Raw genomic sequence first — 56,604 nt, forward strand, 5'->3', positions numbered from 1 at the left:
CCGCGTACCCATCCGCACGTACGCGGTCACCCACGCGACCGCGAGCAGCGTGACCCCGAACGACACCCCGAACGTGACGGGCTTCCGCCAGGAGACGGGCCCCTCCCACGTCCCACCGTCGACGGCGAAGACGGCGAGGTGCGTCAGTCCGGACAGGATCAGGAACGCGCCGGTCCACAGGGCGAGTTCGTCGACGAGCCTTCTACGGGCGGTGGCCTCGGGGGCGGAGGAGGAGGCGAGCACGGGATCCGGCATGCCGCCCAGCATCGCGAGTGCCCACCGCCCGGTCGTCGTCCCCGCGGAGGCTCATCGACTGCTCCCCTGGAGGTACGGGGCGCAGGGGCTCACATCCGGTCGACCTCTGCGCGGTACGCCGCGTACCCCGTCTCGTACAGCTCCCGCAGCTCCGGGTCCGGCTCCACGACGCGGTACGCCCCGTGCCAGCGCTCCTCGTCCACCGGGTCGCCGAGAGACGCGCGGGCCACGAGCGCCGCGCCCTTCGCGCCGACCTCGGTCTCCTCGGGCACCCGCACCGGGCGGCCCAGGATGTCGGCGAAGGCGCGCAGCCACGTCGCGGAGCGGGTGCCGCCGCCGCAGGCCGCGAGCGAGGCGGAGAGCCCGGCGGCCTCCAGGCAGTGCCGGGCCGCGTAGCCGACGGCCTCGCACATCGCCCGTACGAGGTCGGCGCGCCGGTGCCCCAGGTGCAGCCCGTCGAACCGGGCGCGCGCGTCCGGCGCGACGAACGGGGCGCGCTCGCCCGCCTCGGAGAGGAACGGCAGCGCCCGTACGCCGTGCGCGCCGGGCGGGCTCGCGGCCAGCAGCGGTTCCAGGTCGGCCGTGGTGGCGCCGACGGTGGCGAGGGTCCAGTCGATGCCCGCCGTGCCGACCATCGCGGGCATCGCGCGCAGCCAGCGCTCCGGGTCGGGCGTGCACAGCCACATCCCGGCCGGTTCGGTCCCGGCCCCTGGCTCGGCCCGGTCGGTGAGCACCTGGCAGGCGAGCGTGGTGCCGACGATCAGCAGCCCGTCGCCGATCTCCCGCACGCCGCTGCCGAGCGCGGAGGCGGGCAGGTCGAACGGGCCCGAGGTGACCGGCAGTCCGGCGGGCAGCCCGAGGAGCGCGGCGCCGTGCGCGTCGAGGCTCAGCACGGTGCCGGGCGCGGCGGGCTCGGGCAGCAGGTGCGCGGCGTCGGCGACGCCGCACGCGTCGAGCGCCTTCGTCGCGTACGTCCGGGTGCGCGGGTCGAGGAAGGGGAGCGTGGCGTCGGAGGCGTCGAGGCTGACCGTGCCGGTGAGGCGCTGCGCGACGGCGTCCACGCAGTATCCGGCGACGGCCGCGCGCTCCAGGGACTCCGGCTCGTGGGCGCGCAGCCAGGCGAGCAGCGGCGCCTGGCAGCCGGGGAACATGCCGGACCCGGTGTGCTCGTACACCGCGCGCACCGTCCCGTCCGCCAGCCAGCGGGTCACGAGGGGCGCCGCGCGGCCGTCCATCCACGAGATCGCGTTCCGCACCGGGCGGCCGTCGGCGTCGCGCAGCCACAGCCCGTCGCCCTGCCCGGTGAGCGCGAGCGCCGAGGGCGGCCCGTCGAGCGCGGCGGCGACCTCGCGCACCACCTCGGCGACGCTCTCCAGCACCTTCTCCAGGTCCTGCTCGACGACGCCGCCGGGCTGCCGCAGCAGTGCGGAGGGGCGTGCCGCGGAGTGCAGCGCCCGTCCGTCCCGGTCGAAGGCGACGGCCTTGGTGACGGACGTACCGACATCGACACCGATGACCGGCGACGACGCTGCCCACGGACTCATGACGCTCCTCTCCGAACGCACTCCTCTCTGAACACGTTCGCTGTTATATTTATAGCCCTTTACGTGAAGAAGCAACGGGAGAACCTATGACAGCCGCCCGGCTCCTGCTCGTCCGCCACGGTGAGACGGTGTGGCACGCCGAGAACCGGTACGCGGGCAGCTCCGACGTGGCGCTCACCGAGGCCGGGGTGCGGCAGGCGGACGCGCTCGGCGCGTGGGCCGCGAAGCGCGGCGGGATCGAGGCGCTGGCCTGCTCGCCGATGGAGCGCGCCCGGCGCACCGTGCGGCCCGCCGCCGAGGCGCTGGGCCTGACGCCGAGCGTCCACGAGGGGCTGCGCGAGGTGGACTTCGGCTGGGGCGAGGGCCGCACCATCGCCGAGATGGAGGCCGAGGACCCGGCGGCCGTACGGGCCTTCCGGCAGGACGCGGAGCGCGGCGCGTTCCCCGGCTCGGAGCCGCCCGCCGCCGTCGCCGCGCGCGTCACGGGCGCGCTGCGCGAGCTGGCGGGCGCCCACGCGGGCCGCACGGCGCTGGTCGTCGCGCACAACACGGCGTTCCGCATCGCGCTCTGCTCCCTGCTGGGCATCCCCCTCGGCCGCTACCGGCTGGTGCTGCCCCGGCTCGACAACGCGGCGGTGACGGAGATCGAGATCGACGGCGCCCGCACGGCGCTGCGCGCGCTGAACGTACCGACGGGGGAGGCGGCATGACACGGACCGAGGCGGAGAAGGGCCCGGGCTCGGGGGCCCGCTCGCAGGAGAGCCGCAGGCAGTACATCGCCGAACGGGTCCTGGAGCACGGCACGGTCACCGTCACCTGGCTCGCGGGGAAGACGGGCGTCAGCGTGATGACCGTCCACCGCGACCTGGACGAGCTGGCCAGGCGCGGCGTGCTGCGCCGCTTCCGCGGCGGGGTCTCCGCCCAGCCCTCCAGCGTCTTCGAGAGCAACCTCGACTACCGGCTCGGCGTGCACGTCGCCGAGAAGGAGGCCGTCGCGCGCGCTGCCGCCGAGCTGATCGAGCCCGGCATGTCCGTGATGCTGGACGATTCCACGACGGCCCTCGCGCTCGCCCGGCTGCTGCCGGAGCCCGGGACGGCGCCGCTGACGGTGCTGACCAACGCGCGCCGGGTCATCGACGTCTTCACCGACCGCGAGGACGTCCGGCTGATCGGGCTCGGCGGCGAGTACTCGCGCACCCACGACTCGTTCCTCGGCATGCCCTGCGTGGAGGCGATCGAGGCGCTCTCCGTCGACCTGGTGCTCGTCAGCACCTCCGCGATGAACGCGCGGATGACCTTCCACCAGGAGCAGGACGTGGTGCTGGTCAAGCGCGCGATGCTGCGCTCCGGGACGCGGACGGCGCTGCTGATGGACCACTCCAAGCTGGCGCGCACGGCGCTCCACCGGCTCTGCCCCGTCACCGACTTCGACCATGTCGTGCTCGACGCGGGCGTGGAGCCCCGGCTGCTGGCCGAGCTGCGGGAGCAGACCGACGTCCGGGTCGCGGAGACGGCCACGGAGCCGGTCACGGAGCCGGTCACGGAAGCAGGGAACTAACGTGAATTCTGTGAACTTCACACGCGATGTGTCAGAGGCCGGTTCCGGCGCGGCGGACGTCGTCGCCGGAATCGACGTGGCCACCGCCGCCGTCCGCGTCCTCTGCGTCGACGCCCACGGCCGTACGCGCGCCGAGGGCAGGGCCCCGCTGCCCCAGCCCGTCCGTACCGACGACGGCCGCAGCGAGCAGGACGCCCGGAGCTGGTGGCCCGCGGCCGTACGCGCGCTGCGCCAGGCCACCGGGGCGCTCCCGCGCGGCGGCCGCGAGGTCGTCGCCGTCGCCGTCTCCGCCACCTCCGGCACGCTCGTCCTCGCCGACCGCGACGGCGCGCCGCTCGGCCCGGCCCTGATGTACGACGACCGGCGCGCCGCCGACCTCAACGCCCGCGCCCAGGAGGCGGGCGCCCCGCGCTGGGCCGCGCTCGGCCTGAGCGTCGGCCCGACGGCCGCGCTCGGGCGCGTCGCCTGGTACGCGCGGCACGCCGACGCGCCGCCCGGCGCGCGCGTCCTGCACACCCCCGACCTCCTCGCCCAGGCCCTGACCGGCGGGCCCGTCCCCGCCGACTGGAGCCACACCCTCAAGACCGGGTACGACCCGCGCGCGGGCGAATGGCCCGCCGAGGTCCTCGACGCGCTCGGCATCCCGCACGACTGGCTGCCCGAGGTCGCCGCGCCGGGCACCCGCGCCGGGACCGTGGGCGCCGCCGCCGCGCGCGAGACCGGACTGCCCGAGGGCTGCTCGGTGCGGCTCGGCATGACGGACGGCTGCGCGGGCCAGCTCGCCACCGGGGCCGTCGCGCCCGGCCAGTTCGTGGGCGTGCTCGGCACCACGTACGTCCTCAAGGGCGTCACCCGCGAGCTGGTCACCGACCCCTCCGGCGCGCTCTACAGCCACCGGCACCCCGACGGCTGGTGGCTGCCCGGCGGCGCGTCCAACACGGGCGGCGAGGCCCTGCGCGACGTCCCCACCGACCGCCTCCCCGCGCTCGACGCGGCGGCGGAGGCACGCGGCCCCGCCTCCGTCGTCAGCTATCCGCTGCGCCGCGCGGGCGAACGCTTCCCGTTCGTCAGCGGCGCGGCCCGCGGCTTCACGCGCGGCACACCGCTGGACGAGGCCGACGCGCATCGCGCCGCGCTGGAGGGCGTCGCCTTCCTGGAACGCCTCGCCCTCGACCGCGTCCGCGCCCTCGGCGTCCCCGTGGAGGCCCCGCTCTACGCGGCGGGCGGCGGCAGCCGCAGCCCCCTGTGGACCCGGATCCGCGCCACGGTCCTCGGCATGCCGCTGCGCGTCGCCCCCCACGCCGAGACCGCCTTCGGCGCCGCCCTCCTCGCCGCCACCGGCACCCTCCACCCCACCCTCACCGAGGCCGCGACCGCGATGACCGCGCGGGGCGAGCTGATCGAGCCCGAGGAGAAGGAGACCCCCGAACTGGACGCCTCCTACACCCGCTTCACGGAGGCGCTCCGGGAGGAGGGCTGGCTCGCGGACTGAGGACGCGCGTCAGAAGAGGACGCGCGTCAGAAGAGGACGTGCGTCAGAAGGGGTACCAGCGCACCTCGTCCGCGCCCTCCCGCAGGGACGCCACGCGGCGGTCGAACTCCCGGCGGGCGGCCGGGTTGCCGGGGGCGTGCTGGCTTACCCAGGCGCAGCTGGCCGTCTCGCGGGCGGCGCGGAGGGTGGCGCAGCCGTCCCACTCGCGGACGTCCCAGCCGTAGGTCTCGACGAAGCCGGTGAAGGCGTCGTCGGCGAGGCCGTACCGGTCGTGGCTGAGGACCATGACGACGAGGTCGTGCTCGCGCAGGTCGGAGGAGAAGGTCTCCAGGTCGAGCAGCAGGGGGCCGTCCGGGCCGACGTGCACGTTGCGGGGGAGCGCGTCGCCGTGCACGGGGCCCGGCGGGAGGTGCGGGACGAGGGTGGGCAGGCGGGCCTCGATCGCGTCGCGCCGCTCGCGCAGGAAGTCCGCGTCCTCGTCCCGCACGGCGTCGCCCGCGAGCCGCAGCCAGCGCTCGACGCCCGAGAGCAGCTCCCGGCGCGGCAGCGCGACCGGCGGCTCCGGGAGCGCGTGCACCCGGCGCAGCAGCGCGGCCAGGTCCGTCGGCGTCGCGGGGCGTACGGACGGGGGCAGGCGGCGCCAGTACGAGACGGGGTGCCCCTCGACGAGCCGGGCCACGGGCTCGGCGGCGCGCACGGCGGGCACGTTCTCCTTCTCCAGCCACTCCGCGACGCCCAGCTCGCGCCGGGCACGCGGCAGCAGCTCCGCGTCGCGCCCGACGCGCACGACGACGTCGTCCCGCGCGAAGACCGCGTTCTCGCCGAGCGACAGCAGCTCGGCGCGGCGCGCCGCGGCCGTCCCGTCGGCGGCCTCCAGCACCGCGCGCGCCCGCTCCTCCGTGAAGCCCTCGCTACGGCTCATCGAACCCACGCTCCGTCAACTCCCAATGCGGTGTATGTCTCATTTACCTACTGCAACCCTCGTTCCGCCCGTCGAGTCTGAATCAACGACAAGCACGGGGAAAACGGGCAGGTAGGAGCGGTAGCGGTGCAGAGCAAGCGGTGGGGAAGGCGTCCGGGACGGCAGGGGAGCGTGGCCATGGCCGCCGCGGCGGGGACCTTCGTCCTCGGCCTGTTGACGGCGCTGATCGGACACGGCACCGGAGCCGTCGCGTCCACCGCCCACCCCGGCTGGGAGCAGAGCGTGCGCGGCGGCGCGCACGCCGAGGAGCGCGGCGGCGAGCGCTCGCGGTCCAGCGCCGAGCGCCGCGAGAAGCCCGCCCCGCCGCCCGCGACCAGCCGCGCGCTGACCCACCGCACCGCGCAGGGCGGCAAGACCCTCGCCCTCACGCTGGACGACGGCCCGCACCCCGAGTGGACGCCCAAGGTGCTGGATCTGCTCAAGAGCGAGCACGTCAAAGCCACTTTCTGTCTGATAGGTCCCAACGCCGAACGCTACCCCGCCCTGGTCAAGCGGATCGTCGCGGAGGGGCACCGGCTCTGCGATCACTCGGTGAGCCACGACACAGCGATGGACCACAAGCCCGTCCCGTACCAGAAGAGCCAGATCCTCGACGCGAAGAAGATGATCGACAAGGCGTCCGGCGGGGCCCGCGTCCACTACTACCGCGCGCCGGGCGGCGCCTTCACGCCCGACAGCCGCCGCATCGCCGCCGCGCACGGCATGCGCCCGCTGGGCTGGACCGCCGACCCGGGCGACTGGCAGCTTCCGGGTACGGACGCGATCGTGCGGCGCGCCCAGCAGCAGGTCGAGCCGGGTTCGGTGCTGCTCCTCCATGACGGGGGCGGCGACCGCTCCGAGTCGTACGCGGCGCTGACCCGGCTCATCCCCTGGCTGAAGCAGCAGGGCTACGGGTTCGGCTTCCCGGAGTCCTGAGCCTGTACGGGACCCGTACGGACCCGTCCGGGGAGGGTGGAGCCCCCGCGTGGGGGCCGGGGACTCCACCCGGTCCGTGCGGCGCGGACGGGGCCCGGTTCGGCTCAGCCCGCCATCGCCGACGAGACCTCGGCGGCCCACTTCCAGGGCGCCGAGGCGCCGCCGGGCTGGGAGTTGAAGTACTCCCAGCCGTCCACCCCGCCGAAGTCGGGGTGCTTCGCCCGCAGGCTCTTGACCGTCGCCTTCAGGGTGTCCATGTCGACATATCCGCTGCCGCCGTTGGCCGGATCGGTCAGCACGCCCGCGACGATCTTCTCGGCCGGGATCAGGCCCCGGCTCACGATGCTGTCGAAGCTGTCCGTCGACGCCATGCTTCCCCAGCCGTTGTAGAACTGGGCGTTGAACCAGGCGATGTCGCCGCCCTTGTTCCGGTACAGCTCCTCGTAGTCGAATCCCGAAAGATTTCCGCCACCGCTGAGCGCGGTTCCCACGGGTGCGAGGGTGATCACGAAGTCGGCGCCGAAGTCCTTGCGCAGCGCGTCGATGACGCGCTCAATTCCCTGCAGCGACATGTCCTCTTCGACGTCGAGGTCCACGCCGTTCAGGCCGTATTCCCGGACGAAATCCCGCAGGAGCGGATAGTACGTGTCGAATTCGGTGTCGAGCCGGGTGAAGCTGCCCGGCGCCGCGCCGCCGATCATGCCCAGGACGCGTACGCCCTTGCCCTGCATGGCCTTCAGGTCGGCCCACATCTGCTGGTACTTGTCGGCGCCCGGCGGGTCGTCGTTCAGGTGCACGGGCGCGTGCTCGCCGTTGACGTCGTTCAGGTGCACGGCCGCGACCAGCACGTCCGTGACGCCGGTGGCGTTCTCGGTCAGGCCGAGCGGGGACACGTACGTGCCGTCGGCGTACTGCGTCTGGTAGTAGACGACCACGCGCCCGCCCGCCGCGGCCCGGCCCTCCGGACGCCGCCCGGCCCCGGCCGCCCACGCCGTCGCCGGCGCGGCGGCCAGGGCCGCTCCCGCGAGAAGGACGCTCCGTCTTCTCATGCTCACGTCTTCCTGCCACCTCTCCTTCGTCCTCCGGGACAGGTCTTCCGTATCGGGTCCGGAAGCCGCCGTGATTCTGGCGCCGGAGGCGGCGGGAAGGCTAGACCGAAGCGTGAACTAAATCGGATTAGTTGGAGGGCTCAGAACCCGACCCGTGCGGTGTCGTCCGCGCGGAGCACGGACTCCTGGTTGAAGAGGCGTTTGTACGCGGAGCGGATCCGCTGAATGTCCCCGTCGTGCGTGGGAGCCTCGGATTCCGGATACATCACGGTCAGCTCGTACGAACGTTCCCGCTCGATCGTCCCCTGCTTGTCCTTCCACTGCCCGCGCCCGTTCTGGATCGTCAGGCCCTCCGGGAAGCGGGGCGTCACGTGCTTGTCGACGAACGCGCGGAACTGCCTGTCGGTGACGGCCGGTCCGCCGTCGGGGTCGGCGGTCCCGAAGTACAGCCGCGTCTCGACGTACGCCTTGCCCCGCTCCGCGACCGTCTTCGGCGGTGCGGAGGACGGCGCCCCCTCGTCCAGCGCCGCGTACGCGGCGGGTGCGGAGACCGACAGGGCGAGGACGGAGGCGGCGACGGCGACCCGCAGCCGGGTCCCGCCCCAGGGCTTCCTCGGCTTCTTCGTGTCCGGCACGGTGACATCCCTTCATCGGCGCCCCGCACGCGCCGATCCGCGTACGGGCGAGCCGAAGCATGCCCAGCCGTACGCCCGTTGAGCGCACCCCATCGGGTGACGGGCCCCGTCAGGGGCGACGCGGATCGGTGACCCGATAGCCGTCGTGCAGGGGGCCGCCCGCGGCGTCCAGCACCTCGCGGGCCACGGCGGCGAGCCGGTCGGGGGCGTGGAGCGAACCGGCGAGCCGGTCGGCCAGCCGCGGGTCGTGGTCGCGCAGTTCGCGCAGCAGCCACTTGCCGCTGCCCTGCCAGTGCCGCCCGGCCAGCAGGGCGAGCTGGGCGCTCTTGGGCAGTACCCGGCACGCGATGAAGGCGGTCTCGGCCGGGTCGTCGGCGCCGCGCAGATCGTCGAGGAGGTCGGTGAGCTCGTACCGGTGGGCCTCCAGTTCGGCCGGGCTCGCCGCCGCCGGGCCCTCGGCGAGGCGGCGGCGCATCTCGTCCTGGAGCCGCGCGCCCAGCCCGCCGGGGTCGCTCACGACCGTCCCCTCGGCGATGAGCCGGGGGATGCCGGGCCAGCGGCGGGCGAGGTTGTCCTCGCAGTACGCGGCCAGCGTCCCCTCGTCGTGGAGGAGCACCTCCACCGGCCAGCCGGCCCAGCGCAGCGAGCGGCGGCAGGGATTCGCGCGGGGCCCGGTCACCACGACCATGTCCAGGTCGGACGCCGGGGTGCGCCGCTCGGTGAGCACGCTGCCGCCCACCAGCACGGTGAGCGCGTCGGGGAAGGAGTCGCGGGCGAGTCCACGGGCGGCGGCGACGGGCTCCGGTCGTGTCATGCCCACCATCATGTCGCCCGCGTCCGCGGCGGGGAGCCGGGGTGCCGGGAAGCCGGGAGACGGGCCCCGGGAGCCGTGCCCGGAAAACCGCGTGCGGGGCGCGGGAGGCCCGCGTTACGCTCGTACACATGTACTACCACTTCTTCCTCTGATCCGGACCCGCGGACGCGGTGCGAGGGCCTGACCTGCCCCGCCGCCGCACCGGTTGCCGGTTGCCGGTCGTCCGCCGACGGTCCGTCCGTGCGCGCCCTCGCGCGCGCCCACGTGCTCTCGGGATCAGGGAAGAACTCCATGCGCGATCGCGCCCAATTGACCATGAAGGATGTCGCCAAGTCGTACGGGGACCGGAGTGTCCTCGACCAGGTGTCGCTGACCGTACGGCCCGGGGAGCGGGCCGGGGTGATCGGGGAGAACGGCTCCGGGAAGTCGACGCTGCTGCGGCTGCTCGCCGGGGCCGAGGCGCCGGACAGCGGCGAGATCACCGTCCGCTTCCCCGGCGGCACCGGCCATCTGACCCAGACGCTCGACCTCGACCCCGGCCTCACCGTCCAGGACGCGGTGGACGACGCGCTCGCCGAACTGCGGGAGCTGGAGCGCCGGATCCGCGCCGCGGAGGCGTCGCTCGGTGACACGGGCGAGGCCGGACTCGCGGCGTACGGCGAGCTGTTGACCGCGTTCGAGGAGCGCGGCGGGTACGAGGCGGACGCGCGGGTCGACGCCGCGCTGCACGGCCTCGGCCTCGCGCACCTCACCCGCGACCGCCGCCTCGGCTCGCTCTCCGGCGGCGAGCAGTCGCGGCTGGCGCTCGCCTGCGTGCTGGCCTCCTCGCCCGAGCTGCTGCTGCTCGACGAGCCCACCAACCACCTCGACGCCGCCGCGTGCGCCTGGCTGGAGGAGCGGCTCAGGGCGCACCACGGCACCGTCGTCGCCGTGACGCACGACCGCGCGTTCCTCGACCGGATCGCGACCACGGTCCTGGAGGTCGACCGCGACACCCGGGCCGTCACCCGGTACGGCGACGGCTGGGCCGGATACCGCGCCGCGAAGGCCGCAGCGCGGCGCCGCTGGGAGCAGGACCACGAGGAGTGGTGCGCGGACCTGGCCCGTACGGAGGAGCTGGTCGCCGCCGCCGGACAGCGGCTGGCGTCCTCCGGAAGGGACCCGCGCGAGGGCTTCGGCAAGCACCGCCGCTCGCACGAGGCCAAGCTGTCCGGGCAGGTCAGGGCCGCGCGCCAGCGGCTCGAACGGCTCCGGTCGCACCCGGTGCCGCCGCCGCCCGAGCCGCTCCGGTTCGCGGGCGGCGCGTTCCTCGCCCAGGGCGCCCAGGAGGGCGATCGGGGTGACGGCACCGTCGCCGAGGTGCGGGACCTGGCCGTCGCCGGGCGGCTGCGGGTGCCGGAGCTGCGCGTCAAGCACGGCGAACGGCTCCTCGTCTCGGGGCCCAACGGCGCGGGCAAGTCCACGCTGCTGCGCGTCCTCGCCGGGGACCTGCGGCCCGAGGAGGGCACCGTCCACCGCGCCGCCCGCGTCGGCTGGCTCCCGCAGGAGCTGGACCCGGCCCCGACCAGGAAACCCCTGCTCAGCGCCTTCGCCGCCGGGCGTCCCGGCGAGCCGGAGGAGCACGCGGAGGAGCTGCTGGCCCTCGGGCTCTTCCGCGAGGACGACCTGGAGGTGCCGGTCTCCGCGCTCTCCGCCGGGCAGCGCCGCAAGCTCGACCTGGCCCGCCTGGTGACGCGCCCCGCCGGGCTCCTCGTCCTCGACGAGCCCACCAACCACCTGGCTCCCGGCCTCGTGGAGGAGATCGAGGAGGCGCTCGCGGCGTACGAGGGGACGGTCGTGGTCGTCTCGCACGACCGCAGGTTCCGCTCCCGGTTCCGGGGGACGGAGCTGGAGCTGCGGGCCGGACGGGTGGTACCCGGCTGACCCCGCCGCCGCGCGGCCGGGACGCCGACATGCCAAGATCGCACTCATGGCGACGCTGAGTGAACTCCTCCCCACCGAGGCGATCCGGCTGGACGTCCCGGCCGCCGACTGGCGGCGCGCGGTCACGGCGGCGGGCGACCTGCTCGTGGCGAACGGCACCAGTACGGACGCGTACACGGCCGAGATGATCGCGAACGTCGAGGAGAACGGGCCGTACATCGTCATCGCGCCCGGCTTCGCGTTCGCGCACGCGCGCCCCTCGCCCGCCGTGCTGCGCACCGGCATGTCGTGGGTGCGGCTGACGGAGCCGGTCGAGTTCGGGCACGAGGCGAACGACCCGGTGACGCTGGTCGTCGCCCTCGCGGCCCGCGACTCCGGCGCCCATACGGCCGCGATGGCGGGCCTCGCCCGGCTCCTGGCCAACCCGGACACGGAACAGGGGCTGCGCGAGGCGCCCACCCCGGAGGCGCTGCACCTGCTGCTGGTGGAGGCCGACGGGAGGACGGGAGAGAAGGCGGGGGAGAGGGAGCGAGCCGCCGAGACCGGGCCCGCCGTGCAGAAGATCCTCACGGTCTGCGGCAACGGCGTCGGCACCAGCCTCTTCCTCAAGAACACCCTGGAGCAGGTCCTCGACCGCTGGGGCTGGGACCGGAACATCACCGTCGAGGCCACCGACACCATCTCGGCCAAGGGCAAGGCGTCCGAGGCCGCCGCCATCTTCACCTCCCGGGAGATCGCCAGGACGCTCGGCGACGTCGGCGTCCCCGTGAAGGTCGTCGAGGACTTCACCAGCACCACCGAGGTCGACCGCACCATGCGCGACACCTACGACGTCTGAGCGGCGTCCGAGCCGAGAGAGGCAGCAGACCATGGACGTGCTCGTCACGATCGCGAAGTTCCTCGTCAACGAGATCCTCAGCGTCCCCGCGTATCTGATCGGTCTCATCACGGCCGCCGGCCTGATCGCGCTGCGCAAGTCGACCGGGCAGATCCTCGGCGGGGCCATCAAGGCCACGCTGGGCTTCCTGCTCATCAACGCGGGCGCCGGGCTGGTCACCAGCTCCCTCGCGCCGCTGGGCCGGATGATCCAGGGCGCGACCGGCGCGCACGGCGTGATCCCGACCAACGAGGCCATCGTCGGCATCGCGCAGGCCCAGTTCGGCTCGCGTGTCGCCTGGCTGATGATCCTCGGCTTCGCGCTCAGCCTCGTCCTCGCCCGCTTCACGCCGCTGCGCTACGTCTTCCTGACCGGGCACCACATGCTGTTCATGGCCACGCTGCTGACCATGGTGCTGGCCACGGCGGGGTACGAGTCGTGGATCGTCGTCGTCCTCGGCGGCGTGCTGCTCGGCATCATGCTCGTCGCGATGCCCGCGCTGGCGCACCCGTGGACGAAACGCATCACCGGCAACAACACCGTCGCCATCGGCCACTTCGGCACCGCGGGCTACATCGTCGCGGGCGCCGCGGGCCAGCTCGTCGGCGGCCGGGGCAAGGGCGGTCGCAGGAGCGAGGGCCGGAGCCGCAGCACCGAGGACATGAAGCTCCCCGAGGGGCTCCGCTTCCTGCGGGACTCGATGGTCGCCACGGCGCTGTCCATGCTGCTGATCTATCTCGTGATGGCGATCGTCTACGTCGCGAAGGTCGGCGAGGACACCGCCTTCAAGGCCTTCGCGGAGGACAACGGCGCCGCCGCCACCAGCCTCGGCAACTACCTGATGCAGTCGGTGATGCAGGGCCTCCAGTTCGGCATCTCCGTCGCCATCATCCTCTTCGGCGTCCGTACGATCCTGGGCGAGCTGGTCCCCGCCTTCCAGGGCATCGCGCAGAAGGTCGTGCCCGGCGCCGTCCCCGCGCTGGACGCGCCGATCGTCTACCCGTACGCACAGAACGCGGTGCTCATCGGCTTCATCTCCAGCTTCGTCGGCGGCCTGTGCACCCTCGCGCTGCTGGCCTGGGTGCTGCACCCGGCGTTCGGGCTGGCCCTGGTGCTGCCGGGACTGGTCCCGCACTTCTTCACCGGTGGCGCGGCGGGCGTCTACGGCAACGCGACGGGCGGCAGGCGCGGCGCCGTCGTCGGCGCGTTCCTCAACGGCGTGCTCATCACCTTCCTGCCCGCCGTGCTGCTGAAGGTCCTCGGTGCCTTCGGCAACGAGAACACGACGTTCGGCGACGCAGACTTCGGCTGGTTCGGCTCGCTCATCGGCTACGCCGCGAAGGCGGGGGAGACCGGCGGCATCGTCCTGATGCTGGTCATCGGCGCTGCGGTCCTGGCGGGCGCGATCCTCGTCCAGCGGAAGGTCGTGGACACGGGCTGGAGCCCGGGCGGCCCGCCCGAGGAGGAGCCGGAGGCCGACATCGAAGCAGGTGCTCCGGAGGGAGCGGCCCGCGTCTACCCCAAGCTCCCGCCCCCGGCGGGCGCCCCCACCCCGCCGCCCCCGCCCGGGGACTGACGGCGCTACCGGCCCCCGCGCCGCGCGACGATGTACGTCCCGGCCGCCATCAGCAGGGCGGCGAGCCCGCCCAGCAGCGGGTAGAGCCAGTCCGACACCCCGTCGGCGGCGCCGCCGGTCTTCGGCAGCGGCTTCACGGGTTTGCCCGGCTTCCCGGGCTTGCCGGGCTTCACCGGCTTGTCCGGCGGGTCCGTGACCTCGGTCGTCGTGCCACAGCCCTTCTCGTCCGCCGTGCGGCAGTTGCCGCCGGGCGTGCTGGTGGTGACCGCGTTGCGCAGGGTGCCGTTCCCCTTTCCGGTCACGGTGACCGAGTAGGTGACGACCGCCGACTCGCCGGGCGCGAGACGGCCGCTCCAGCGCAGCACCTCGCCGTCCCGGTACGCGGCACCCCGGCTCGCCCGCGTGTCGCCGTTCCAGGACGCGTCGTCGAGCACGCCGGACAGGTCGTCCGTGAACGACGCCGGATCGAGCGCGGCGCTCCCGGTGTTGGTGGCGGTGACCGTGTAGGTGACCTTGTCGCCCTTCTCGACGGGTCCGTGCGGCGAGGCCGTCTTGTGCAGCGCCAGCGACCGTACGGGCGTGTCGGTCCCGCACTCCGGGGCGACGGGTGCCAGGGGCGCGCGCGGCGCCCGTACGGCGCGGGAACCGGCCATCGGCAGCGGGCAGTTGGTCTCGTCGGGACTGGTGAGCCCGTTCGTCAGCGTCTTGTCGCCGCCCGGCGGGTCGTCCACGGTCACCGAGTACGTCACGGTCACCGTCTCCCCGGCGGGCACGGTGCCGCGCCAGGTCAGCAGCGCGCCGTCCCGGGTGAGAACGCCCTGGTCGGCCCGCGCGTCGTCGTTCCAGGTGGCGTCGTCGAGGACGCCGGAGAGGTCGTCGGTGAAGGACGCGTCCCGCGCGTCGGCCGTGCCGGTGTTGCGGAACTCGACCGTGTACGTGACCTTCCCGCCCGGCACGGCCGTGGCCGGGGACGCGCTCTTGCGCAGCTCCAGCTTCGGCGTGTTGAGCGTCCTGCGGCAGTCCGGGTCGGCTGGAGGACCGGACGAGCGGCCCGCGCAGTTGGAGTCGTCGGCGGTGACCGTGTTGGTGATCCGGTGGTCGCCCTGATTGTGGACGGTGACCGAGTACGTGACCGTGGCCTTGGCGCCCGCCGGGAGGTCGCCGCGCCAGGTGAGCCGGGGCGGCGCGTAGGAGACATCGCCCCGGTCGGCCCGCGCGTCGCCGTTCCAGGTGGCGTCGTCCAGCACGCCCGACAGGTCGTCGGTGAAGGTCGCGCCGTCGTACGCGGCGGTGCCGGTGTTCTCGACCGTGACCGTGTACGTGACCCTGTCGCCCGTCCCCGGCTCGCGCGGTGAGGCGGTCTTGGCGACGTCCAGCGCGGCGAGCGGCGTCTCGCTGGAGCAGTCCGGATCGTCGCCGCCGGGCGGGCAGTTGGTGTCGCCGGTGCTCGTCAGGGTGTTCCTGAGCCTCTTGTCGCCCCGGGGCGGGGAGTCGACGGTGACCGTATAGGTGATGGTCACGGCGGCTCCCGCGGCGACGTCGCCGCGCCAGGTGACCGCCCGCCGGTCGCCGTCGAAGGAGGCGTCGCCCGAGGACGCCCGCAGGTCGCCGTTCCAGGCGGCGTCGTCCAGCACGCCGGTGAGGCGGTCGGTGAAGGTGGCACCGTCGTAGGCCGCGGTGCCGGTGTTCCGGACCCTGACCGTGTACGTGACGGTGTCGCCCGGCTTCGCGCTCGCGGGGGACGCGGACTTGCTGAGCGTGAGGTCGGGCCGGGGCAGCACGGTGCGGCAGTCGTCGTCCGCCGAGCCGCGCTCGCAGTTGGAGTCGGCGCTGGTGACGACGTTGCGCAGATAGCGGTCGCCCTTGTTGGTGACGGTGACCGTGTAGGTGACGGTGGCCCGCGCGCCGACGGCCAGGTCGCCGCGCCAGGTGAGGGTACGGGCCGCCGCGTCGAAGTCCGCGCTTCCCGCGGAGCTGCGGACGTCGCCGTCCCAGGTGGCGTCGTCCAGCACCCCGGACAGATCGTCCCTGAACGTGGCGCCGTCGTACGCGGCTCCGCCGGTGTTCTCCACGGTGACCGTGTAGGTGACGGTGTCGCCCGTCCGCGGGTTGGCGGGGGAGGCGGTCTTCTTCACCGTGAGCGCCTTCACCGGGACGGCCCCGCCGCACTCCGGCGCGGGCGAGGCGGCGCCGGGCGGGCACGAGGAGCCCTCGGGGCCCGTGACCGCGTTCCTGAGCCGCTTGTCGCCCCGGGGCGGGGAGTCGACGGTGACGGAATAGGTGACGGTCACGCTCTCGCCCGCCGCGAGATCGCCGCGCCAGCCCAGTTTCTCCTCCGCCGCCGAGAACTCCGTACGCCCTGAGGTGCGGGTCACGTCGTCGTTCCAGGCGGCGTCGTCGAGGACGCCGGACAGGTCGTCGCTGAAGGACGCGCCGTCGTAGTCGCCCTCGCCGGTGTTGGTGACCGTGACCGTGTAGGTGAGCACGTCCCCGGGGCCCGCCTCGCTCCTGTCCGCCTTCTTCTCGACGCGGAGCAGGCCGACGGGCGTGTTCGTGGCGCAGGAGGCTTCGGCGGCGCCCGGCTCGCAGGAGGAGCCCTCGGGGCCGGTGACCGCGTTCCTGAGTCTCTTGTCGCCCCGGGGTGGGGAGTCGACGGTGACGGAGTAGGTGACGGTGACCGTCGCGCCGGGCTCCAGATCGCCCTTCCACGTCAGCTTCCGGGTCCCGCTGTCGTACGTAGGCTGCTTGGGCGCGGCGGTTCCGCCGACGCGGGCGGCGGCGTCGCCGTTGTACGCCGCGTCGTCCACGACGCCGGACAGGTCGTCGGTCAGCTCGGCGCCCGTGACCCGCGCGCCGCCGGTGTTCTCGGCCGTCAGCGTGTAGGTGACGGTGTCCCCGGGCCGCGCGTCGGTGCGGGAGACGGACTTGCGGATGCGCAGGCCCTGGAGCGGCTCGTCGGTGGAGCACTCGGGCGCGGGGTCGGCGGCGTCCGGCGGGCAGTTGCTGCCGTCGGGCCCGGTGACCGTGTTGGCCAGGCGTTTGTCGCCGGGCGGCGGATCGCCGACCGTGACGGAGTAGGTGAGGGTGACGGTGTCACCGGCCGCGACGTCGCCGCGCCAGGTCAGCTTCCGGGCGGCGGCGTCGAGGACGGGCGGTGCGACCGTGGCGCCGTTGGCGCTGCGCGCGGCGGCGTCACCGCCGTACGTCGCGTCGTCCAGGACGCCGCTCAGGTCGTCGGAGATCTCGGCACCGCGCCAGGCCGCGTTGCCGTCGTTGTGGAGCGTGACGGTGTACGTGACCGTGTCCCCGGCCCGGGGCGCGGCGGGCGAGCTGCTCTTCCTCAGCCGCAGGGTGGCCAGCTCCACCTCGCTGGCGCAGTCGGCGTCGTCGGAGCCCTCCGAGCAGTTGCTGTCGGGCACGGTGAGGGCGTTGGTGAGCGCCTTGTCGCCGCCCGGCGGCTCGCCGACCTTCACGGTGTAGGTGAGCGTGGCGGTCTGCCCGGCAGGCACGGTGCCGGTCCAAGTCAGCTTCCTGGTCGCGGGGTCGTACGAGGGCTGGTCCGCGGGCGCCGTACCGCCGACGCGTACGCGCGCGTCGCCGTTGTACGTCGCGTCGTCCACCACGCCCGTCAGGTCGTCGGAGAGGCTCACGCCGGTCGCGTCGGAGGCGCCCTCGTTGGTGACCGTCAGCGTGTAGGTGACAGTGTCGCCGGGCTTGGCGTCCCGGCGGTCGGCGGTCTTCCCCGCGACGAGCTTCTCCGTCAGGTCGGGGGCGGTCCCGCAGCTCGCGAGGTCCGTGATGGGCCATGAGCCGCCGCTCTCGGACTGGATACGGCCGATCTGGTTGCTCTGCGCCGTGGTGGTGCCGACGCGGGCCGAGGTGCCGTCGCGGGGATCGACGCGATAGAGGCTGCCGTCGTAACTCCCCAGGTAGACGGCGCCGTTGTGGTACGCCATGCCGTACGCGGCGGTGCCGATCGCCCCGGCGCCGCTCACCTCGGTGATCCGGGTGACCTTGGCGGTGCCGGGGTCGAAGCGGTAGAGGTACGTGCCGCCGTAGGACATGCCGAAGTACACGCCGCCGCTCTTGTCGACGAACATGTCGGGCAGCGTGGTGCCGTACCGGATGACGGGGTCGTTCGGGATCTCCGTCGTGACGTCCCCGATTCCCCATTCCTTGCTGGCTCCGGTCTTCACGTCGAGCCGCATCAGACGGAACGTCGTCAGGTTGGCCGCGCCGTAGAGGCTGTCGCGGGCGGAATCGTAGGTGAGGCCGCCCCAGTTCGTCCCGGCCGGGAGTTCGCGGGTCCGGCCCGCGTAGATCTCGTCGGTGACCTGATTGGTGCCGGAGACGTGCTTGTAGACCTTGCGGTTGCCGCCCCGGTAATCGGAGTAGAAAAGCGCCGGCTTTCCGGAGTCGGGATCCGTGCCAGCGGCCATGTTGCTCGACCAGTAGTCCGGCAGTCCGCTGCCGACGCGTTTGGTGACCACGGTGTTCTGAATTTCGGCGCCGCCGTCCGCGCCGTTCCTGAATTGCATGCCGCTGCGATAATTGCTGTAGTAGAGGTGGTCGCAGTCGAACGTCGAGGGATCGTTCTGCCCCTCCACAGCCCAGGCCTGCGCCCGCGCGGGCACCGCCGTCACCAGGGAGAGCGCGGGCATCAGCAGGGCGAGGACCAGGATCTGTACCAGTGCCGGGCCCAGCGGCGGCGTGCGGCGGCGAGCGTTCCCCTGCGGCATGACTGCCCTCTCGAATTACTGAGCCCGGCATGGAAGTCCGAGCGCATTCATAGCGCCCGTTCGCACGCGGATTCGTGGACGCGCGCGCCGAATGCGGAGAAAATCACTCGGTGGTTCCAGTGAAACCGAATAATGCGATGAGTCGCGGGGGCGGGTCCCGCCGGGCGGATGCCTTTTCGGTGCCTACTGTGGTGAGGAACGGAGACAGGCTGAAACACGCCTGGGAGAGGGGCGGCATGAGTGCCACGGAATCCGTGTGCATTTCACATAAATAATGGTTCCTCCCGGGTCGGAGCCCGCGTGGACCCGGATAAGCGCGCGGAGGCGATGGCGGCCATCGACGCCCTGGAGACAGGGGCCAAGTTCGCCTGACGAAGACGAAGTGGGTGGCTTGGCCTTGAGACGGGACTACAACTTTGAGGTCTACTGACCCCGAGGAGAGAGGCCGCGGCGTCGACGGAGCCTGGGCTCACCGGCGGTAGCGGTCGTCTCGATGAACGGCCGGGCGCCTCGTACGGCACTGGCTTACCCGTCGAAGCGTCCAGGTGCAGGCGTTCGACGACTGGTTCTGCCAGCTTCACCGATACTTCCCGAGTGCGGGCTTCGGCGGTGCAGTTGCCGTCCTTGGCATTCCCGACCGGGCGGACAGCACCACGCTGCCGTCCGTCTCCAAGGCGTCGACGGCGGGGTTTCGCCCCGCCCCCGCCTCCGGTCGCCACGCTTGAATTGGCCTGTTCCGCTCCTGTGAGCGGCAGCATCAGCGAGCTTCCTTCTCCTCAGGCGACCTGTCCCTTCTTCTGCGGGCCGGTGGGAAGCTCTCCCCGCAGCGTGATGTTGCGGGTCTTCCAAGCACGCTTATCGAATGCGCTGCGAAGACCTTCTCCGGGGAGCTGAACCACTTCGCCCATCTGGCCAGCTGTGGTGTCGGTGGTGTCGCTTAGCATCCGGGGCATGCGCGAGTTCTTCATAGCCGGTGGGCGGCGGCTGTCGTTTCTGGACTTCGGTGGTCCGGGGACGCCGCTTCTGGCGTTGCACGGGCATTACAACGAGGCGTCGGCGTTCGAGCCGCTGGCCGAGGCGCTTGCGCCGCGGTGGCGAGTGATCGCGTTGGATCAGCGCGGTCACGGTGAGTCTGATCGTGCCGAGAGCTACGGCCGGGACGACTATGTCGACGACGTTGCCGCCTTCCACCAGCATCTGGGCCTTGGTGCGGTGGCGGTGCTCGGCCATTCGCTGGGTGGCGTGAACGCGTACCAATACGCCGCCCGGCATCCGGACCGGGTCTCTGCGTTGATCGTCGAGGACATCGGTGCGATCGTGGACAGCGACTGGTCGTTCACCTTGCGCCTGCCGCCCCAGGCGCCGTCGCGGCGGGAGCTGGCGAGCATGCTCGGCTCGGTGGCGCCCTATCTGGAGTGCTCATTCCGCCGCGCGGACGACCGTTGGGGGTTCTCCTTCGAGATCGAGGACACGGTGGCCTCCCAGAAGGCGCTCAACGGACGGCACTGGCAGGACTGGACGGCGGTGGCTTGTCCTACTTTGCTGCTCCGGGGAACACGCAGTGACGAGCTGGACGCCGGCCATGCCCGGGAGATGATCGCCCGACGGGCCGGCCAGGCCCGTCTGGTCGAGCTGCCCGCCGGGCATGTCGTGCACCAGGACGCCGCGGAGCAGTTCGCCGCCGTCGTCGAGGACTTTCTGGCCTCTCCCGGCTGAGTCCTGGGCCGTCTCACGCGGTGAGGGCGTAGCCGCCCCGGTCGGGGCTGCCGTGGTCGCGGTGGTGTTCGCGGACGAGGTGACAGTGCCAGTAAGGTCGGTCGCTCGTGCCCAGGCACTGAGCTTTTTCGAACCTCGGGTTGAGGCGTGACGAAGGGCGGGGATGGTCTCCCCGGTGGCGGTGACCCGGTTGGTGCTGCAGCGGAGTTTCCGCGGGAGGCGGCAGTCCTTCAGGGCGGCCATGGCTTGCGCGCGGCGGCAACGGATTCCGGCGTGGGTGCTGTTGTGCCGACGTTGCCGCAGCTTGAGACGCAGGTTGCGGAAGGGCACCGGGATGATGCCGTCGCCGCCTTGATACGCCTTGTCCGCCCGGCACTTCACCTCCGCGTCGCGGGGGCGTGGTCACCGGCAGTCCCCATGTCGTGGCGAGCGCCGGGAACGGTGGGTGAGGCCCACAGCAGTCGACCTGCCGCATCGGCGATGACCTGCCACTCCGAGCCGGGCTCGTCGGAGCCGCGCACCGACCGGTGACCGGTCGGTGCGGACCCGGTCTACCGGTTCGCGGCTTCGCGAGAGGCGATCCGGTTCGTGCGACCGACCGCGCGGCCGACCGCGCGGCCCACCGTGTTGCGCACCGCGAGGCCCGACCGGGTGCGGGGCACCATGAGCCTGGAGAGCGGACCGACGCGTCGCTGCCGCGGGCCCACCTCACCGCGTAGCCGCGACTCGTAGGCGGCGAAGGCGCGGGCGTGATCACCGGGATGGGCGGCGAGCTCTTCCGCGAGGGCGTACGCGCCCGCCATCGCCATGCTGGACCCGTCACCCAGCAGGGCCGTCGCCGCCGCCGCGTCCCCGAGCAGGACGACCCGTCCGCGGGACCACGAGGGCACCCGGACGGTGGTCAGGGGGTCGAAGAACGGAGCCGGGTGGTCGAGGAACGCCGCCACGAGTTCCGGTGCCCGCCACCCCACGTCGGCGTAGGCGTCTGCCACGGTCTGCTTGTGGAGGGCGAGGTTCTTGCGGTCGTGGGGCGCCAGCCGTGCGGCCCGGAAGGTGAAGATCGCGAGCGGAGTGGTCCGCGAGGGGTGGAGGACCAGCATCCGGTTCGGCACGGTCAGCATCGTCATCTCGCTCGGGTCCTCGATGGCGTCGGGTTCCAGCGGCACGGTCGCGCCGTACAGGCCCAGGTCGCCCGCGAACTGCCGCTCGGGCCCGAACACCAGGCGCCGTACGGTGGAGTGCATCCCGTCGGCACCGACCACCAGGTCGAAGCGCCGTGGCGCGGACCGCCGGAAGGTGACGTCGACCCCGCCTTCGTCCTGGTCGAGAGCGGTGACCGTGTCGTCGAACAAGAACTCGGCCTCGGTCTGCGCCGAGTGGTGGAGCACCTCGGACAGGTCGGCTCGGGTCACCTCGACCGTCGGCGCCTTGTCCGAGGTGAGCGGGAGTTGCAGGATCCGCCTGCCGCCGGGGTCGAGCAGGGTCAGCGACCGATTGCGGGTGGCGAGCTCGCGGAGCTGCGGAAGGATGCCCATGCGCTCGGCGACCGGGATCGCGGGCCCCTTCACGACGATCGCGCTACCGCCGGAGCGCAGCTGCCGGGCGTGTTCGACGACCGTCGGCCGGTAGCCGTTCCGGGAGAGCCAGTACGCGAGTGCGGGCCCTGCGATTCCGGCACCGACTATCAGCACCTCGGGCTTCTTCATGACGATGACCTCTCGGAGTGTCGGTGACCAGGTCCTTGGCGCGTGCCGGGCCGGGTCTGAGGGCGCGGCGGCACGGGGCGGTGCAACCGGACCAAGGTACGATCAATTTCGTACCTCAGGGGAGCACACTCTTCAGGTACGATGCAAGTCGTACTTGAAGGAGGTGCCGCGTGGCCGGGAAGAACCTGGTCGGCCCGGAGGCCGACGCGCTCGATCTGGGTGCGGTGTTCCGCGCCCTCGCCGACGAGCACCGTCGTTCGGTGATGACGGAGTTGGCCACCGACCACAGCGACAGCGAGCGGGGCTGCAACTCGTTCGATCTTCCGATCTCCAAGCAGACCCAGACCCACCACTTCCGGGTCCTGCGCGAGGCAGGTCTCATCAACGAGATCGACTACGGCAACCGCAAGGGCATCCGACTACGACGCGCGGACATCGAGAAGAGATTCCCCGGCCTTCTCGCGCTCCTGGGAGCAGGGCCCCCGTCTGAAACCGCTCCTCGCTGAGCACGGCTGAGCACACCGGAGGGGAGTCCGATTCGGCCCTGAGCCGCGAGCTCGACCGTCCCGCGCTCGTGATCGGCGCCGAGCACTTCCGCGCGCGCTCCCTCACGCCACCACCCACCGAGGTTGTTCGGCGCAGTAGTACGCCGAGCCCCCTGCCGCGCTCGCGCACACACGCATCAGGTCAGCATCCGCACGCGTGGAGGCTGCCGGATGGCGGTCGGGGAGCTGGGGCACGCGCACCCGACAGCGTTGCGTTGTCGGTCCGAGTGGGCGTGATATGCCTGGTCACGTGACCGATTCTGAGGCGTCGGTGCCATGTTCCGCAGCGGCGGAGCAGATGGCGGATCTTTGCCGTAGCCCTCACCTCCCCGGCCCTGTGGCCTGCTGGCTCGATATGTTCATGGAGATCGCCGATGGAGTTCGTCTACATCACCGTCATCCGCACCACGCCCGAGAAGCTCTGGGAGGCGCTGACCGACACGGACCTCATCCGGCGGTACCACGACGACACCGGCCCCGACTCCGACTGGAGGCCCGGCTCGGTCGTCAGGTGGAAGATGGGGGAGGAGTACCAGGACTACGGGCAGCGCGTCCTGGAGGCCGAGCCGTACCGGAAGCTGTCGTACACCTGGCACAACTACACGCCGGAGATCGGCGCCATGTTCGGCTGGAGCGACGAGGAGCTCGCCGAGCACCAGAAGGAGCCCGTCTCCCAGGTCACGATCGAGAACGAGCAGATGGGCGAGGGCGTCATGCTCACCCTCACCCACGACGGCTTCGCGCCGGACAGCGAGATGCTGAAGGCCATCAGCGAGGGCTGGCCGTTCATCCTCTCCAACCTCAAGTCCCTGCTGGAGACAGGCGCGACGATCCGCCTGGAGGACTAGCCATCAGAGACGCCCAAGGCCTGTCCGACGGGCCGCGAAGGTGCGCGTGGTCGGACAGGCCCGGTTCAGCAGCGCGAGTTACAGGGCGCGCAGGGCGTCCCAGGTCTCAGGGCCGACGATGCCGTCCACCTGGAGACCGTTCACGTCTTGGAAGTACACCACCCAGCTCTCGGTGCGCGGGCCGAAGTCCCCGTCGACGTTCAGTGGTGAACCGCCGTTCCACTGGTTGATCAGGCACTGGACTTCCCTGACGTTGTCGCCGGAGTCACCACGCCGGGTGGTGGCGGAGCCGTCGTAGTAGCCGCAGTAGCCGGCGAACTTGGCCGCGGAAGTGCTTCCCGGTGCCTCGACCGGCGTGGCGGAGGCGGCCGGTGCCATTGCGAGAAACAGCCCGCTCAAGGCGGCTGCCGTAGCAAGGACGACGCGCTGACGTGTACGCATATGAGGTTCCTTCCCCCCGAGTCTTCACGGATCTCCCGGACAGGAGTTCCGCGAAGAGGCTGGCTTCGGGAGCGCTCCGCTACGCCTCTGCCGCCCCTTTTCCCCCCTTTCGGGTGACCGTGAGCGTCCTAGCCGAGGACGAGCGGGAGCTTCGCGGCCAGACCGTCCGTCCCGCCCAGTTCGGTCCTCTCCGCCTCGGTCGGGGCGCGCCGTCCGGTGCCGATCCGCAGCGCGTCCGTGTCGGAGAAGGAGGCGGGGAACGGCGCTCCCGCGATCCGCTCCAGCATCTCCCGCGTCCGGGCCAGCCCCTCGGCGGGCGGCCCCGGCGCGTCCGGGAGGTGCGCGACCAGGTCGAGATGGTGCAGCGTCCACTCCAGGACGTAGGCGGAGAGGAAGTCGCCCGCGGTGAGCACCATGTCCTGGGTGGTCACGCGGGCGGCGGGGTCGGCCAGTTCCGCTGCGCGGCCCGCCGCCGAACCGACGTCGTCCAGGTGGAAGGCGAGCAGCGCCGGGTCCTCGTACGCCGCGGCGAGCCGGACGATCAGCGCGTCGAGCGGATCGTCGCCGGACGGCGGGGTGTCGGCGACCTTCCAGTACGTCACCGCGTCCACGGTCGGCCCGGTCTGCTCCCCCTCGGCGGGGGTGACGAGGGTGATCAGGACGTCCTGCGCGTCGATGACCAGGTGGCACACCAGGTCCCGCACCAGCCAGCCCGCGCAGCCGGACGGCCGTGCGAAGTCCTCGTCGGAGAGCCCGGCGACGGCGGAGCGCAGGGCCGCCCACGTAGTCGAGAAGAGATCCACGCGCGCAAGGTAACAGCGCCCCGCGCGCCGGAGCGACCGGATTCCCGGCCCCCCGGCGCGCGGAGGGCAACGGGTCAGCGCAGCAGCACCGGCAGTTCCCTGAGGCCGTTGATGCCGAGGGACGGGACGCGTGGCGCGGGCCGCGGGGCGAGCGCCAGCCGGGGGAACGTCCCGAAGAGCCGCCGCAGCGCCGTCTCCGCCTCCAGGCGTGCCAGGGAAGCGCCCGGGCAGCGGTGCGGTCCGTGGCCGAACGCGAGATGCCGGGCGACCTCCGGGCGGCCGGGCGCGAACGCGTCCGGGTCGGGCCCCGGGAACGTGTGCGGGCAGCGCTGGACGGCCGGGAGGGGTACGAGCACGGCCTCGCCTTTCCGGATCACGACGCCCTCGACGTCCACGTCCTCGGTCGCGTACCGGAACATCACGTTGCGGCTCGGGGACTCCCAGCGCAGGGCCTCCTCGACCACGTCGGGCCAGGGGTCGTCGCCCGCCTCCTCCCGTTCACGGGCCCCGTCGAGCGTGGCCGGGTACGTCAGCAGGCCCCTGACGGCGTGGCAGATCAGGTTGGCCGTGGTCTCGTGGCCGCCGATGACCGTGACCACGAGGTTGCCCACGACCTCCGCCTCGGTCAGCTCCCCGGCGTCCAGGGCCGCGACGAGGTCCATCGTGAGGTCGTCGCGGTCGCCGTTCGCGCGCTTCTGCTCGATCAGCGCCATCAGGGCCGCGGGGAACCGCCGCCCCACGGTGTGCTGCACCTCCTCCACCCCCGCCTCGGAGTTCAGCGCCGCCGCCGACAGCTCCCGCAGCTCCTCGCGCACCGCGCCGTCCTCGGGGACGCCGAGCAGATGGCAGACGACCTCCAGGGGCAGCGGCAGCGCGAAGCGCGCCAGCAGGTCCGTCTCCTCCCCGGCGGGCACGTCCGTGAGGTCCGCGAGAAGTCGGTCCGCGACGGCCTCGATCCGGGGCCGCAGCGCTCGTACGCGGCGGGGCGAGATCGCGCGCTGCACGGGCGTCCGCAGCCTCCTGTGGGCCTCGCCGTCGGTGGTGAGCAGGCCCCTGCCCTCCACGATGAAGAGCAGCGGCCAGTCCGCGGGTATCTCCCCGCGCGCGTGCGCGCCCCAGTGCGCGATGTCCTTCGCGAAGCGGGGGTCGCCCAGCACCAGGGCGCTCGCCTCGCGCGTCGTCACCGCTTGGGCCACCACGCCACCAGGGAGCGCCACCTGGGCAACCGGCCCTGCGGCGCGGAGGGCCGGGCCTTCGGCTCCGTGGAGATCGGCCGGGGCGGGTTCGAGAGGAATCCGGGCTGTGCTGTCCACTGCTGTCCATTCGTCGGGGCCGTCGGCGGGAAGGGGAAGGACACGGGGAGCGAGGTGGGGGAGCGGGCGATGTACGGCATCTCCCAGGTCAGCTTCTCGGCGGGGACGGCGAGCCGGAGGCCCGGCAGCCGGTTCCACAGGACCTCCAGGCCCGAGCGGACGATGAGCGTGCCCAGCTCGTGCGCCGGGCAGCCGTGCGAGCCCGCGCCCCAGGCCAGGTGCGACCTGTTGGTGCGCGAGACGTCCGAGGCGGACGAGAGCATCGCCGGGTCGGCGCCGGTCGCGCCGAGGCAGATGATCGCCATGTCCCCGGCGTTGACGGGGTATCCGGCGAGCGTGGTGTCCTGGGTGGCCCAGCGGCCGATGAGGTTCTGGATCGGCGCGTTGACCCACATCACCCGGTTCATCGCCTCGTCCATCGGGCAGCGCCCGGCGAGCACGTCGGAGTTCAGCTCCGGGTCGGTCAGCAGCTCCAGCACGGTGTTGCAGATCCAGGTGGTGGAGGCGCCGCGCCCGGCGACGATCTGGAGCCACACCTCCTCGGCCAGCTCGTGCGCGTCCAGCGGTGCTTGTTGCTCCCGCTGCTCCTGTTGCTCCCGCCGCTCCCGGTTGTGGTGGTGCATCCAGGAGACGAGGTCGGGCCCGGGGGCGCGCTCCTTCTCCTCGACCAAGGCCCGCATACGGGTGTCGAGCTCGGCGGCGGCCTGCTCGGCGCCGGGGCCGCCGCTGAGCATCTCGTGGATCGCGTCACCCGTGGCCAGGGCGCTGCCCTCGTCCATGCCCATCAGCCGCATCATCACGAGCAACGGGAGCTGGAGCGCGTACTGCCCGAGGATGTCCACGTCATTGCGCTCGCGGGGCGGCGTCTCGCGGAAGAACGCGGTGACGAGCTGGTCGGCGAGGTCCTCGACGAGGTCGCGGGTGCGCAGCAGACGCAGCTCGCCCAGCGCCTTGTTGCCGGGCCCCGAGAGACGGGTGTGCTCCCTGCCCTCGGCGTACAGGCGGCTGCGCCGGTAGGCGAACTGGGGGATCATCGGGTGATCCGGCGGCAGCGCCCCCTCGGCCAGGTCGCGGTACCAGCGGGAGTCCCGTGTCCACACATGGCCGTGGTTCTGGAGGATCTCCAGCTGGTGGGCGTGGTCCAGGACGAGATAGCCGCGGAAGGCGCCGGTCTCCTCCAGCGCCACGGGGGCCACGGGCCCGAAGGTGCCGCGCAGCCGCGCGTAGTACGAGAAGGGGTCCCGCGCGAACTCCTGTCCGTGGAGCGGGGCGTCGCGCGTGGGCCAGGGGGAGCGGACGGGCGGCCAGGCGTCGCCAAGAGGTGTGGTCGATACGTGAGTTGACACGGCGATCATCCTGAGGCCCCAAGATCGCCAAGGCAACCGTCCGCGGGGACCGCTGTGTCACGGGAGGCCGGGCGCTCCGCTCTCCGGCCCCGGCGGGTGCGGCGCGGACGGGCGCATCAGTGCGAGGAGTGCCATGTCGTCGTCGCGCTGCCCGCCCGTCCACGCCCGTACGTCCTCCGCGACCGTCGTCAGCAGTTCCTCCGGGCAGCGGAAGCGCCGTCCGGCGAGGCGTTCCGCCGGGTCGTAGAACCGGCCGTCCGGGTCTCTGGCCTCGGTGACCCCGTCGGTGACCAGTAGCAGGATCGCGCCCGGCGGTACCGGGAAGCTCTTCGCTGGCGGGTTCCCCGGCGCCAGTTCGCCCAGGCCCAGCGGGACCCCGGGTGCCTCCTGGGCCAGCACCGTGACCGCGCCGTCCACGAAGAGGTACGGGTCCGGGTGTCCCCGGGTCAGGAGCCGCACCTCGCGCAGGTCGGGTGCGAAGGTGCCGAGCACCACGGTGGTGAAGCCCTCGCTCACGGGCGTGCCCTCGCGGTGCCGGGCCTCGCGGAGCAGGGAGCGCTCCATCTCGTCGGCCAGGACGGTCAGCTCGGGCGCCCGTACCCCCACCTCGCGGAACGCGCCGAGCGCCACGGCCGCCGTGCCCACCGCGCCCAGGCCCTTGCCGCGCACGTCCCCGACGAGGAACCGCACGCCCCACGCCGTCTCCTCCACCGCGTACAGGTCACCGCCGACCTGCGCCTCGGCCTCGGCGCCCTGGTAGCTCGCGGCGATGTCGAGCCCGCGCAGCGACTTCGGCGGCGTCGGCAGCACCGCGAACTGCGCGGCCTCGGCGACCGTACGGGCGGTGTGCAGGCGGCGGGCGTGGCGGGCGATCAGCCGGTTCACGTCGACGGAGATCAGCCCGGCGAACGTGACGTTCACGATGTCCACCACGTCGTGCCCGGCCCGGGCCTGGTCGCCGACCAGGCCGAGCAGCGTCATGGCGAGCACGGCGGCGACGCACACGGCGACGGTGTGGCGCAGCGTGGAGTTCACGGCGGCCAGCAGCCCCGCCAGCGCGAGGAGCGGCGAGCCGGTGAAGACCGGGGGAGTGACGACGTCGACCGCGACTCCGGCGGCGATGAGCAGCCACGGCATCCACCTGCCGTAGGCGGGCCAGCGTGCGCCGAAACGGTCCACTGGCACTCCTTGGCCCGGTCGCGGTCGAGGCGCCGGGGAAGCGGGGGAAGCGGGGGAAGCGGGTAGCGGGGGAAGCTCTCCTGGTGAGCCTCGGGCCCCGCGCCCGCACCGGCCAGCGCTTGGGGCCCGTACGGGTGACGGGCGGGACCCCGGCGGAAGATCCGGAAAACGAATACTGTCATCCGGAAAAGGCGCTTAACGCCTGGCCACGGGCTCCCTACCGTGGTCGCCATCCTGACTCACGAGGTGGCTGGGAGCCGTGATGGGCACTGATGCGCTTTCTCGTCGTCACATCCTCCAACGGAGCGCGGGGGCCGGCGGGGTCCTCGCCCTCGGCCCGCTCCTCGCGGGCCTCAGTACGGGCGCCACGGGCGCGGCCGAGGCGGCGGAGCCGCCGGGCGGTACCGGCGGCAACGACGTCTACGGGCGGATCGGCGTGCGGCCCGTGATCAACGCGCGGGGCACCTTCACCATCCTCAGCGGCTCCCTGATGCTGCCCCAGGTCCGCGAGGCCATCGACGCGGCGGCACGGCACTACGTCCACCTGGACGAGCTGGCCGACGCGGTCGGCGAGCGGCTGGCCGCGCTGACCGGCGCCGAGTTCGGCCTCGTCAGCTCCGGCTGCGCCGCCGGGCTCACCCACGCGACCGCCGCCTGCGTCGCGGGCGGCAACCCCGACCTGCACATCCGGATCCCGGACCTCACGGGCTTCGACCGTACCGAGGTGATCATCCCCAGGCACTCGCGGAACGTCTACGAGGCCGCCGTCAGCGCCGTCGGCCTCAAGGTCGTCGAGGTCTCCGGCCGCGCGGAGCTGGAGCGGGCCCTCGGTCCCCGTACCGCGCTGATCTACGTCATGGCCGGGCCGCGCGTGGACGAGAGCGAGCTGGACACGAAGGTGCTCGCGCGGGCCGCGAAGCCGCACGGCGTGCCCGTCCTCGTCGACGCCGCCGCCGAGATCCTCACCATCCCCAACGTGCACCTGGAGAACGGCGCCGACCTCGTCGCCTACAGCGGCGGCAAGTGCATACGCGGCCCGCAGTCCGCCGGGCTGCTGCTGGGCCGCGAGGACCTGGTGCGCGCGGCGTGGGTGCACAGCGCCCCGCACCACGGCTTCGCGCGCGGCTTCAAGGTCGGCAAGGAAGAGGCCGTCGGCATGCTCGCGGCCGTCGAGATGTGGGTGCGCCGCGACCACGAGGCCGAGTACGCGCGCTGGACGTCCTGGCTCCGCTCCCTCGCCCGTACGGTCCGCGCGGTGGAGGGCGTCAGCACCGAGACGGTGAAGCCCGAGGGCCTCTCCAACCGCACCCCCTCCCTGAAGATCCTGTGGGACGGGAAGAAGCTCGGCGTCTCCGGGAAGACCGTCATGGACACGCTCTTCGAGGGAGGCGAGGGCGGCGAGGGCGGCCGGGGAGCCCCCCGCATCGCCCTCAATGAGGCGGGCGACGAGAAGAACGGCCGTACCGGCGTCCTCGTCACCCCCTACATGCTTCAGCCCGGCGACACGAAGACGATCGGGCGGCACCTCGTCGCGCTGCTCAGGGACCCGCCCCCGCCGCCGGAGGAACCCCGGCCGCCGACCGCCGACGTGAGCGGCACCTGGAAGCTCACCATCCGTTACGCGGCGGGCAGTTCGCGCGCGCACCGGCTCACCCTCCGGCAGAAGGGCGGCGAGGTCACCGGCAGCCACACCGGCGAGTTCGTCACCCGCGAGGCGACCGGCAGCGTCAGCGGCGACACCCTCACGCTGCGCAGCGTCCTCGGCGAGGAGCACGGTGACTCGCTCGACTTCACCTTCACCGGAACCGTCGAGGACGGCGCGCTCAGCGGCGATCTCTCGATGGGCGAATACCTCACGGCGAGCTGGCAGGCCCGCCGTCAGTCCGCATCCGCGACCCAGGAGGACAAGTGACCTCGAACCGCCGCGACTTCATCCGCAAGGCACCCGCCGTCGCCGCCGTGGCAGCCGTCCCCGCGGTGGCCGCGGCCCAGCCCGCCGCCGCCGAGGGACGCCCCCGGCACAGGCCCGAGAAGGAGGTCCACTTCCCCGGCGCCGAGCCGCCCGAGAACCCGCTGATGAGCCCCGTCGTCACCTACGGCGGACTGGTCTTCCTCTCCGGCATCGGCGCCCACTTCGAGGGCGACGTCCGCGCCCACACCGCGCACGTCCTGGACGAGCTGGAACGGAACCTGGAGGCCGTCGGCTCCTCCATGGCGAACGTCCTCAAGGTCAACGTCTACCTCGGCGACCTCGCCGACTACGACGCCATGAACGAGGTCTACCTCGGCCGCTTCGGCCCCGAGCCCGCGGCCCGTACGACCATCGCCGCCAAGGGCGGCATCCCCGGCGACTCCCTGGTCGAGATCGACTGTGTCGCCGTCCGCTGACGCCCCGGGACCACGAAGGAGAGGGAACGGGATGAGAGTTCGCGCGCACTGGGCGGCCGTACCCGCCGTCCTCTCCTTGGTGCTCGGCGCCTCCGTGGCGGCGGACGCCGTCCGTGCACCTGCCCAGCAGGCGAGGACGCCGGGCGCCGGGGGACCGTACGACCTGCTGATCCGGGGCGGCCACGTCATCGACCCGCGCGGCCACGTCGACGGACGCCGCGACCTCGCCGTACGCGACGGGAAGATCGCCAAGGTGGCCCGGAGCCTCGCCGGGGCCCGGGCGAAGAAGACGGTCGACGCCTCCGGCAAGTACGTCACCCCCGGCCTCATCGACCTGCACGCCCACCTCTACAACGGCCACGGCGACGCGTACGCCGACGGGGCGCTCAGCGTGCCCCCGGACGGCTTCACGTTCCGCTCCGGCGTGACGACGGCGGTGGACGCGGGCTCGCCGGGGTGGCGGAACTTCGACGCGTACAAGAAGGACGTCATCGACCGCTCCGAGACCCGTGTCCTCGCCTTCCTCAACATCGTCGGCCACGGCATGGCGGGCGGCGAGAAGGAGCAGGACCTCGGCGACATGAAGGCGGAGGAGGCGGCGCGCGTCGCCCGAGCCCACCCCGGCGTCGTCATCGGCATCAAGACGGCGCACTACGAGGGCAAGGACTGGACCCCCGTCGAGCGTTCCGTCGAGGCGGGCGAGGCGGCGGACGTCCCCGTGATGGTCGACTTCGGCGAGGACCACCCCGAGCGCCCCCTCGACCAGCTCCTCACCGAGAAGCTGCGCCCCGGCGACCTCTACACCCACGCCTACTCCGGGCTCCGCGGCGAACTCGGTGAGGACGGCAGGCTCAACCCCGGCATGCGCGAGGGGCGCGAGCGCGGCGTCCTCTTCGACGTCGGGCACGGCGGCGGCAGCTTCGACTGGGACGTCGCCGTGCCCGCCATGAAGGAGGGCTTCGAGCCCGACACGATCTCCACCGACCTGCACACCGGCAGCATGAACGCGGGCATGAAGGACATGCCCACCGTCATGTCCAAGTTCCTCACGCTCGGCATGCCGCTGAAGGAGGTCGTCGAGGCCTCCACCTGGAAGCCCGCGCAGGCCATCGGCCGGAAGGACCTGGGCCACCTCTCCGTCGGCGCCCCCGCCGACGTCGCCCTCTTCTCCCTGGAGAGGGGGAGGTTCGGCTACACCGACAGCTTCGGCGAGCGCGTGGACGGCGAGCGGAAGCTGGCCCCCGAGCTGACCGTCCGCGCGGGCGAGGTCGTGTGGGACCTCAACGGACGGGCGGCGAAGGAGTGGCGGCCTTGACGGGCCGCTCCGTGCCCAGCGGCACGACGTCCCGCATCACCACCCCGTAGATCACCGCGCCCAGCACCGACATCCCGCCCGCGACCGCGAGCGGCACCACGTACGAGCCGCCGAAGGCGTCGAGCAGGGCGCCGACGACGAGGGGGCTGATGAACCCGGCGGCGTTGGACGAGAAGCCCTGGATCCCCGCCAGCGAACCCACGTTGGCGGGGGTCGGGGCCACGTCGGCGGGGAGCGCCCAGAGGCTGGAGGCCGCGAAGCAGAGCGCGGACTGCGAGACCGCGAGCAGCGCCAGCGCCAGCCACGCGCTCTCCACGACACCGGCCAGCACGATCACCGAGGAGAGCAGCAGCCCGGAGATCAGCGGGAGTTTGCGCGCGTACGTCACGGAGTGGCCGCGGCTGATGAGCCGCGTCTGGAGCCAGCCCCCGGCCCACTGCGCGGGCATCGCCAGCAGCGCGGGCAGCATCCCGAAGAAGCCGAGCTTGAGCAGGTCGAAGCCGCGCTCGTCCACCAGGTAGGACGGGAACCAGGTGATGAAGAAGTACAGCACGAAGGAGAGGCAGAAGAAGCCCGCGACCATGCCCCACACCGTCCGGTACCGGAAGAGCTGCCGCCACGGCATCGGTTCCACGCCCGGATCCGCGCTCTGGCCGCCGCCCTCGCGGATGTACGCGCGCTCCTCGGCGGTGAGCCGGGGGTGCTCGTCGGGGTCGCGGTAGAAGCGCAGCCAGAACGCGCAGTACAGCAGCCCGACGACGCCCGCCGAGACGAACGAGCCGCGCCAGCCCAGCACCGCGATCACCGCCGCCGTGACCGGCAGCGCGAAGGCCGTGCCCGCGCGCCCGCCGCTGTCGAAGATCGAGGCGGCCATGCCCCGCTCCCGCACGGGGAACCAGCGCGCCACGATCTGCGAACTCGACGGGTACGCCGGGGACTCCACGGCCCCCAGCAGCAGCCGGATCAGCAGCAGCACCAGGAAGCCCGTCGCCGCGCCCACCAGCATCGTGGCGACCGACCAGGCCGCGACGGCGAACGCCATCATGCGGCGCGGCCCGTACCGGTCCACCAGCCACCCGGCGCCCGGCAGGAAGCCCGCGTACGTCCAGAAGAACGCGCCCAGCAGCAGCCCGGTCGCGGTCTTGGACAGGTCCAGCTCGTCGGTCATGTACGGCAGCGCCACACCCAGGTTGGCGCGGTCCATGTAGTTGATGGTGACGGCGCCGAAGGCGAGCCAGATCATCGACCATCTGACGCGTCCGGCGGGGTTGGGATGCACGGCCACAGCGGACTCCTCACCGGGAGCGGAGGGGCGGACGGCGGAGGGGCGGAGGGGTCGGGAGGGGGAGATCGCGAGCGTACGAGCGGGCCGTGCCCGGCAGGAAGCGTCCGCCGCGCATACGGCTATTCGGAAAACGGATCCGGGCTCATTCGCTTTGCGGGGCCCGTCTTGTCGCTGCTCAGCGCCTTCGGTACATCACGAGACATGCTGCGACCGGAAGTCCGACTCGAATGGTTCGTCTCGTTCCTCGGCGTCATCGACACCGGGAGCTTCAGCGCCGCCGCCGAGGCGGTCCACCGCTCCCAGCCGAGGGTGAGCATGCACGTGGCCGCGCTCGAACGCGAGGCCGGACTGCCGCTCTTCGACCGTAGCAAGCGGCCCGTGCAGGTGACCGAGGCAGGCTCGGTGCTGGCAGGGCACGCCCGCGCGATCCTGCGGCGGCTGGGCAGCGCCGAGGAGGCGATGGCCTCGCGCCGCGACTCGGCGCGCGGCGTGGTGGCGCTCGGCAGCCACCCCAGCGCGGGCGCCGCCTTCGTCCCCGGACTGCTGGGACACCTCGCGCACAGCCGCCCCGCGCTCAAGGTCGTCCTCGTCGAACGCTCCACGCTGGAGCTGGACTCGGCGCTCGCGGCGGGCGAGGTCGAGGTCTATCTCCGCCCGCTGGCGCCCCCGGCGGGGCCCTCGGTGCGCTGGCACGGGCTGTGGCGCGAGCCGCTCTCCGTCGTTCACCCGCCGGGGCACCCGCTCGACGCGCTCCCTGATCCGCTGCCGGTCGCGGCCGTCGCCGCCTACCCGCTGATCACCATCGGACGGCTCGGCTCGCCGGAGGGCGTGGGCTTCGAGGCGTACCACGCCTTTCGCGCGTACGGCTTCGAGCCCGAGGCCGTGCAGGCCACCAACCAGCCCCAGACGCTCGTCTCCCTCGTGCGCGGCGACCTCGGCGTCGGCGTGACCAACCAGCTGGCCGTCGCCACCGCCGACACCCGTGACGTACGCGTCCGCAGGCTCGACGCGCCCTGCGCCCGCGAGGTCGGCGTGCACTGGGACTCGACCAGGGCGCTGAGCCCCGCCGCGCGCACCCTGCTGCGGGAGATCCTGGCCGCGCCCGTGCCGCCGGGCACCGAACCGCTGCCCCGGGCTCGGGCCCGGACCCAGGTCACTCCACCGCAGGCGCGCTCCGTTGCTCCTCGGTCCACGGCCAGCGCGGCGCGGGCAGCCGGGCGATGACGTCCCGCACGGCCTCCACGGCGGGCGACACCGGGTCCCCGGAACGCCACCACGCCGCCACGACCCGCTCCGAGTGCGGATCGGCGATCGGAACGAGCGTGACGCCCTCGGTGTTCGCCGTGGTCATCGCGAGGCTGTTGGTGACGCCGACGCCCAGGCCGTGCCGGACCAGTGAGATCAGCGTCTGGGGCTGGTTGGTCTGCGCGGCGATCACCGGATTGAGCCCGGCGCCCGCGAAGGCGAGGTTCGTCTCGTACTGCCGCCCGTGCCCCTCGCCACTCTCGCCGATGCTGATCACCGGCAGCTTCGCCGCCTGCGCCAGCCGTACGGACGGCGCCGAGGCCAGCCGGTGGCCGGAGCGGAAGACCGCGACGAGCGGCTCGCGCCACAGCACCCGGCTGGCGACCTCGTCGGAGTTCAGCAGCGGATGCAGCGGGCGTACGGCCAGGTCGATGTCGCCCTCGACGAGATCGGCGCCCAGCGCCACGCTCGGCCCCTCGCGCAGCACGAGCCGTACGTGCGGATGCCGCTCGCGCAGCGCCCGTACGGCCAGGGGGTAGAGGTAGGAGGCGGCGCTCGGGTAGGCCCCGAGGCGGACGAGGCCGCAGACCGTGCCGCCCGCGAGGTCGGCCAGCACATTGAGGCGCCGCAGGATCTCCTCCGCGTGCGGCAGCAGCCCGCGGCCCTCGGGAGTGAGGACGGCGGGCTGCACGGAACGGTCCAGCAGCCGGGTGCCGAGCAGCCGCTCCAGCTCGGCGACATGGCTGCTCACGCGGGGCTGCGAGCGGTACAGCGCCTTGGCGGCGGCCGAGAAGCCGCCGTGGTGCGCGACCGCGACGAAGCTGGCGATCCAGTCGATGCGGTAGTGGTAGACGCTGCCGATGTCCATGCCGGGGACGTCTACCCACCGCTCGGTGCCGGTACGGCTCAGCGGATGAACTGGTCGACGTAGCCCGCGCCGAGGCCGTTGGTCGCGTAGTGCGCGCGGCACATGTCGATCTTGGTGAAGGTGTCCTCGTAGCCGGTCTGCGCGCCGTCCTCGTCCACGTACGCCATGGCGCCCGTGATGTTGAAGAACGTGATCATCTCGTCGCAGTCCTCGGGCACGGCGAGCGTGTGGATCTCGCCCGGCGGCTCGTAGACGAAGTGCCCGGCCTCCGCGACCCACTCGTGCTCGTAGTAGTGCCACCTGCCCTTGAGCACATAGCCGAAGACGACGCCGGGGTGGCGGTGGCGGGAGACGACGCCGGACGCGGTGACTTTGAGCAGATTGCACCACTGGCCCGTCACCGTGTTGAACATCAGCGGCCGGAACCATACGTCCGGGGCCTGCGGCACCCAGATGCGCTCGTCGTCCGGCAGCGCCGCGACGGCGATCTCCGGGGGGACGACGGCCGATTCGGGGATGACGGGGGCCTGCGTCGAAGTCATGAGCGTTTCCCTCTCTCGTCGGGGGGCGGGGGGGCTAAGCGGCGAGATAGCCGCCGTCCACGGGCAGCACCGCGCCCGTCACGAACCGCGCGTCGCCGCCGCACAGGAAGTCCACGGCGCCCGCCACGTCCGCGGGCTCGCCCCAGCGGCCCATCGGCGTGCGCTCGATGATCCGCCGCGCCGCTTCGCCGTCCGCGTCCTCGTGCAGCTCGCTGGTGAGCGCCGTACGGATCCAGCCCGGCGCCACCGCGTTGACCCGGATCCCCTCCGGGGCCCAGGCCACCGCGAGCGCCTTGGTGAGCTGCATGACGCCGCCCTTGCTGGCCGTGTACGCGGGCACCTTCGGGCCGCCGAAGAAGCTCAGCATCGACGCGACGTTCACCACACAGCCGCCCCCGCCCGCGTCGCGCAGCAGCGGCCGGGCGGCCGCGCACGCCCGCATCGTCCCGGTCAGATTGACCGCCACCACGCGGGCGAACACCTCGGGGTCGTGCTCCTGCCCCCGGGCGATCACCCCGGCGGCGTTCACCAGCACGTCCAGGGAGTCCAGCCCGGCGAGCAGCTCCTCCAGCTCGGTGCCGTGCGTCACATCGACCTCGACCGCGCGCACCGCCGGGGGCAGCGCCCGGGCGGCCCGCTCCGCGCCGAGCCCGGCGGCGATCACGGTGGCGCCCGTACCGGCGAAGCGCCGCGCGACGGCCGCGCCGATGCCGCTGGTCCCGCCGGTGACCAGGACCGTACGGTCCCGGTCGGCACGCTGTTTCTCGCCCACGTCTCACTCCTCCGCACGGGTCCCGGACGCGACAGGGCGATTGAACCCCCGCGAGCGCGCGGGACCGCGAGCTCATGCGGGAGGAGGATGACCCCCATTCGAAGTCGCGGGGCACGGCTTGCGCGGGTGAGGGGCGGCGTCCACCATCTGACCTGCTCATCCACTCTGTGGACGGCACACGTACCCTCGTCAGCGAGCTCCGCCGCGAGCCCACCGAAGAGAGGACGATGCCTGTGGATGTCAACGCCCGTGTCGAGGCCGTGTACGCCGAGGTTCTGCGCCGCAACCCCGGAGAGCCCGAATTCCACCAGGCTGTCCACGAAGTCCTGACCAGCCTCGCCCCCGTGCTGCGGCTGCGGCCCGAGTACGCCGAGGCCAAGCTCGTCGAGCGGCTCGTCGAGCCCGAGCGCCAGGTCATATTCCGGGTGCCCTGGACCGACGACCGGGGCGAGGTGCACGTCAACCGGGGCTTCCGCGTCGAGTTCAACAGCGCGCTGGGCCCGTACAAGGGCGGACTCCGCTTCGTGCCCGGGCTCGGACTGGGCACCGTGAAGTTCCTCGCCTTCGAGCAGATCTTCAAGAACGCCCTCACCGGGCTCGGCATCGGCGGCGGCAAGGGCGGCGCCGACTTCGACCCCAAGGGCAAGAGCGACGCCGAGGTCATGCGGTTCTGCCAGTCCTTCATGACCGAGCTGCACCGCCACCTCGGCGAGCACACCGACGTGCCCGCGGGCGACATCGGCGTCGGCACCCGCGAGATCGGCTACCTCTTCGGCCAGTACCGGCGGCTCACCAACCGCCACGAGGCGGGCGTCCTCACCGGCAAGGGCATCGGCTGGGGCGGTTCGCAGGCCCGTACCGAGGCCACCGGCTACGGCACCGTCCACTTCGTCAGCGAGATGCTCGCCACCCGCGGCCAGGATCTGGAGGGCCGCCGCGTGGTCCTCTCCGGCTCGGGCAACGTCTCGCTCTTCGCCATCGAGAAGGCCCAGGCCCTCGGCGCCCGGGTCATCGCCTGCTCCGACTCCTCCGGATACGTCGTGGACCAGGACGGCATCGACCTGGAGCTGCTGAAGGAGGTCAAGCTGGAGCGCCGCCAGCGCCTCACCGCGTACGCCGATGCCAGACCCGGCGCCGCCTTCTCCACCACCGGCTCGGTCTACGACGTGCCGTGCGAGATCGCCCTCCCGTGCGCCACCCAGAACGAGCTGGAGGAGAAGCACGCCGTCACCCTCGTCAAGAACGGCGTACGCGCCGTCGCCGAGGGCGCCAACATGCCCTGCACCCCCGACGCCGTCGCCGTCCTCCAGGACGCGGGCGTGCTCTACGGCCCCGGCAAGGCGGCCAACGCGGGCGGCGTCGCCACCTCCGCGCTGGAGATGCGGCAGAACGCCTCCCGCGAGAGCTGGACCTTCGAGGAGACCGAGACCCGCCTGGCCACGGTGATGCGCTCCATCCACACCGACTGCGTCACCGCGGCGGGCGAGTTCGGCGAGTCCGACGACTACGTGCTGGGCGCCAACGCCGCCGGGTTCTTCCGCGTCGCCGAGGCCATGCACGCGCAGGGACTCGTCTAGGCCCCTGCCGAGGGCCCGTCTAGGGCAGAATCCCGTCCGATGGACGAGATGAGCCTGAACCAGGCCGAGTTGCGCGTCTGGAACGCCTTCCGCCGCGGCGAGGTCGTCGACTTCCGCGCGGAGGGCGAGGGAGCGGACCCGGAGGCGGCGCTGCGCGGTGACCGCTGGGACGGGGAACGCACCGTACGCGCCAAGGTGTTGCGCGCCCTGCTGGTCAACGGGCCGGTGGAGGCGGGCGAGATCCCCCGTATGCGGGTCCTCGGCGCGCGGATCACCGGGACGCTGGACCTCCAGTACGGCGTCGTCGAGCACCCCGTCACCCTCAGCGGCTGCCACTTCGAGGAGACGCCGCGGCTGTACGGGGCCCAGGTGCGGCAGTTCAGCCTGAGCGAGTCCCGGCTGCCGGGGCTCACGGCCGACGGCATCCGCGTCGACGGCGTGCTCCGGCTCACCGGCTGCCACGCCGAGGGCCCCGTCACCCTCGGCGGCGCCCGCGTCGCCGGGGCCTGCTTCCTCGACGCCGCGCGCCTGGGCGCGGGGCCGACCTCGGGGATGGTGCTCGGGCTCAATCACGCGGGCATCGAGGGCGACCTGTGGGCGCCGGGGCTGGTCGCGCGCGGGCAGGTGCTGCTCGACGGCGCGCACGTCACCGGCGTCGTCAACCTGAACGACGCGCGGCTCGAAGCGCCCGGCGGCACCGCGCTCCAGGCCGAGACGCTCACCGTCGGCTCCGACCTGCACGCGATGCGGCTGCGGACGCTCGGCCGCGTCAACCTGCGCGGCGCCACCGTCCCCGGGCAGCTCAACCTCGCCCGCGCGCGGCTCCGCAACCCCGACGGGGCCGCGCTGCGCGCCAGCGGCTGCCAGGCGGGCGAGTTCTGGCTGCGCGAGGCGGCCCCGATCGAGGGCGGCGTCAATCTGCGCCGCGCCCACTTCGGCCTGCTCTTCGCGACGCCCGACGTCTGGCCCGACGAGGTCCGCGTCGACGAGCTGAGCTACACCAAGCTCAACCCGCCCCTGCCCGCGGCCCGCCGCCTGGAGCTCCTCGAACGCGACGCCGAGGGCTACATCCCCTCCGCGTACGAGCAGCTCACCGCCTCCTACCGGCGCATCGGCGACGACGTGGCCGCGCGCACCGTGCAGCTCGCCAAGCAGCGCCGCCACCGCGCCACGCTCCCGCCGCCCGCGCGCCTGTGGGGCCACCTCCAGGACGCCACCGTCGGCTACGGCTTCCGCCCGATGCGCGCCGCAGGATGGCTCGCCGGGCTCCTCCTCGTCGGCACCGTGACGTACGGGCTGCGCCCGCCGCGCCCCCTCAAGTCCGGCGAGGCGCCCGGCTTCCACGCGCTCGCCTACACCCTCGACCTGCTGCTGCCGATCATCGACCTCGGGCAGGAGAAGAGCTACACGCCGGACGGCGCGTACCAGTGGCTGTCGTACGCGCTCGTCCTCGCGGGATGGGTGCTGGCGACGACGTTCGCGGCGGGCGTCACACGGGTGCTGAGCCGCCAGTGACAGCCGGGCGCTCGCGGGTTACGCCCGCAGGGAGCGCAGCACCGCCAGGACGCGGCGGTTGTCGTCCTCGGAGGCGGGGAGCCCGAGCTTGGTGAAGATCGACGCCACGTGCTTCTCGACCGTGCCCTGCGAGACGACCAGGGCCTGCGCGATCCCCGCGTTGGAACGGCCCTCCGCCATCAGCGACAGCACCGCCCGCTCCCGCTCGGTGAGCGCGTCCAGCTCCTCCGTGCGGCGGCTCGTCCCCACGAGCTGGGTGACGACCTCGGTGTCGAGCGCGGTGCCGCCCGCGGCGACCCGGACGAGGGCCTCGGTGAACTCCGCGACGTTCGCCACCCGGTCCTTGAGCAGATAGCCGACGCCCGCCGAACCGCCCGCGAGCAGCCTGCTCGCGTACTTCGTCTCGATGTACTGCGAGAAGAGCAGCACGCCCGTGTCCGGCTGGGACGCCCTGATGTCGAGCGCGGCGCGCAGCCCCTCGTCCGTGTGCGTGGGCGGCATCCGGATGTCCACCACGGCGGCGTCGGGCCGGTGCGCGGCGACCGTCGTCCGCAGCGCGTCCGCGTCCCCCACGGCCGCGCACACCTCGTGCCCCCGCTCGGTGAGCATCTGGGCGAGCAACTCCCTGAGCACCGCGGCATCCTCCGCGATCACGACGCGCATGGCGGCATGCTCTCACGCTCTCACGCGTGGAAGGGCAGCGAGACGGTGACCACCGTCGGTCCGCCCCGGGGGCTCTCCACCCGCACCGTCCCGTCCACGGTACGGACGCGCTGCGCGAGACCCGTCAGCCCGCTCCCGCCCCCCTCCTCGGCACCCCCGCGCCCGTCGTCCGTCACCCGCATCACGAGCATGCCCCGCTCGTCGCGCACCGTGAGCGTCGCGCGGCCGGCGCCGCTGTGCTTGATGACGTTCGTCAGCAGCTCGGCGGCGCAGAAGTACGCGATGGTCTCGATCGCCTCCGTCGGGCGTTCCGGCACGTCCACCGCCAGCTCCACGGGGACGGCACTGCGCGCGGCGAGGGTGGCGAGCGCGTCGGGCAGCCCGTCGTCGAGCGCGGGCGGATGGATGCCGCGCGCCAGGTCGCGCAGCTCGGTGAGGGCCTCGGTGGCGTTGAGGTGCGCGCTGTCCAGGAGCCCGCGCAGCCGCGCCGCCTCCTCGGAGGACACCCCGACGCCGTCCCGCACCCGCTCCTTGGCCATGTCGAGCGTCATCGCCAGCGCCACCAGCCGCACCTGGGCGCCGTCGTGCAGATCGCGCTCCAGCCTGCGCAGCAGCGCGGCCGAGTCGTCCACCGCCAGCGCCCGCGTCTCCTCCAGCGCGCGCACGCGCTCCGCGAGCGCCCCGGGCCCCAGCAGCGAACGGATCAGCCAGCGGTCCACGGCGACCACGCCCCGCGTGAACCACGGCGCGATCAGTAGCGAGACCGCGCCGACGGCGACCGCCACGAACGTCCCCGCGAAGGTGGTGACATGCGGAGCCCCGCCGAACGGCAGCGGCGTGAGCACCGGCATCGACTCGCCCGGACGCACGGGATGCTGCCCGAACACGGCCCAGCGCACCGGCGCCGTGAGGTTCACCAGCGCGGTCGTCCACCAGGCGAAGGCGTACGCGCCGACGGTGGCGACCGGCAGACTCGCCGCGACGTACGCCACCGCGCGCCACCCCGTCGCGTCCCGCAGCCGCGCGTCCAGCCGCCCGAACGCGCCGCTGCCCGGCCGGAACGGCCCCGGCGCCGCGACCCGTTCGCCCAGCAGCCCGGCGGCCAGCCCTCGGCGGAGCCCCGCCAGGACGCGCGCCAGCGCGGTGCCCGCGACCAGGAGCAGCAGCCCGAGGACCGCGCCGACGAGCGTCGCGGTGAGCCCGGCCCCCAGCGCGAGCAGCACCGCCACGAGCACGAACCCGACGAGCGCGAGCGGGAACCCCACCAGGCAGTACGCGACCTCACCCCAGGCCCGACGCGCGAACGGCGCCCGCAGCACGGCCCGTACACCGTCGCCCACGGAGGGGCGGGCGGGGGAGGAGGACTCGTCGTGCATGCGGCTGTCCGTTCGGTACGAGTACGAGTGGGGTTGCGGAGGAGACCTGACGGATCGCATCATCCGCCACGAGCCGTCACGCTGGGCAGGGGCTGCCCCGCCTGTGTGTCGCAGACCGCGGGTTGTGGGTGGTTGCGCGCGCAGTTCCCCGCGCCCCTGGGACCTCAGGGGCGCGGGGAACTGCGCGACAAGCCACGACGGCGGCCGCAGCCTGCAACGCACGGTACGGGGCAGCCCCTGCCCAGCCCCGATACGAGGGGCAAGCCGCGAGGTCGTAACGGCGACCCGGCCGGCAGGCCGTCACGCGTCGCGGCGCGTCAGGAGTCTGCCGCCCACGCCCAGTGCCACCGCCGTGTACAGACACAGCATGCCGAAGCCCGCCCACGGCGGCAGCATGTCCGCCACGGGCTTGGCGACGCCGACCGAGTTGCCCGCGATCATCGTCGGGAAGAACCGCGCTACGGCCGTGCCCGTGAGGCCCGCCGTGATCAGCGGCAGCACGAACGTGATCCCGACCAGCGCCCCGAGCGCGGTCGCCGTGTGCCGCGTGATCGCGCCGAGACCCAGCCCCATCAGCCCGATCTGCGCGAGATAGGCGCCGGAGAGCACCACGGCCCGCAGCACCCCGCCGTCACCGAGTGACGGCGCGGCCACCTCGTCGGCCAGCGCCGCGCGCCCCGCGAGGAAGGTGACGAACGCGACGACCTCGCCCAGCACGAGCACCAGGCCCCCGAACACCACGGCCTTCGCGGTCAGCACCAGCCGCCGGTCGGGGATCGCGGCGAGCGTGGAGCGGATGGTTCCCGAGGAGTACTCCCCGGTCATCAGCAGCACGCCGAGCGCGCCCACGAGGAGCTGGCCGAGCGCGACCCCGGCCATCACATTGTTCGTCGGGTCGAAGGTCTCCCGGGCCGAAGGGGAGCCCGGCGGCTCGGTGTTGGCCATGGTCACCACCCCGATGGTGACCATGCCGACGACCGTGAGCAGCAGCGCCCAGCCCGTCGAGCGCAGGCTGCTCAGCTTGATCCACTCCATACGAGCCGCCTGCGCGAGGCCGTAGCGTCCCGTGGCGTGTGCTCCGCTCGTCATGACGGCCTCCTGCTCCGTACAGGGGCGGCCTCGCTCCGGTACTCCGCGCTGTCGCCGGTCAGCCGGAAGAACGCCTCCTCCAGCGTCCGCCCGTCCGCCGTCAGTTCGGCGACGGACGTGTCCGCGAGCAGCCGGCCCTGGCCGATGACGACCAGATGATCGGCCGTCAGCGCCATCTCGCTGATCAGATGGCTCGACAGCAGCACCGTCCGCCCCTCGGCCGCCAGCCCCTTCATCAGCCCCCGGATCCAGCGCACGCCCTCCGGGTCGAGCCCGTTGACCGGCTCGTCGAAGAGCAGCACCTCCGGGTCGCCCAGCAGCGCGGCGGCTATGCCGAGCCGCTGGGCCATGCCGAGCGAGAACGAACCCGCCCGCTTCCGCGCCACCTCCGCGAGCCCCACGGTCCGCAGCACCTCGTCCACCCTCGAACGGCCGATCCCGCCCGCCGCCGCCAGCGCGGCCAGATGGTGCCGGGCGCTGCGCCCCGGGTGGTACGCACGGGCCTCCAGCAGCGCCCCCACCTCGCGCAGCGGCCAGCCCAGTTCCCCGTACGCCCGGCCGCCCACGCGGACCGTTCCGGAGTCCGGCCGGTCGAGGCCCATGACCATGCGCATCGTCGTCGACTTCCCCGAGCCGTTCGGGCCGAGAAAGCCCGTGACCGCCCCCGGCCACACGTCGAAGCTCAGCTCCTCGACGGCCGTACGCTCGCCGTAGCGCTTCGTGAGACTCCGTGCCTCGATCATCGCAACTCCCGGATCCACGCCCTCGTAACCACTGCTCACGACGGTACGAACGCGGCCCTGGGCCCGGCATCGGGGATGACCTCCGACCTCGCTGGGGGATTTCCCCCAGCCGCCAGCGCGACGTCCGATTTCCGCCGGTCCACGCGCCCGCCGCCGGGCACGGTGGGGGACCTGATGGCGCCCGGCGGGCTCGGCCTCGGCCTCGGCAACAACGCGCTCATCGCGCACATGACCTCCGCCGTGCCCGCCTCCGCGCGACGTCCATTCCTCTACGTCCAGCGAAAGAGAGAGGGACCAGACGATGACCACGCCCACCCCGCGCGCCCCCGTACGGGCGGCAGCCCTCTTCGACCTCGACGGCACCCTCGTCGACACCGAGCCCCGCAGCCGTGCCGCCTGGGCCGCGCTCTTCGCCGCGCACGGCGTGCCGGTCGCCCCGCACGCGCTCGACGCCTTCGCCGGAAGACCCGGCAAGGAGGCCATCGCCGAACACCTGGCCGACTTCCCCGGGCACACGGCGGAGGAGCTCTACCAGGAGGCCAAGGGCTACTCGGGCGGCCCCGGCATGCCCGCCACCCGGCCCGTGCCCGGCGCCGTCGCGCTGCTCGTCCGGCTGCGCGAGGAGGGCGTGCCACTGGCCGTCGTCACCTCGGGAACGCGTGAGTACGCGAAGGGCGAACTGGCCGCGCTCGGCGTGCTCGACCTCCTCGACGCCCTGGTCACCGCCGACGACGTCACCCGCGGCAAGCCCGACCCCGAGGGGTACGTCCGTGCCTGCGCCCTCCTGGACGTACGGCCCGAGGACGCCGTCGTCTTCGAGGACGCCCCCGCGGGGATCGAGGCGGCACGCCGGGCCGGTGCGTTCTGCGTGGCCCTCACCGTCACCCAGCCCGCCGAGGCGCTCGCCGGAGCCGGTCTCGTCCTGCCCGACCTCACCGGGGTGACCTGGCCGCCCGTCGCTCCCCAGAGACCCTAGGGGCGCGTACCGTTGGCCAGTGGATCACGTCCGTAGGACCGTACGAGTACGACCGAGAGGCAGCGGGATGCAGACTCCTCAGACCCGTCACGAAACGGCAGGACAGACGGCGCGGCGGATCGCCGGGGCCCCCATCTCGTGGGGCGTGTGCGAGGTCCCCGGCTGGGGGTACCAGCTGCCGCCCGAGCGGGTGCTCGCGGAGATGCGCGAGGTCGGGCTCGCCGCCACCGAGTTCGGCCCCGAGGGCTTCCTGCCCGACGGCCCGGAGGAGAAGGCGGCCGTGCTGCGCCACCACGGGCTGCGCGCGGTCGGCGGCTTCACCCCGCTGCTCCTGCACGTCGCCGAGCACGACCCGCTGCCCGAGGTCGCCCACCTCCTGGAGAGCTACGCGGCGACGGGCGCCGACACGCTCGTCCTCTCCGCCGTCACCGGACAGGACGGCTACGACTCGCGGCCCGCGCTCGACGAGAGCGGCTGGAAGCGGCTGCTCTCCCACCTCGACCGGCTCGCCGCGCTCGCGGCCGACCGGGGTGTGCGCGCCGTCCTCCACCCGCACGTCGGCACGATGATCGAGAACGGGGAGGAGGTGCGGCGCGTCCTGGAGGAGTCCACGATCTCCCTCTGCCTGGACACCGGACATCTGCTGATCGGCGGGACCGACCCCGCCGAGCTGGCCCGCCAGGCGCCCGAACGGATCGCGCACACGCACATGAAGGACGTCGACGCGTCCCTCGCCGACAAGGTCCGCTCGGGGCGCGTCGCGTACACCGAGGCCGTACGCCTGGGCATGTACCGGCCCCTGGGTGCGGGCGACGTCGACGTGGCGGCCATCGTCGGCCACCTCGCCGCGCACGGGTACGACGGCTGGCACGTCCTGGAACAGGACACGATCCTCTCCGGGGAGCCGGCCGGGAAGGGGCCCGTGGACGACGTCTGGACCAGCGCGGAGCACCTGCGGTCGGTACTGAACCAGGGCTGACCGGGCCCTTTCCCGTGCGCCCTCTCCGGGGGCCGGGGATGCCCCTACCGGTGCAGTTCCCTGAGCCCCTGACGGGGCCGCTCCGGGGGTGCCCCCGGGCGTGCCTTGCGGGCTGCGGGTGCGTCGTGGCTTGTCGCGCAGTTCCCCGCGCCCCTAACGGGGCACTTCACGGCGGAGCCGCAGACCGAAGGGCCCCGTGCCTCTGGCGGGGCACTTCGCGGCGGAGCCGCTGGTGGAGGGGGCCCGCGACCCCGGCGGGGCCCGTCCGGTTCTCCCCGCTGTGCTTGGGAGGTCTGCGCCGGAGGCGGAGGGCTGGCAAGCGCAGCGCCCTTGCCGGGTGCGGGCTGCATTCCGCGTGCCCGGACGTGCAGGGGCCCCTGGTAAGGTCCCGGGTCATGAAGTGAGCTGATGTCGCATCGTTTGCGTCGCCGTCGCGCGCCGTTGAGCTCCGCTCCGGCGTGCCGCGTTCGTCTGTCACTTCTCCTGGAACGGAACACCCGTATGACCGCGACATCCTCCTTCCCCCTGTTCTCCGCCGACGACGAGGCGTTCCTCGGTCGTACCGCCGATGTGCTCGCCGCGTTGCCCACCGTCGAGGCCGTGACTCTCGGCGGGTCGCGCGCGCAGGGCACGCACGGGCCCGACAGCGACTGGGACATGGCCGTGTACTACCGGGGCGGCTTCGACCCCGGCTCGCTGCGTGCGCTCGGGTGGCCCGGCGAGGTGTCCGGGATCGGGGAGTGGGGCGGCGGGGTCTTCAACGGCGGGGCCTGGCTCACGGTCGAGGGGCGGGGCGTGGACGTCCACTACCGCGACCTGGACGTGGTGGAGCACGAGGTGGCCGAGGCGGGGGAGGGGCGGTTCCACTGGGAGCCGCTGATGTTCCACCTCGCCGGGATCCCCAGCTACCTCGTCGTCGCCGAACTCGCCGTCAACCGCGTGCTGCGCGGCGAACTCCCGCGCCCTGCCTACCCGGACGCGCTCCGCGCCGCCGCGGCCGAACACTGGCGCGGTACGGCGGCGCTGACCCTCACCTACGCCAAGGCCAACCACGCGAAGCGCGGCAGCGTCACGCTCACCGCCGGGGCGCTCGCGACGGCCGCCGCGCAGAGCGCGCACGCCGTGCTCGCCACCCGAGGCGAGTGGGTGACCAACGAGAAGACGCTCCTCCAGCGCGCCGGACTCACCGGCGTGGACGCGCTCGTCGCGGAGCTGAAGCCCGAGCCCGAGACGCTCGTACACGTCCTCGAAAAGGCGGAGGCGATCTTCGGTTCAGCGTCTTGACACGCAGGTGAGGCGGGTGGCTGGATAACGGGCAGTACGTCCGAACCGAATGATCGGTCGATTCCCCCGGGGGTCAGATTGAGTCGAGTGCCCGCCGAGCCACTGCCGGACGCCCTGCGCGACGAGGGCGAGCGGCTCGGCCGTGACGAGCTGCGGGAGCTCCAGCTGACCCGCCTGCGGGCGACGCTGCGGCACGCGTACGAGGACGTGGAGCTGTACCGGAAGAAGTTCGACGCGGCGGGCGTCCGCCCCGAGGACTGCCGCACCCTGGAGGACCTGGCCCGGTTCCCCTTCACCACCAAGGCGGACCTGCGGGACACGTATCCGTACGGGATGTTCGGCGTGCCCATGGAGAAGGTGCGGCGCATCCACGCGTCCAGCGGCTCCACGGGCCTGCCGACCGTCGTCGGGTACACGGACAGCGACCTGTCCGTGTGGGCCGACGTCGTGGCCCGCTCGATCCGCGCCGCCGGGGGTCGCCCGGGGCACAAGATCCATGTCGCCTACGGGTACGGGCTGTTCACCGGCGGTCTCGGCGCGCACTACGGCGCGGAGCGCGCGGGCTGCACCGTCATCCCCGCGTCCGGCGGCATGACCGCCCGTCAGGTCCAGCTCATCCGGGACTTCGAGCCCGAGATCATCATGATCACCCCGTCCTACATGCTCGCGCTGCTCGACGAGTTCGAGCGGCAGGGCGTCGATCCCCGTACGTGCTCGCTCAAGGCGGGCATCTTCGGCGCCGAGCCCTGGACCGAGGAGATGCGCCGCGAGATCGAGGACCGGCTCGACCTGCACGCCGTCGACATCTACGGGCTCTCCGAGGTCATGGGCCCCGGCGTCGCGCAGGAGTGCGTGGAGACCAAGGACGGGCTGCACGTGTGGGAGGACCACTTCTACCCCGAGACGGTCGACCCGCTGGGCGAGGAGACGACGGACGGCGAGGGCGAGCTGGTCCTCACCACGCTCACCAAGGAGGCCCTGCCCGTCATCCGCTACCGCACCCGGGACCTCACCCGGCTGCTCCCCGGCACGGCGCGGCCCGCGTTCCGCCGCATCCAGAAGATCACCGGCCGCAGCGACGACATGATCATCCTGCGTGGGGTCAACGTCTTCCCCAGCCAGATCGAGGAGCTCGTCCTCCGCGTGCCCGCCGTCGCCCCGCACTTCCAGCTCCACCTCACCCGCAGCGGCAGGCTCGACCGTATGACCGTCGTCGTCGAGGCCCGGGCCGACGCGCTCCCCGAGCAGCGTGCCGAGGCCGCGGGGCTCATCGCCGCCGGGGTCAAGGACGGCGTCGGCGTCTCCGTCGAGGTCCGCGTCGTCGACCCCGACACTCTTGAACGGTCTGTCGGAAAGATCCGCCGGGTCAAGGACGAACGCGGCGCCTGAGCGGCCATACTGGGTCGATGCGCATTGCGGTGATGACAGCGGGTTCGCGCGGAGACATCGCCCCCTACACCGGGCTCGCCCACGGACTGGCGGCGGCCGGGCACCAGGTCACCGTCGTCACCCACGGCTCGTTCGGCCCGCTGGTGACCGCCGCCGGGGTCGGCTTCCGGCCCATCCCCGTCGACCCGCGCGCCGAGCTGGAGTCCGCGCGTGGCCGCGCCCTGCACGACAGCGCCACGGGCCCAGGGAAGCTCGTGAAGCTCGTCCGGATGGCCAGGGCGCTCGCCGACCGTATGGTGCCCCCGCTGGTGACGGCCGCGCGCGAGAGCGACGTCCTCCTCGTCTCCAGCTCCCTCGCCCCCATCGGTCACGCCCTCGGCGAGGGACTGGCCCTGCCCAGCATGGGCCTCTACCTCCAGCCCCTCCACCCCACCGCCGAGTTCGGCCCCTGCATCGTCGGCACCCGCTCCTGGGGAGCGCTCGGGAACAGGATCGGCGGCCACCTGGTCAACGCCTCCGTGGACGCCGTCTTCGCCGGGACCCTCCGCACCACCGTCCGCGATCAGCTCGGCCTGCCCGGCGGCGCGGCCCGCCAGGCCACGCACCGGGCCCGCGAGCGCCACCGCTGGCCCGTCCACCACGGCTTCAGCGAGCACGTCGTGCCCCGCCCCGCCGACTGGCGCCCCGGACTGCACGTCTCCGGGTACTGGTGGCCGTACGACTCGCCCGGCGCCCGGCTCCCCGACCACGTACGGGAGTTCCTCGACGCCGGGCCGCCGCCCGTCTACATCGGCCTCGGCAGCGCCACCGTCCCCGACCCCGCCGGACTGAGCCGCGCCCTCGTGCGCGCCCTGCGCGCGGCCGGGCTGCGCGGCGTGATCCAGCGCGGCTGGGCCCGGCTGGAGGCCGAGGGCGACGACATGCTCACCGTCGACGAGGTGCCGCACGCGCTGCTCTTCCCCGAGACGGCCGCCGTCGTCCACCACGGCGGTGCCGGGACGACCGCCGCCGGACTCCGCGCCGGGGTGCCCTCGGTGCCCGTCCCGGTGCAGTTCGACGCCGCTTTCTGGGCCGCGCGGCTCACCGCGCTGGGTGTCGCGCCCGCCGCCGTACCGCTGCGCCGGCTCACCGCCGACCGCCTCGCCGCCGCACTCACGGCGGCCACCCGCCGCCCCGCCTACGCCCGCCGGGCGGTACGGGTCGCGGAGATGCTCCGCACGGAGGACGGCATCGGCCCGGTCCTCGCCGACGTGGAGAGGCTGGGCGCGCGGTAGGACGCCGGGCCGGAACGGTCAGCGGACGACGAGTTCGACCAGGGAGCGGTAGAACGTCAGCTTCCGGACCACGCCCATGTCGAGCCCCGCGCGGTCGGCCAGTTCGGCGAACTCGTCGCGGGTGCGCTCGTGACCCGCGAAGTACGTCAGCATCCGCAGGTCCATCCCGGTGCGCACCCGCGCGCCCTGCGGGTCGTCGCGCAGGCCCTCGATGAGCAGCACCCTGCTGCCGGGCCGCGCGGCCTCCGCGCAGCGCCGCAGGATCGCCAGCGTGTGGTGGTCGTCCCAGTCGTGGAGGACGACCGAGAGCAGATAGCCGCCCGCGCCGTGCGCCTCCTCGGGCAGCGGGTCGAGGAAGCTGGACTCGACGACGGCGCTCCGGTCGGCCAGCCCTTCGGCGGCCAGCCGTTCACGTCCCGCCGCGGCGGGCTTGGGCAGCTCCACGAGCGTGCCGCGCAGCTCCGGGTGCGCGGTGAGCAGCGCCGCGAGCAGCGTCGCGTCACCGCCGCCCACATCGACCAGGTGGCCGAGCGCTCCCCAGTCGTAGCCGTCGGCCGCGGCCTTCGTCTCGCCCGGCACGAGCAGCGAGGAGAGCAGCGTGTCGAACGACCCGGACAGCGCCGGATCCGCGTCCAGGTCCTCCCAGAACGTACGGCCGTACGCCGCCTCGTACCCCGGCTTCCCGGTGCGGACCGTCTCCAGCAGGTGGACGAGCGCGAGATCGCCGCGCCCGAACGCGCCCGAGATGTCCAGCCAGTCGCGCGGGCAGCCGGGGAAGTCGCCGCGCAGCTGCTCGCCCGTCGCGGTCAGACCGTACGCGCCGGGCTCCGGCTCCGTGAGGACGTCCGCGTTGACCAGATGGTCCAGCAGCCGCTTCAGCAGGCGCGGTTGCGTGCCGGTGCGCTCCGCGAGCAGCGGGAGGGGCGCCGCAGCCTCGCCGATGTGATCGGCGAGGTGCAGCGTGGCCGCGACGCGCACGGCCATCGGGGTGACCAGGTCGGCGGCGTCCCACACCTCACTGGTGCCACGGGGCCGTCGGGAATCCTGGGTCACCTTCGCCTCCGGTTCTGTGCGGACTTTCTCGGACTAAGGGGTGCCTCTAGTGGCAGAGGGGGCCGGACGCCGTGGTGCTGGCGATGGCGTGCTCCGGCTCCTCGATCTCCTCGATCTCGAAGACCTCGGCCTCCAGGGTGGCGAACTCGTCGGCGAGCATGTGTCCCAACTCCTCCCGTTGACGTGTCAGTTCAGGCCACTGACAGGTCCGGCCATTCTGAAGATCGCGTTCCGCAGCGTCAAGGGATCTCCAACTGTCCATCCGATCAGCTGAGACGGTCCCGGAACGCGGCGCTCAGCACATATCCCAGGTAGTCCTCGCTGCCCACCGTCACTCCCAGCCTGTTGCAGGTCATGTGCGTGAAGGTCGCGAGGAGCGCGGTGCGCGCGTCGCGCGCGGAGACGGCGCGCACGGCCGTTCCGCCCGAGCCGTCCGGCATCCGGAACCGCAACTCGCCGCGCTCCGCCGCCTCGTCGATCCGCCCCCGCAGCTCCGCCCCGTGCTCGGCCCACCGCCGTACGAACCCGGGGAGCCGCTCCGTACGGCCGCGCACCACGCCCTCGTACAGGGCCTCGACGCGCGCGCCGAGCGAGGGCGCCATCCGCCGGTAGGCCGCCTCGTACTCGGCGTGCCGGTCCCGGAACAGGTGTTCCCAGGAGGCCACCCGCCACTCCAGGAAGGCGAGCGTGCGCGGCACGTCCTCCAGCACGCCCAGCGCCAGCGCCGCCATCACCTGCCCGGTGAGGCCCAGCCGGACGCTCGTGACGCGGGTGTCGGCGGACTCCAGCAGCTCCAGCACCAGTGCGCCGGACCGGTCGGCCTGCCACTCGGCCAGCTCGACGCCCGCGGGCCCGCCGTACCGCTCCAGCTCGGGCTCGTACGCGACGTAGGCGAGCGAGTCGTTGGGGCGGCGCGGCATCCGTACGAGTTCGGGGCCGTACCGCTCCTGCCACTGCTCCTCGGAGAACTCCAGCAGGAACCGCTGCCGGTACTGCGCGTCGGACAGGTCGCTCTCGGGCGTGTAGTGGGAGGGGGTGTCGCGCAGGTAGGCGTGCACGGCGGTCTCGACCTCCTCGCGTACGCGCGGGAGCGTGTCCTCGATGTCGCTCGCGGGGCGGATCCGCAGCCGGAGGTGCGGGCCTTCCAGCCAGTGTCGGAGGAAGTAGCAGCCGTCCGCCAGACCCTCGGCGCGCAGCCGCGCGAAGAGCGGGGCGACGCACTCGACGAGCAGCGGGTCCCGGTCGCCCGCGTGGTAGACGTGCGCGGAGAGCCACTCGCCGGGGCGCAGCTCGCCGGGGTCACGGTCGTCCGCGTTGAGCGGGGTCGCGGGCTCGGCGGTCATCGCTTCGTCGTCCTTCCGTCGTTCCGCGGCAGGTCCAGGTCCAGGTTCGGGTCCATGTCCAGCTCCACGCACAGTTCGGAGACGTACGCGGATCCGCCGACGCGCAGCGGGAGTCGGCAGGTGTCGGGGAGCATCTCGGTGAACACGGCGTCGAATTCTCCGGGCGCCAGCGCGTGATCGCACAGGGCGAGTGACAGCGGGCTGTCCGCGTCGACGGGCAGCGGCTTGTCACGGGGGCCCGCGCGGACGACGGCACGCGGCGGCAGCCCGGCGCGCCGCCACCAGCGGCGGCGGTCGAGGAAGCCGCGCGCGGTGTCGGGAGCGTGTGTCGCCGGTGGCAGTTCGCCACGCCCGAAACGCCAGGAGCGGCGGGCCAGTACGAGGTTCCCGACCCGCACCCGGGGCCGGTGCCGGGGCGGTTCGGCGAGACACGCCCACACGTCGGAGAGCGGCATCGCGGCGGGCGAGAGCGCGAGCAGCGTGCGCTGCACGCGCGGCAGCGCCATGGGGATGAGCCCGCCGAGGTAGAGGGGGATCACCCGCTTCCCCAGGCGGCGGGAGCGGAGCTGGAGCACGCCGGACTCCTCGTCGTCCACGAGGAAGAGGTCCGAGAACGGGAGGGGCGCCGGGGCATGTCCGCCGTCCCCGGTGCCGTCGCTTGCGTTGAACTCGGGTTCCCCGGGGCACGTCAGCCGGTACGGGGCGAGGGCGGGGCGCAGGGAGAGGTTCGAGGTGTCGTAGCCGCCGCTGAGGTCGGCGAAGACCGCGTCCGGCGGCAGCATCCGCGCGTGCCGCCGCCGCACCGCGCCGCACAGCTCCGTCTCGGCGCCCGCTCCGAAGGAGCGCGCGAAACGGGCGAGGGGCTGGCCCATGCCGGTGTACGCCCAGTTCAGCACGGCGAGTCCGCCCTCATGGGAGGCCGGGGACGGGGCCCACTGGAGGTAGAAGCTGTGGCTGCGCGGCAGGGCGCCGGTGTCGTGGGGGAGGAGCGCGGCGACGCGGTCCAGCACGGCGTCGTCGAGGACGAGTTCGTGGCCCCGGGCGGGAAGCCCCTGCTGCCCCTGCTGCAGCGCCGTCGCGAACGCGCGGTGCGCCGCGTCCAGCGCCTCGACCTCCGGCAGGCCGTACGGGTTCGGGCGCGGCTCGTACGTCCCGTCCCGCGCCAGCCGCCCCAGTCCGCCGCCGGAGCCCGTCAGCCACTCGCCGCACGTGGTGTGCAGGTCCTGGGCGAAGCCCGCGACGTCCTCGCAGGTGCCGCCCGGCCCGTACAGCGTCCGGAACCGCCCGCGCGCCACCAGCCGGTCGGAGAGCAGCAGGTCGAAGGCGGGCAGTACGCGTGCGAACCGCCGCAGCGCGGGCAGCGGCCCCTCCTCCCACGCGGCGGTCGAGGCGGTCGCGACACGCCCGGCGGGCACCGCGTCCTCGTACACGGCCGTACGCGGCACCACCGGTTCGGCCCGCCCGAGCGCGCGCTGCGCCTCCGCGCTCTCGGCCCGCATCGCACGGACGGCGCGGGCCCGTTCCTCGCGCGGCGCGAGGGGGAAGGCGGCGGCGTGCGCGGCGAGGCGGTCGAGCGTGTCGGCGAGCGGGGAGGGGCCGGGAGCGTCGGGCGTGCCGGGCGTGCCGGATGTGTCGGGTGTGTCGGCGCGGAGGCGGGCGGCGAGGTCCGTGACGGGGTCGGCGTGATGGATGTCCAGGGCGAGGGCGGGGAACGTCAGCAGCCCCAGCTCGACCAGCCGCGCGAGGTAGGCGTCGAGCTGCTCGCGGGGCCTGTCCGCGGGGTCCACCGCGTGCAGGTGAGCGGCGAGTGCGTCGAGCGTGAGGCGGTCCTCCTTCTCCAGCAGCGCCAGCACCTCGGTCAGCACCGGACCGGCCGAGAGCTGGCAGACCGACTCCTCCAGAACGCCGGGCGCGGCGAGCGTCAGGTCGCCGGGCGGGGAGGAGCGGTAGCGGCGGCGCACGTACCGCAGGCGCCCGTCCTCGCGGCGCAGCCCGCCGACGGGCCGTACGGAGAGGGCGGAGGCGGCGGGGTTCTCGCGGGCGGCGGCGAGGAGTTCGTGCACGGCGATCAGGCTGGGCCGCGCGCGGGTGACGAGCCGGAGGCCCCCGTCGCCGGTGAGCCCGACGGGAGCCTCCGGTTCGTACGGTTCGGACGGCTCGTACGGCTCGGGCGGACCGAACCGTCCGTACGTGACGGCCGTCAGCGTGCTGAACGGGCTGGTCTTCACGGCGGCCCGCTGCACGTACGACACCAGGGCCCGTTCGGCCTTGCGCGCGCTCTTGCCGCGCGGCGGCGTGTCGCCCGTCCCGACGTACGCCGGGAGCGCCGCGTCCAGCGACGGCGAGGCGGCCTGGAGCCCGGCGCGCAGGGCGGGGTCCTCGGCGAGCGTACGGAGATGGGCGCGCGCGTCGCGGAGTTCGGCGGCGAGCGAGCTGTCGGCCTCGCTCAGCGTGTCGCCGAGACGGCGGCGTGCCCCGAGCCACGCGCGGACCGGCGCCGCGAGGGCGGGGGAGAGGGTGTCGAGGAGGGCGTCGGGGTCGGGGTCGCCGGGCGCGCGGCCGTTGTGGATGTCGCGGCGGAGCGCGAGCAGACGGCGCCGCCCGCGCGTGTCGCCCTCGCCCGTACCCGTGTCCGCCACGGCCTTCGCGAGCGCGTCGCCCGCGCCGGGGGCCAGTTCCGCGAGGCGCCGCTCCAGCTCCAGCGCCTCGTCGGCCCGTTCGGCGGCGCGCGGCGCGCGCAGCGGGGCGAGCGCGACGGCGGGGAGCCCGGCGACGCGGAGCATGAAGTGCTCGGCCAGGTAAGGGAGTTGGGCGTCGCTCGGCAAGGACCGCTCCTGCGGGTCGGGGGTGCGGGGACAGATTGTGCCCCGCCACGGGCCCTCCCGATCTTGCGGGGTAGTGTCCCCCGCATGCCAGCCCCCGTGATCCTCCAAGACGTCTTCCATGCCCTGCGCGGCGAACTGGGCGAGGAGGACACCGGCGTCACCTTCGACAACGGCCCCGCACCGCTCGACCGGATCGACGTCATGATCCACCGCGCCGCCGAACCCGCGGGGGTCACCGTCTTCACGACGATCGGCATGTCGGCCCACGCCATGCCCCCGGCCGACGGCCCGGACGGCCCCGTCGGCCCCGTCGGCCCGGACGGCCGCTCCGACGGTCGCCCCGGCGGGCGCGCCGAACTCCGCCTCCACCGGCGCGGCGTCCTCGACCAGGCCTCCGAGGGCGGCATCGCGATGCGGCTCGCCAACCTCGCGACGTACCCCTGGGCGAACGGCCGCCCGCTCGGCTGGGGCGAGGTGCTCTCCTTCCAGGACGACACGCCGACGTTCCCCGCCTGTGCCCGCGCGTTCCTCGCCGGGCCCTGGCTCCAGGGCCAGCCCTCGTTCCTGGAGACCCGGGAGGGTCCGGTCCGCGTGCTCCACGTCGTCCCGATCACCGAACAGGAACGCGCCGCGGCCCTCGCCACCACCCCCGAATCCTTCTTCGGCGACCTCCTCGAACGGCGGGACGTCCTGCTCCATCCCTCACAGCATCCCTAACAGCAACAAAAAAGTGACAGCTGCGAAACCCTAACCGTTAGTGCTATGTTCCCTTCCAGGGGAACGGGACGGGCGGAGGGGTGGACGATGCGCACGGTGATTGTGGGAGCGGGTCTGGTGGGGCTCACCGCCGCGGCCTCGCTGCGGCTGATCGGGCACGAGGTCACCGTGCTCGAACACGCCCCGCGGGTGCGGGCCGCCGGGGCCGGGATCGGCCTGTGGCCCAACGCGCTGCGGGAGTTCGACACGCTCGGCGTCGGAGACGACGTCCGCCGCATGGGCCGGCCCGTCGACGCCTGGTACCACGACCCCACCGGGCGCCCGGTGCGGGCGGCCGGATACGACCCGGCCGTGTACCAGTTCCTGATGGTGCCGCGGCCGGACCTGAACAACCTCCTCGCCGACACCGTCGGCAGGGACCGTATCCGCCTCGGAGTCCACGTCACCGGCTTCACCGAGCACGACACGCACGTGGAGGTCCACCTCGCCGACGGCGCGCCGCCGCTGCGGGCGGATCTGCTGATCGGCGCGGACGGGGTGTACTCCGACGTGCGCGCCTCCCTGGTGCCCGGCAGCGCGGCGGTCGAACACGCGGGCCACTACGCCTGGCGGGCCGTGCTGCCCTCCGGGGAATCCGCGGACGAGCGGCCGGAGGGCACGATGGTCACGGTCGGTCCCGCGCGGACCCGGGGCGGCTACACGCGGGTGGCGGAGGGGCGGACCATGTGGTGGGTCGGCCAGTTCGACGCCGGTGAACTGGCCGGGAGCAAGCGGGACCGGGCGCTGACGCGCGCCCGTCACGTGGCCGGGCCCGGCTGGCACGGCGAGCTGCTGGAGATGATCGCCGCGACCCCGGAGGAGGCCGTCCTGGAGAACCAGATCATGCGCGTCCCCGAACTGCCGCGCTGGGCCACCGCCCGGGTCGCGCTGATCGGGGACGCCGCGCACGGCCTGTCCCCGCACATCGCGGCGGGCGGCACCCTCGGCATCGAGGACGCGGGAGTGCTGCGCGCCGAACTGGCCGAACTGGCCGGACAGGCGGCCGGATCCGGCACCGGCACCGGCACTGCCACGGCCCTCGCCCGCTACGAGAGGGCCCGTACGGCCCGGTTCGCGACGGTCCGCCAGCA

Annotated in this window: 46 protein-coding genes and 1 pseudogene (2 of these 47 cut by a window edge); 23 read left to right on the forward strand and 24 right to left on the reverse strand. The window is 73.3% G+C overall.

Translation table 11 applies throughout. The annotated features are described in order from the left end of the window. Together ACGF3A_RS14040 and ACGF3A_RS14045 are read right to left on the reverse strand one after the other, a co-directional pair. On the reverse strand, positions 1-255 hold the start of the coding sequence (locus ACGF3A_RS14040) for a hypothetical protein (RefSeq protein ID WP_393729319.1). The gene continues 531 nt to the left of window position 1, outside the view; only the first 255 of its 786 coding nucleotides appear in the window; the start codon lies at positions 253-255; the stop codon falls past the left edge of the window. Between the two features lie 89 nt (positions 256-344). Then, positions 345-1,799 carry an FGGY family carbohydrate kinase gene (locus tag ACGF3A_RS14045; RefSeq protein WP_393729321.1) on the reverse strand — a complete coding sequence of 485 codons (1,455 nt, stop codon included), beginning with the start codon at positions 1,797-1,799 and terminating at the stop codon, positions 345-347. Positions 1,800-1,885: 86 nt separating this feature from the next. On the opposite strand from ACGF3A_RS14045, the gene ACGF3A_RS14050 reads away from it, so the two are divergent. From ACGF3A_RS14050 to ACGF3A_RS14060, 3 genes are read left to right on the forward strand one after another with little or no spacing between them, the layout of a single operon-like run. Continuing rightward, positions 1,886-2,509, forward strand: a complete 624-nt coding sequence (locus tag ACGF3A_RS14050) for a histidine phosphatase family protein (RefSeq protein ID WP_393729323.1) — start codon at positions 1,886-1,888, stop codon at positions 2,507-2,509. Then, positions 2,506-3,357 (forward strand): DeoR/GlpR family DNA-binding transcription regulator, encoded by an 852-nt coding sequence (locus tag ACGF3A_RS14055; protein WP_393729325.1) that lies wholly within the window; start codon positions 2,506-2,508, stop codon positions 3,355-3,357. Before ACGF3A_RS14050 ends, ACGF3A_RS14055 begins: the two co-directional genes overlap by 4 nt. Before the next feature lie 10 nt (positions 3,358-3,367). Beyond that, the gene (locus tag ACGF3A_RS14060; RefSeq protein WP_393729327.1) at positions 3,368-4,849 is read left to right on the forward strand and encodes an FGGY-family carbohydrate kinase; all 1,482 of its coding nucleotides are present in this window, start codon (positions 3,368-3,370) and stop codon (positions 4,847-4,849) included. A 43-nt stretch (positions 4,850-4,892) separates the two neighbouring features. Here ACGF3A_RS14060 and ACGF3A_RS14065 read toward each other — a convergent pair whose 3' ends face one another. Beyond that, entirely contained in the window at positions 4,893-5,771 is an 879-nt protein-coding gene (locus tag ACGF3A_RS14065; protein ID WP_393729329.1) for a phosphotransferase enzyme family protein, read from the reverse strand. A 177-nt stretch (positions 5,772-5,948) separates the two neighbouring features. Here ACGF3A_RS14065 and ACGF3A_RS14070 point away from each other — a divergent pair, with 177 nt between their 5' ends. After that, a complete protein-coding gene (locus ACGF3A_RS14070) occupies positions 5,949-6,746 on the forward strand; it encodes a polysaccharide deacetylase family protein (RefSeq protein WP_393729331.1) in 798 nt (265 codons plus the stop codon). 104 nt (positions 6,747-6,850) lie between these two features. On the opposite strand, the gene ACGF3A_RS14075 is transcribed toward ACGF3A_RS14070, so the two are convergent. The 3 genes from ACGF3A_RS14075 to ACGF3A_RS14085 form a co-directional block, all read right to left on the reverse strand. After that, the gene (locus ACGF3A_RS14075) at positions 6,851-7,795 is read right to left on the reverse strand and encodes a glycosyl hydrolase family 18 protein (protein WP_393729333.1); all 945 of its coding nucleotides are present in this window, start codon (positions 7,793-7,795) and stop codon (positions 6,851-6,853) included. Positions 7,796-7,935: 140 nt separating this feature from the next. After that, a complete protein-coding gene (locus ACGF3A_RS14080; RefSeq protein ID WP_393729335.1) occupies positions 7,936-8,430 on the reverse strand; it encodes a DUF3574 domain-containing protein in 495 nt (164 codons plus the stop codon). Between the two features lie 109 nt (positions 8,431-8,539). Further along, the gene (locus ACGF3A_RS14085; protein WP_393729337.1) at positions 8,540-9,244 is read right to left on the reverse strand and encodes a nucleotidyltransferase domain-containing protein; all 705 of its coding nucleotides are present in this window, start codon (positions 9,242-9,244) and stop codon (positions 8,540-8,542) included. 291 nt (positions 9,245-9,535) lie between these two features. Here ACGF3A_RS14085 and abc-f point away from each other — a divergent pair, with 291 nt between their 5' ends. From abc-f to ACGF3A_RS14100, 3 genes are read left to right on the forward strand one after another with little or no spacing between them, the layout of a single operon-like run. Then, entirely contained in the window at positions 9,536-11,167 is a 1,632-nt protein-coding gene (abc-f, locus tag ACGF3A_RS14090) for a ribosomal protection-like ABC-F family protein (RefSeq protein ID WP_393729339.1), read from the forward strand. A 46-nt stretch (positions 11,168-11,213) separates the two neighbouring features. Next, the gene (locus tag ACGF3A_RS14095) at positions 11,214-12,005 is read left to right on the forward strand and encodes a PTS sugar transporter subunit IIA (protein WP_393729340.1); all 792 of its coding nucleotides are present in this window, start codon (positions 11,214-11,216) and stop codon (positions 12,003-12,005) included. 31 nt (positions 12,006-12,036) lie between these two features. Then, on the forward strand, positions 12,037-13,620 hold the full coding sequence (locus ACGF3A_RS14100; RefSeq protein ID WP_393729341.1) for a PTS ascorbate transporter subunit IIC: 1,584 nt from the start codon (positions 12,037-12,039) through the stop codon (positions 13,618-13,620). A gap of 5 nt (positions 13,621-13,625) precedes the next feature. Here the strand turns inward: ACGF3A_RS14100 and ACGF3A_RS14105 are convergent, their stop codons facing one another. Further along, entirely contained in the window at positions 13,626-18,359 is a 4,734-nt protein-coding gene (locus ACGF3A_RS14105; RefSeq protein WP_393729343.1) for an isopeptide-forming domain-containing fimbrial protein, read from the reverse strand. A 951-nt stretch (positions 18,360-19,310) separates the two neighbouring features. Here ACGF3A_RS14105 and ACGF3A_RS14110 point away from each other — a divergent pair. After that, entirely contained in the window at positions 19,311-20,075 is a 765-nt protein-coding gene (locus ACGF3A_RS14110; RefSeq protein ID WP_393729345.1) for an alpha/beta fold hydrolase, read from the forward strand. Positions 20,076-20,626: 551 nt separating this feature from the next. On the opposite strand, the gene ACGF3A_RS14115 is transcribed toward ACGF3A_RS14110, so the two are convergent. Beyond that, positions 20,627-21,781 carry an FAD-dependent monooxygenase gene (locus ACGF3A_RS14115; protein ID WP_393729347.1) on the reverse strand — a complete coding sequence of 385 codons (1,155 nt, stop codon included), beginning with the start codon at positions 21,779-21,781 and terminating at the stop codon, positions 20,627-20,629. 170 nt (positions 21,782-21,951) lie between these two features. On the opposite strand from ACGF3A_RS14115, the gene ACGF3A_RS14120 reads away from it, so the two are divergent. Together ACGF3A_RS14120 and ACGF3A_RS14125 are read left to right on the forward strand one after the other, a co-directional pair. After that, positions 21,952-22,287: an ArsR/SmtB family transcription factor gene (locus ACGF3A_RS14120; RefSeq protein ID WP_393729349.1), complete on the forward strand. Its 336-nt coding sequence runs from the start codon at positions 21,952-21,954 to the stop codon at positions 22,285-22,287. A gap of 413 nt (positions 22,288-22,700) precedes the next feature. After that, positions 22,701-23,174, forward strand: coding sequence for an SRPBCC family protein (locus tag ACGF3A_RS14125; RefSeq protein WP_393729350.1), 474 nt, complete (start codon positions 22,701-22,703; stop codon positions 23,172-23,174). A 78-nt stretch (positions 23,175-23,252) separates the two neighbouring features. On the opposite strand, the gene ACGF3A_RS14130 is transcribed toward ACGF3A_RS14125, so the two are convergent. The 5 genes from ACGF3A_RS14130 to ACGF3A_RS14150 all read right to left on the reverse strand — a co-directional run bounded on the left by ACGF3A_RS14130 (position 23,253) and on the right by ACGF3A_RS14150 (position 28,256). Continuing rightward, the gene (locus ACGF3A_RS14130) at positions 23,253-23,615 is read right to left on the reverse strand and encodes a peptidoglycan-binding protein (protein WP_393729352.1); all 363 of its coding nucleotides are present in this window, start codon (positions 23,613-23,615) and stop codon (positions 23,253-23,255) included. A gap of 128 nt (positions 23,616-23,743) precedes the next feature. Further along, complete coding sequence (locus ACGF3A_RS14135; protein WP_393729354.1) at positions 23,744-24,418, reverse strand: maleylpyruvate isomerase N-terminal domain-containing protein; 675 nt, start codon at positions 24,416-24,418, stop codon at positions 23,744-23,746. 74 nt (positions 24,419-24,492) lie between these two features. Beyond that, a complete protein-coding gene (locus tag ACGF3A_RS14140) occupies positions 24,493-25,602 on the reverse strand; it encodes a cytochrome P450 (RefSeq protein WP_393729356.1) in 1,110 nt (369 codons plus the stop codon). Continuing rightward, positions 25,599-27,077: a cytochrome P450 gene (locus ACGF3A_RS14145; protein WP_393729358.1), complete on the reverse strand. Its 1,479-nt coding sequence runs from the start codon at positions 27,075-27,077 to the stop codon at positions 25,599-25,601. Before ACGF3A_RS14145 ends, ACGF3A_RS14140 begins: the two co-directional genes overlap by 4 nt. 57 nt (positions 27,078-27,134) lie before the next feature. Next, entirely contained in the window at positions 27,135-28,256 is a 1,122-nt protein-coding gene (locus tag ACGF3A_RS14150) for a PP2C family protein-serine/threonine phosphatase (protein WP_393729360.1), read from the reverse strand. A gap of 262 nt (positions 28,257-28,518) precedes the next feature. Here ACGF3A_RS14150 and ACGF3A_RS14155 point away from each other — a divergent pair, with 262 nt between their 5' ends. The 3 genes from ACGF3A_RS14155 to ACGF3A_RS14165 are packed head-to-tail and all read left to right on the forward strand — an operon-like array spanning position 28,519 to position 31,959. Continuing rightward, positions 28,519-30,168, forward strand: a complete 1,650-nt coding sequence (locus ACGF3A_RS14155; protein WP_393729362.1) for an aminotransferase class V-fold PLP-dependent enzyme — start codon at positions 28,519-28,521, stop codon at positions 30,166-30,168. Further along, positions 30,165-30,644 (forward strand): RidA family protein, encoded by a 480-nt coding sequence (locus ACGF3A_RS14160; RefSeq protein ID WP_393729364.1) that lies wholly within the window; start codon positions 30,165-30,167, stop codon positions 30,642-30,644. Before ACGF3A_RS14155 ends, ACGF3A_RS14160 begins: the two co-directional genes overlap by 4 nt. Positions 30,645-30,675: 31 nt before the next feature. Then, complete coding sequence (locus tag ACGF3A_RS14165) at positions 30,676-31,959, forward strand: amidohydrolase/deacetylase family metallohydrolase (protein ID WP_393729366.1); 1,284 nt, start codon at positions 30,676-30,678, stop codon at positions 31,957-31,959. On the opposite strand, the gene ACGF3A_RS14170 is transcribed toward ACGF3A_RS14165, so the two are convergent. Further along, positions 31,925-33,244 carry an MFS transporter gene (locus ACGF3A_RS14170; protein WP_393729368.1) on the reverse strand — a complete coding sequence of 440 codons (1,320 nt, stop codon included), beginning with the start codon at positions 33,242-33,244 and terminating at the stop codon, positions 31,925-31,927. The genes ACGF3A_RS14165 and ACGF3A_RS14170 overlap by 35 nt on opposite strands. Before the next feature lie 201 nt (positions 33,245-33,445). Here ACGF3A_RS14170 and ACGF3A_RS14175 point away from each other — a divergent pair, with 201 nt between their 5' ends. Then, entirely contained in the window at positions 33,446-34,468 is a 1,023-nt protein-coding gene (locus ACGF3A_RS14175; RefSeq protein WP_393729370.1) for a LysR family transcriptional regulator, read from the forward strand. On the opposite strand, the gene ACGF3A_RS14180 is transcribed toward ACGF3A_RS14175, so the two are convergent. The 3 genes from ACGF3A_RS14180 to ACGF3A_RS14190 are packed head-to-tail and all read right to left on the reverse strand — an operon-like array spanning position 34,398 to position 36,671. After that, positions 34,398-35,357: a LysR family transcriptional regulator gene (locus ACGF3A_RS14180; RefSeq protein ID WP_393729372.1), complete on the reverse strand. Its 960-nt coding sequence runs from the start codon at positions 35,355-35,357 to the stop codon at positions 34,398-34,400. The genes ACGF3A_RS14175 and ACGF3A_RS14180 overlap by 71 nt on opposite strands. Positions 35,358-35,395: 38 nt before the next feature. Continuing rightward, positions 35,396-35,899 carry a 2,4'-dihydroxyacetophenone dioxygenase family protein gene (locus tag ACGF3A_RS14185; RefSeq protein WP_393729374.1) on the reverse strand — a complete coding sequence of 168 codons (504 nt, stop codon included), beginning with the start codon at positions 35,897-35,899 and terminating at the stop codon, positions 35,396-35,398. Positions 35,900-35,933: 34 nt separating this feature from the next. After that, entirely contained in the window at positions 35,934-36,671 is a 738-nt protein-coding gene (locus tag ACGF3A_RS14190) for an SDR family NAD(P)-dependent oxidoreductase (RefSeq protein ID WP_393729376.1), read from the reverse strand. Positions 36,672-36,898: 227 nt separating this feature from the next. Here ACGF3A_RS14190 and gdhA point away from each other — a divergent pair, with 227 nt between their 5' ends. Together gdhA and ACGF3A_RS14200 are read left to right on the forward strand one after the other, a co-directional pair. Continuing rightward, a complete protein-coding gene (gene gdhA, locus ACGF3A_RS14195) occupies positions 36,899-38,248 on the forward strand; it encodes an NADP-specific glutamate dehydrogenase (RefSeq protein ID WP_393729378.1) in 1,350 nt (449 codons plus the stop codon). 39 nt (positions 38,249-38,287) lie between these two features. Then, a complete protein-coding gene (locus ACGF3A_RS14200) occupies positions 38,288-39,763 on the forward strand; it encodes a membrane-associated oxidoreductase (protein ID WP_393729380.1) in 1,476 nt (491 codons plus the stop codon). Between the two features lie 18 nt (positions 39,764-39,781). Here ACGF3A_RS14200 and ACGF3A_RS14205 read toward each other — a convergent pair whose 3' ends face one another. From ACGF3A_RS14205 to ACGF3A_RS14220, 4 genes and pseudogenes are all read right to left on the reverse strand, one after another. Next, positions 39,782-40,426 (reverse strand): LuxR C-terminal-related transcriptional regulator, encoded by a 645-nt coding sequence (locus ACGF3A_RS14205; RefSeq protein WP_393729382.1) that lies wholly within the window; start codon positions 40,424-40,426, stop codon positions 39,782-39,784. A gap of 20 nt (positions 40,427-40,446) precedes the next feature. Next, entirely contained in the window at positions 40,447-41,802 is a 1,356-nt protein-coding gene (locus ACGF3A_RS14210; protein ID WP_393729384.1) for a sensor histidine kinase, read from the reverse strand. 300 nt (positions 41,803-42,102) lie between these two features. Further along, a complete protein-coding gene (locus ACGF3A_RS14215; protein WP_393729386.1) occupies positions 42,103-42,891 on the reverse strand; it encodes an ABC transporter permease subunit in 789 nt (262 codons plus the stop codon). Between the two features lie 92 nt (positions 42,892-42,983). Next, a pseudogene (locus ACGF3A_RS14220) lies at positions 42,984-43,634 on the reverse strand (ATP-binding cassette domain-containing protein); the annotation flags it as partial. A 301-nt stretch (positions 43,635-43,935) separates the two neighbouring features. Between ACGF3A_RS14220 and ACGF3A_RS14225 the strand changes: the two are divergent. The 5 genes from ACGF3A_RS14225 to ACGF3A_RS14245 all read left to right on the forward strand — a co-directional run bounded on the left by ACGF3A_RS14225 (position 43,936) and on the right by ACGF3A_RS14245 (position 49,536). After that, positions 43,936-44,610 carry an HAD family hydrolase gene (locus ACGF3A_RS14225; protein ID WP_393729388.1) on the forward strand — a complete coding sequence of 225 codons (675 nt, stop codon included), beginning with the start codon at positions 43,936-43,938 and terminating at the stop codon, positions 44,608-44,610. Between the two features lie 67 nt (positions 44,611-44,677). Further along, positions 44,678-45,589 (forward strand): sugar phosphate isomerase/epimerase family protein, encoded by a 912-nt coding sequence (locus ACGF3A_RS14230; protein WP_393729389.1) that lies wholly within the window; start codon positions 44,678-44,680, stop codon positions 45,587-45,589. 501 nt (positions 45,590-46,090) lie between these two features. After that, positions 46,091-46,873, forward strand: coding sequence for a nucleotidyltransferase domain-containing protein (locus ACGF3A_RS14235; RefSeq protein ID WP_393729391.1), 783 nt, complete (start codon positions 46,091-46,093; stop codon positions 46,871-46,873). A gap of 87 nt (positions 46,874-46,960) precedes the next feature. After that, complete coding sequence (gene paaK / locus ACGF3A_RS14240) at positions 46,961-48,262, forward strand: phenylacetate--CoA ligase PaaK (protein WP_393729393.1); 1,302 nt, start codon at positions 46,961-46,963, stop codon at positions 48,260-48,262. Between the two features lie 17 nt (positions 48,263-48,279). Next, on the forward strand, positions 48,280-49,536 hold the full coding sequence (locus ACGF3A_RS14245; protein WP_393729395.1) for a glycosyltransferase: 1,257 nt from the start codon (positions 48,280-48,282) through the stop codon (positions 49,534-49,536). Positions 49,537-49,554: 18 nt separating this feature from the next. Here ACGF3A_RS14245 and ACGF3A_RS14250 read toward each other — a convergent pair whose 3' ends face one another. From ACGF3A_RS14250 to ACGF3A_RS14260, 3 genes are all read right to left on the reverse strand, one after another. Continuing rightward, complete coding sequence (locus ACGF3A_RS14250; protein ID WP_393729397.1) at positions 49,555-50,589, reverse strand: methyltransferase; 1,035 nt, start codon at positions 50,587-50,589, stop codon at positions 49,555-49,557. Between the two features lie 266 nt (positions 50,590-50,855). Continuing rightward, complete coding sequence (locus tag ACGF3A_RS14255; RefSeq protein WP_393729399.1) at positions 50,856-51,932, reverse strand: lantibiotic dehydratase C-terminal domain-containing protein; 1,077 nt, start codon at positions 51,930-51,932, stop codon at positions 50,856-50,858. Then, on the reverse strand, positions 51,929-54,757 hold the full coding sequence (locus ACGF3A_RS14260) for a lantibiotic dehydratase (RefSeq protein ID WP_393729401.1): 2,829 nt from the start codon (positions 54,755-54,757) through the stop codon (positions 51,929-51,931). The genes ACGF3A_RS14255 and ACGF3A_RS14260 overlap by 4 nt, the downstream gene beginning before the upstream one ends. A gap of 84 nt (positions 54,758-54,841) precedes the next feature. Here ACGF3A_RS14260 and ACGF3A_RS14265 point away from each other — a divergent pair, with 84 nt between their 5' ends. Together ACGF3A_RS14265 and ACGF3A_RS14270 are read left to right on the forward strand one after the other, a co-directional pair. Beyond that, on the forward strand, positions 54,842-55,474 hold the full coding sequence (locus ACGF3A_RS14265; protein ID WP_393729402.1) for a suppressor of fused domain protein: 633 nt from the start codon (positions 54,842-54,844) through the stop codon (positions 55,472-55,474). An 87-nt stretch (positions 55,475-55,561) separates the two neighbouring features. Then, on the forward strand, positions 55,562-56,604 hold the 5' portion of the coding sequence (locus ACGF3A_RS14270) for an FAD-dependent monooxygenase (RefSeq protein ID WP_393729404.1). Its footprint extends 97 nt past the window's final position; 1,043 of the gene's 1,140 nt are visible here — the first part of the coding sequence; it begins with the start codon at positions 55,562-55,564; its stop codon lies beyond the right edge, outside the window.

It is taken from the genome of Streptomyces sp. NPDC048172 (genome assembly GCF_043202595.1).
Classification (GTDB): domain Bacteria; phylum Actinomycetota; class Actinomycetes; order Streptomycetales; family Streptomycetaceae; genus Streptomyces.

What these genes read in the sequence shown, in the direction of transcription:
- ACGF3A_RS14235 (WP_393729391.1), top strand. Translation starts at nt 46,091, where the DNA reads ATGACCGCGACATCCTCCTTCCCCCTGTTCTCCGCCGACGACGAGGCG.
- ACGF3A_RS14045 (WP_393729321.1), bottom strand. Translation starts at nt 1,799, where the DNA reads ATGAGTCCGTGGGCAGCGTCGTCGCCGGTCATCGGTGTCGATGTCGGT.
- ACGF3A_RS14100 (WP_393729341.1), top strand. Translation starts at nt 12,037, where the DNA reads ATGGACGTGCTCGTCACGATCGCGAAGTTCCTCGTCAACGAGATCCTC.
- ACGF3A_RS14230 (WP_393729389.1), top strand. Translation starts at nt 44,678, where the DNA reads ATGCAGACTCCTCAGACCCGTCACGAAACGGCAGGACAGACGGCGCGG.
- ACGF3A_RS14130 (WP_393729352.1), bottom strand. Translation starts at nt 23,615, where the DNA reads ATGCGTACACGTCAGCGCGTCGTCCTTGCTACGGCAGCCGCCTTGAGC.
- ACGF3A_RS14205 (WP_393729382.1), bottom strand. Translation starts at nt 40,426, where the DNA reads ATGCGCGTCGTGATCGCGGAGGATGCCGCGGTGCTCAGGGAGTTGCTC.
- ACGF3A_RS14085 (WP_393729337.1), bottom strand. Translation starts at nt 9,244, where the DNA reads ATGACACGACCGGAGCCCGTCGCCGCCGCCCGTGGACTCGCCCGCGAC.
- abc-f (WP_393729339.1), top strand. Translation starts at nt 9,536, where the DNA reads ATGCGCGATCGCGCCCAATTGACCATGAAGGATGTCGCCAAGTCGTAC.
- gdhA (WP_393729378.1), top strand. Translation starts at nt 36,899, where the DNA reads ATGCCTGTGGATGTCAACGCCCGTGTCGAGGCCGTGTACGCCGAGGTT.
- ACGF3A_RS14225 (WP_393729388.1), top strand. Translation starts at nt 43,936, where the DNA reads ATGACCACGCCCACCCCGCGCGCCCCCGTACGGGCGGCAGCCCTCTTC.
- ACGF3A_RS14055 (WP_393729325.1), top strand. Translation starts at nt 2,506, where the DNA reads ATGACACGGACCGAGGCGGAGAAGGGCCCGGGCTCGGGGGCCCGCTCG.
- ACGF3A_RS14200 (WP_393729380.1), top strand. Translation starts at nt 38,288, where the DNA reads ATGGACGAGATGAGCCTGAACCAGGCCGAGTTGCGCGTCTGGAACGCC.
- ACGF3A_RS14155 (WP_393729362.1), top strand. Translation starts at nt 28,519, where the DNA reads ATGGGCACTGATGCGCTTTCTCGTCGTCACATCCTCCAACGGAGCGCG.
- ACGF3A_RS14265 (WP_393729402.1), top strand. Translation starts at nt 54,842, where the DNA reads ATGCCAGCCCCCGTGATCCTCCAAGACGTCTTCCATGCCCTGCGCGGC.
- ACGF3A_RS14125 (WP_393729350.1), top strand. Translation starts at nt 22,701, where the DNA reads ATGGAGTTCGTCTACATCACCGTCATCCGCACCACGCCCGAGAAGCTC.
- ACGF3A_RS14165 (WP_393729366.1), top strand. Translation starts at nt 30,676, where the DNA reads ATGAGAGTTCGCGCGCACTGGGCGGCCGTACCCGCCGTCCTCTCCTTG.
- ACGF3A_RS14075 (WP_393729333.1), bottom strand. Translation starts at nt 7,795, where the DNA reads ATGAGAAGACGGAGCGTCCTTCTCGCGGGAGCGGCCCTGGCCGCCGCG.
- ACGF3A_RS14110 (WP_393729345.1), top strand. Translation starts at nt 19,311, where the DNA reads ATGCGCGAGTTCTTCATAGCCGGTGGGCGGCGGCTGTCGTTTCTGGAC.
- ACGF3A_RS14070 (WP_393729331.1), top strand. Translation starts at nt 5,949, where the DNA reads ATGGCCGCCGCGGCGGGGACCTTCGTCCTCGGCCTGTTGACGGCGCTG.
- ACGF3A_RS14180 (WP_393729372.1), bottom strand. Translation starts at nt 35,357, where the DNA reads ATGGACATCGGCAGCGTCTACCACTACCGCATCGACTGGATCGCCAGC.
- ACGF3A_RS14210 (WP_393729384.1), bottom strand. Translation starts at nt 41,802, where the DNA reads ATGCACGACGAGTCCTCCTCCCCCGCCCGCCCCTCCGTGGGCGACGGT.
- ACGF3A_RS14255 (WP_393729399.1), bottom strand. Translation starts at nt 51,932, where the DNA reads ATGACCGCCGAGCCCGCGACCCCGCTCAACGCGGACGACCGTGACCCC.
- ACGF3A_RS14185 (WP_393729374.1), bottom strand. Translation starts at nt 35,899, where the DNA reads ATGACTTCGACGCAGGCCCCCGTCATCCCCGAATCGGCCGTCGTCCCC.
- ACGF3A_RS14175 (WP_393729370.1), top strand. Translation starts at nt 33,446, where the DNA reads ATGCTGCGACCGGAAGTCCGACTCGAATGGTTCGTCTCGTTCCTCGGC.
- ACGF3A_RS14105 (WP_393729343.1), bottom strand. Translation starts at nt 18,359, where the DNA reads ATGCCGCAGGGGAACGCTCGCCGCCGCACGCCGCCGCTGGGCCCGGCA.
- ACGF3A_RS14115 (WP_393729347.1), bottom strand. Translation starts at nt 21,781, where the DNA reads ATGAAGAAGCCCGAGGTGCTGATAGTCGGTGCCGGAATCGCAGGGCCC.
- ACGF3A_RS14065 (WP_393729329.1), bottom strand. Translation starts at nt 5,771, where the DNA reads ATGAGCCGTAGCGAGGGCTTCACGGAGGAGCGGGCGCGCGCGGTGCTG.
- ACGF3A_RS14050 (WP_393729323.1), top strand. Translation starts at nt 1,886, where the DNA reads ATGACAGCCGCCCGGCTCCTGCTCGTCCGCCACGGTGAGACGGTGTGG.
- ACGF3A_RS14215 (WP_393729386.1), bottom strand. Translation starts at nt 42,891, where the DNA reads ATGACGAGCGGAGCACACGCCACGGGACGCTACGGCCTCGCGCAGGCG.
- ACGF3A_RS14245 (WP_393729395.1), top strand. Translation starts at nt 48,280, where the DNA reads ATGCGCATTGCGGTGATGACAGCGGGTTCGCGCGGAGACATCGCCCCC.
- ACGF3A_RS14095 (WP_393729340.1), top strand. Translation starts at nt 11,214, where the DNA reads ATGGCGACGCTGAGTGAACTCCTCCCCACCGAGGCGATCCGGCTGGAC.